This is a genomic window from Halorubrum aidingense JCM 13560 (genome assembly GCF_000336995.1).
Lineage (GTDB): Archaea > Halobacteriota > Halobacteria > Halobacteriales > Haloferacaceae > Halorubrum > Halorubrum aidingense.
Genome location: NZ_AOJI01000022.1, coordinates 1 through 57,671, shown reverse-complemented (window position 1 = coordinate 57,671; position 57,671 = coordinate 1). Strand labels below are relative to the sequence as shown.

Annotated in this window: 49 protein-coding genes, 2 tRNA genes, 1 rRNA gene and 1 pseudogene (1 of these 53 running past the window's edge); 24 read left to right on the top strand and 29 right to left on the bottom strand. The window is 67.5% G+C overall.

Going from position 1 to position 57,671, the window contains the following annotated elements; translation table 11 throughout:
* The 3 genes in view from C461_RS07035 to C461_RS07025 are tightly spaced (each overlapping or abutting the next) and all read right to left on the bottom strand, a layout consistent with a single transcriptional unit that may run on beyond the window.
* Positions 1–551: the 5' portion of an ABC transporter permease subunit gene (locus tag C461_RS07035; protein WP_007999891.1), read on the bottom strand. The gene continues 343 nt to the left of window position 1, outside the view; only the first 551 of its 894 coding nucleotides appear in the window; the start codon lies at positions 549–551; the stop codon falls past the left edge of the window.
* Positions 548–1,432 (bottom strand): ABC transporter ATP-binding protein, encoded by an 885-nt coding sequence (locus C461_RS07030; RefSeq protein ID WP_007999889.1) that lies wholly within the window; start codon positions 1,430–1,432, stop codon positions 548–550. Before C461_RS07030 ends, C461_RS07035 begins: the two co-directional genes overlap by 4 nt.
* Positions 1,429–3,534, bottom strand: a complete 2,106-nt coding sequence (locus C461_RS07025; protein ID WP_007999886.1) for a right-handed parallel beta-helix repeat-containing protein — start codon at positions 3,532–3,534, stop codon at positions 1,429–1,431. The genes C461_RS07030 and C461_RS07025 overlap by 4 nt, the downstream gene beginning before the upstream one ends.
* Before the next feature lie 105 nt (positions 3,535–3,639).
* Between C461_RS07025 and C461_RS07020 the strand changes: the two genes are divergently transcribed.
* On the top strand, positions 3,640–4,212 hold the full coding sequence (locus tag C461_RS07020; protein WP_007999885.1) for a nitrous oxide reductase accessory protein NosL: 573 nt from the start codon (positions 3,640–3,642) through the stop codon (positions 4,210–4,212).
* A 34-nt stretch (positions 4,213–4,246) separates the two neighbouring features.
* Here C461_RS07020 and C461_RS07015 read toward each other — a convergent pair whose 3' ends face one another.
* From C461_RS07015 to C461_RS06995, 5 genes are all read right to left on the bottom strand, one after another.
* Positions 4,247–5,149 carry a DMT family transporter gene (locus C461_RS07015; protein WP_007999882.1) on the bottom strand — a complete coding sequence of 301 codons (903 nt, stop codon included), beginning with the start codon at positions 5,147–5,149 and terminating at the stop codon, positions 4,247–4,249.
* Between the two features lie 261 nt (positions 5,150–5,410).
* Complete coding sequence (carB, locus tag C461_RS07010; RefSeq protein WP_007999881.1) at positions 5,411–8,635, bottom strand: carbamoyl-phosphate synthase large subunit; 3,225 nt, start codon at positions 8,633–8,635, stop codon at positions 5,411–5,413.
* Positions 8,636–8,844: 209 nt separating this feature from the next.
* Positions 8,845–9,378: a DUF5815 family protein gene (locus C461_RS07005; protein WP_007999879.1), complete on the bottom strand. Its 534-nt coding sequence runs from the start codon at positions 9,376–9,378 to the stop codon at positions 8,845–8,847.
* A 74-nt stretch (positions 9,379–9,452) separates the two neighbouring features.
* A complete protein-coding gene (locus C461_RS07000) occupies positions 9,453–9,761 on the bottom strand; it encodes a hypothetical protein (protein ID WP_049906420.1) in 309 nt (102 codons plus the stop codon).
* A 126-nt stretch (positions 9,762–9,887) separates the two neighbouring features.
* Positions 9,888–12,110: a CDC48 family AAA ATPase gene (locus tag C461_RS06995; protein ID WP_007999876.1), complete on the bottom strand. Its 2,223-nt coding sequence runs from the start codon at positions 12,108–12,110 to the stop codon at positions 9,888–9,890.
* 305 nt (positions 12,111–12,415) lie between these two features.
* Here C461_RS06995 and C461_RS06990 point away from each other — a divergent pair, with 305 nt between their 5' ends.
* The 6 genes from C461_RS06990 (at position 12,416) to C461_RS06965 (ending at position 17,765) form a co-directional block, all read left to right on the top strand.
* Entirely contained in the window at positions 12,416–12,601 is a 186-nt protein-coding gene (locus tag C461_RS06990) for a hypothetical protein (protein ID WP_007999874.1), read from the top strand.
* Positions 12,602–12,604: 3 nt separating this feature from the next.
* Entirely contained in the window at positions 12,605–13,174 is a 570-nt protein-coding gene (locus C461_RS06985) for a hypothetical protein (protein ID WP_007999873.1), read from the top strand.
* A 66-nt stretch (positions 13,175–13,240) separates the two neighbouring features.
* Complete coding sequence (larC, locus tag C461_RS06980) at positions 13,241–14,818, top strand: nickel pincer cofactor biosynthesis protein LarC (protein WP_007999872.1); 1,578 nt, start codon at positions 13,241–13,243, stop codon at positions 14,816–14,818.
* 149 nt (positions 14,819–14,967) lie between these two features.
* Positions 14,968–16,272, top strand: a complete 1,305-nt coding sequence (gene aspS / locus C461_RS06975; protein ID WP_007999869.1) for an aspartate--tRNA(Asn) ligase — start codon at positions 14,968–14,970, stop codon at positions 16,270–16,272.
* Positions 16,273–16,582: 310 nt separating this feature from the next.
* Positions 16,583–16,897 carry a hypothetical protein gene (locus C461_RS06970; RefSeq protein WP_049906419.1) on the top strand — a complete coding sequence of 105 codons (315 nt, stop codon included), beginning with the start codon at positions 16,583–16,585 and terminating at the stop codon, positions 16,895–16,897.
* Between the two features lie 13 nt (positions 16,898–16,910).
* Complete coding sequence (locus tag C461_RS06965) at positions 16,911–17,765, top strand: DUF4382 domain-containing protein (protein WP_049906454.1); 855 nt, start codon at positions 16,911–16,913, stop codon at positions 17,763–17,765.
* Between the two features lie 286 nt (positions 17,766–18,051).
* Here C461_RS06965 and C461_RS06960 read toward each other — a convergent pair whose 3' ends face one another.
* Together C461_RS06960 and C461_RS06955 are read right to left on the bottom strand one after the other, a co-directional pair.
* Positions 18,052–18,729 carry a TVP38/TMEM64 family protein gene (locus tag C461_RS06960; protein ID WP_007999864.1) on the bottom strand — a complete coding sequence of 226 codons (678 nt, stop codon included), beginning with the start codon at positions 18,727–18,729 and terminating at the stop codon, positions 18,052–18,054.
* A gap of 53 nt (positions 18,730–18,782) precedes the next feature.
* Positions 18,783–19,610, bottom strand: coding sequence for an NAD(+)/NADH kinase (locus C461_RS06955; RefSeq protein WP_007999863.1), 828 nt, complete (start codon positions 19,608–19,610; stop codon positions 18,783–18,785).
* A gap of 195 nt (positions 19,611–19,805) precedes the next feature.
* On the opposite strand from C461_RS06955, the gene C461_RS06950 reads away from it, so the two are divergent.
* Complete coding sequence (locus tag C461_RS06950) at positions 19,806–21,077, top strand: KaiC domain-containing protein (RefSeq protein WP_007999861.1); 1,272 nt, start codon at positions 19,806–19,808, stop codon at positions 21,075–21,077.
* A 604-nt stretch (positions 21,078–21,681) separates the two neighbouring features.
* Here the strand turns inward: C461_RS06950 and C461_RS06945 are convergent.
* Positions 21,682–21,752: transfer RNA gene (locus tag C461_RS06945), tRNA-Gly, on the bottom strand.
* 91 nt (positions 21,753–21,843) lie between these two features.
* On the opposite strand from C461_RS06945, the gene C461_RS06940 reads away from it, so the two are divergent.
* Positions 21,844–23,313, top strand: a complete 1,470-nt coding sequence (locus C461_RS06940; protein WP_007999858.1) for a M28 family metallopeptidase — start codon at positions 21,844–21,846, stop codon at positions 23,311–23,313.
* A 4-nt stretch (positions 23,314–23,317) separates the two neighbouring features.
* Here C461_RS06940 and nadE read toward each other — a convergent pair whose 3' ends face one another.
* Positions 23,318–24,367: an NAD(+) synthase gene (nadE, locus tag C461_RS06935; RefSeq protein ID WP_007999857.1), complete on the bottom strand. Its 1,050-nt coding sequence runs from the start codon at positions 24,365–24,367 to the stop codon at positions 23,318–23,320.
* Between the two features lie 440 nt (positions 24,368–24,807).
* On the opposite strand from nadE, the gene C461_RS06930 reads away from it, so the two are divergent.
* Positions 24,808–25,341, top strand: coding sequence for an Rrf2 family transcriptional regulator (locus C461_RS06930; RefSeq protein WP_007999855.1), 534 nt, complete (start codon positions 24,808–24,810; stop codon positions 25,339–25,341).
* On the opposite strand, the gene truA is transcribed toward C461_RS06930, so the two are convergent.
* The 3 genes from truA to C461_RS06915 form a co-directional block, all read right to left on the bottom strand.
* Complete coding sequence (gene truA, locus C461_RS06925; protein WP_007999853.1) at positions 25,338–26,204, bottom strand: tRNA pseudouridine(38-40) synthase TruA; 867 nt, start codon at positions 26,202–26,204, stop codon at positions 25,338–25,340. The two genes, C461_RS06930 and truA, sit on opposite strands and share 4 nt — an antisense overlap.
* A 28-nt stretch (positions 26,205–26,232) precedes the next feature.
* Positions 26,233–26,727, bottom strand: a complete 495-nt coding sequence (locus tag C461_RS06920) for a universal stress protein (protein WP_007999852.1) — start codon at positions 26,725–26,727, stop codon at positions 26,233–26,235.
* A gap of 96 nt (positions 26,728–26,823) precedes the next feature.
* Complete coding sequence (locus tag C461_RS06915) at positions 26,824–27,024, bottom strand: XapX domain-containing protein (protein ID WP_007999850.1); 201 nt, start codon at positions 27,022–27,024, stop codon at positions 26,824–26,826.
* Between the two features lie 89 nt (positions 27,025–27,113).
* On the opposite strand from C461_RS06915, the gene C461_RS06910 reads away from it, so the two are divergent.
* The gene (locus C461_RS06910; RefSeq protein ID WP_007999848.1) at positions 27,114–27,680 is read left to right on the top strand and encodes a peptidylprolyl isomerase; all 567 of its coding nucleotides are present in this window, start codon (positions 27,114–27,116) and stop codon (positions 27,678–27,680) included.
* A gap of 334 nt (positions 27,681–28,014) precedes the next feature.
* On the opposite strand, the gene C461_RS06905 is transcribed toward C461_RS06910, so the two are convergent.
* The 3 genes from C461_RS06905 to C461_RS06895 all read right to left on the bottom strand — a co-directional run bounded on the left by C461_RS06905 (position 28,015) and on the right by C461_RS06895 (position 30,548).
* On the bottom strand, positions 28,015–28,962 hold the full coding sequence (locus C461_RS06905; RefSeq protein WP_007999846.1) for a D-2-hydroxyacid dehydrogenase: 948 nt from the start codon (positions 28,960–28,962) through the stop codon (positions 28,015–28,017).
* A gap of 130 nt (positions 28,963–29,092) precedes the next feature.
* Positions 29,093–30,286, bottom strand: coding sequence for a cystathionine gamma-synthase (locus tag C461_RS06900; RefSeq protein WP_049906417.1), 1,194 nt, complete (start codon positions 30,284–30,286; stop codon positions 29,093–29,095).
* Between the two features lie 151 nt (positions 30,287–30,437).
* Positions 30,438–30,548: transfer RNA gene (locus tag C461_RS06895), tRNA-Glu, on the bottom strand.
* 292 nt (positions 30,549–30,840) lie between these two features.
* On the opposite strand from C461_RS06895, the gene C461_RS06890 reads away from it, so the two are divergent.
* The 6 genes from C461_RS06890 (at position 30,841) to C461_RS06865 (ending at position 34,202) form a co-directional block, all read left to right on the top strand.
* On the top strand, positions 30,841–31,839 hold the full coding sequence (locus C461_RS06890; protein ID WP_007999842.1) for a phosphate signaling complex PhoU family protein: 999 nt from the start codon (positions 30,841–30,843) through the stop codon (positions 31,837–31,839).
* A gap of 86 nt (positions 31,840–31,925) precedes the next feature.
* Positions 31,926–32,309, top strand: coding sequence for a hypothetical protein (locus C461_RS06885; protein ID WP_007999840.1), 384 nt, complete (start codon positions 31,926–31,928; stop codon positions 32,307–32,309).
* A 51-nt stretch (positions 32,310–32,360) separates the two neighbouring features.
* Positions 32,361–32,642, top strand: coding sequence for a ubiquitin-like small modifier protein 1 (locus C461_RS06880; protein WP_007999838.1), 282 nt, complete (start codon positions 32,361–32,363; stop codon positions 32,640–32,642).
* A complete protein-coding gene (locus C461_RS06875) occupies positions 32,639–32,995 on the top strand; it encodes a hypothetical protein (RefSeq protein WP_007999836.1) in 357 nt (118 codons plus the stop codon). Before C461_RS06880 ends, C461_RS06875 begins: the two co-directional genes overlap by 4 nt.
* Positions 32,995–33,435: a hypothetical protein gene (locus tag C461_RS06870; RefSeq protein WP_007999834.1), complete on the top strand. Its 441-nt coding sequence runs from the start codon at positions 32,995–32,997 to the stop codon at positions 33,433–33,435. Before C461_RS06875 ends, C461_RS06870 begins: the two co-directional genes overlap by 1 nt.
* A 47-nt stretch (positions 33,436–33,482) precedes the next feature.
* Complete coding sequence (locus tag C461_RS06865; RefSeq protein WP_007999833.1) at positions 33,483–34,202, top strand: fumarylacetoacetate hydrolase family protein; 720 nt, start codon at positions 33,483–33,485, stop codon at positions 34,200–34,202.
* A gap of 309 nt (positions 34,203–34,511) precedes the next feature.
* On the opposite strand, the gene C461_RS06860 is transcribed toward C461_RS06865, so the two are convergent.
* The 3 genes from C461_RS06860 to C461_RS06850 form a co-directional block, all read right to left on the bottom strand.
* A complete protein-coding gene (locus C461_RS06860; RefSeq protein ID WP_007999831.1) occupies positions 34,512–35,714 on the bottom strand; it encodes a DUF418 domain-containing protein in 1,203 nt (400 codons plus the stop codon).
* 78 nt (positions 35,715–35,792) lie between these two features.
* On the bottom strand, positions 35,793–36,863 hold the full coding sequence (locus C461_RS06855; protein WP_007999829.1) for a Gfo/Idh/MocA family protein: 1,071 nt from the start codon (positions 36,861–36,863) through the stop codon (positions 35,793–35,795).
* 134 nt (positions 36,864–36,997) lie between these two features.
* Entirely contained in the window at positions 36,998–38,716 is a 1,719-nt protein-coding gene (locus C461_RS06850) for a thiamine pyrophosphate-binding protein (RefSeq protein WP_007999827.1), read from the bottom strand.
* 108 nt (positions 38,717–38,824) lie between these two features.
* Between C461_RS06850 and C461_RS06845 the strand changes: the two genes are divergently transcribed.
* Positions 38,825–39,571 (top strand): sugar phosphate isomerase/epimerase family protein, encoded by a 747-nt coding sequence (locus tag C461_RS06845; RefSeq protein WP_007999825.1) that lies wholly within the window; start codon positions 38,825–38,827, stop codon positions 39,569–39,571.
* Between the two features lie 27 nt (positions 39,572–39,598).
* Here C461_RS06845 and C461_RS06840 read toward each other — a convergent pair whose 3' ends face one another.
* From C461_RS06840 to C461_RS06820, 5 genes and pseudogenes are all read right to left on the bottom strand, one after another.
* Positions 39,599–41,581: a DEAD/DEAH box helicase family protein gene (locus tag C461_RS06840; protein WP_049906452.1), complete on the bottom strand. Its 1,983-nt coding sequence runs from the start codon at positions 41,579–41,581 to the stop codon at positions 39,599–39,601.
* 133 nt (positions 41,582–41,714) lie between these two features.
* Positions 41,715–42,437, bottom strand: coding sequence for a hypothetical protein (locus C461_RS06835; protein ID WP_193365805.1), 723 nt, complete (start codon positions 42,435–42,437; stop codon positions 41,715–41,717).
* A gap of 126 nt (positions 42,438–42,563) precedes the next feature.
* A pseudogene (locus C461_RS06830) lies at positions 42,564–43,606 on the bottom strand (aldo/keto reductase).
* A 59-nt stretch (positions 43,607–43,665) separates the two neighbouring features.
* Positions 43,666–44,718, bottom strand: coding sequence for an HTH-type sugar sensing transcriptional regulator TrmB (gene trmB / locus C461_RS06825; RefSeq protein WP_007999818.1), 1,053 nt, complete (start codon positions 44,716–44,718; stop codon positions 43,666–43,668).
* Positions 44,719–44,810: 92 nt separating this feature from the next.
* Positions 44,811–45,620, bottom strand: a complete 810-nt coding sequence (locus C461_RS06820) for a proteasome assembly chaperone family protein (RefSeq protein WP_007999817.1) — start codon at positions 45,618–45,620, stop codon at positions 44,811–44,813.
* Positions 45,621–45,739: 119 nt separating this feature from the next.
* Between C461_RS06820 and C461_RS06815 the strand changes: the two genes are divergently transcribed.
* On the top strand, positions 45,740–46,840 hold the full coding sequence (locus C461_RS06815; RefSeq protein WP_049906415.1) for a mechanosensitive ion channel family protein: 1,101 nt from the start codon (positions 45,740–45,742) through the stop codon (positions 46,838–46,840).
* A gap of 66 nt (positions 46,841–46,906) precedes the next feature.
* Positions 46,907–48,556 (top strand): MATE family efflux transporter, encoded by a 1,650-nt coding sequence (locus tag C461_RS06810; RefSeq protein ID WP_007999815.1) that lies wholly within the window; start codon positions 46,907–46,909, stop codon positions 48,554–48,556.
* 42 nt (positions 48,557–48,598) lie between these two features.
* Here the strand turns inward: C461_RS06810 and C461_RS06805 are convergent, their stop codons facing one another.
* Both C461_RS06805 and C461_RS06800 read right to left on the bottom strand, forming a co-directional pair.
* A complete protein-coding gene (locus C461_RS06805) occupies positions 48,599–48,826 on the bottom strand; it encodes a DUF7385 family protein (RefSeq protein WP_007999814.1) in 228 nt (75 codons plus the stop codon).
* Between the two features lie 45 nt (positions 48,827–48,871).
* Complete coding sequence (locus C461_RS06800; protein ID WP_007999813.1) at positions 48,872–49,720, bottom strand: DUF7117 family protein; 849 nt, start codon at positions 49,718–49,720, stop codon at positions 48,872–48,874.
* Between the two features lie 87 nt (positions 49,721–49,807).
* Here C461_RS06800 and C461_RS06795 point away from each other — a divergent pair, with 87 nt between their 5' ends.
* The 3 genes from C461_RS06795 (at position 49,808) to C461_RS06785 (ending at position 55,285) form a co-directional block, all read left to right on the top strand.
* Positions 49,808–50,902 carry a DUF7544 domain-containing protein gene (locus C461_RS06795; protein WP_007999811.1) on the top strand — a complete coding sequence of 365 codons (1,095 nt, stop codon included), beginning with the start codon at positions 49,808–49,810 and terminating at the stop codon, positions 50,900–50,902.
* 147 nt (positions 50,903–51,049) lie between these two features.
* Positions 51,050–53,302 carry an NADP-dependent malic enzyme gene (locus C461_RS06790; RefSeq protein WP_007999810.1) on the top strand — a complete coding sequence of 751 codons (2,253 nt, stop codon included), beginning with the start codon at positions 51,050–51,052 and terminating at the stop codon, positions 53,300–53,302.
* Between the two features lie 780 nt (positions 53,303–54,082).
* Positions 54,083–55,285 carry a Cdc6/Cdc18 family protein gene (locus tag C461_RS06785; RefSeq protein WP_007999809.1) on the top strand — a complete coding sequence of 401 codons (1,203 nt, stop codon included), beginning with the start codon at positions 54,083–54,085 and terminating at the stop codon, positions 55,283–55,285.
* A gap of 88 nt (positions 55,286–55,373) precedes the next feature.
* Here the strand turns inward: C461_RS06785 and C461_RS06780 are convergent, their stop codons facing one another.
* Positions 55,374–55,934 (bottom strand): TATA-box-binding protein, encoded by a 561-nt coding sequence (locus tag C461_RS06780; RefSeq protein ID WP_004046033.1) that lies wholly within the window; start codon positions 55,932–55,934, stop codon positions 55,374–55,376.
* An 839-nt stretch (positions 55,935–56,773) separates the two neighbouring features.
* Between C461_RS06780 and C461_RS06775 the strand changes: the two genes are divergently transcribed.
* A 16S ribosomal RNA gene (locus C461_RS06775) occupies positions 56,774–57,671 on the top strand; the annotation flags it as partial.

Here is a 57,671-nt window from a genome sequence, read left to right as displayed (position 1 = left end):
GCCACCGCGGAGAGCGCCGCCGAAAGCGAGAGGAACGCGGCGCCGAGCAGGGCGACGAGCGCCACGAACCGGAGGTACAGCAGCGGCGAGTCGACGCCGGCGTGCGTCGCGTAAATCCCCGTGTCGGGCGCCGCGGTGAGCCACACGTACCCGCCGACCAGCGCGAAGGGGACGGCGACGATCGCGAGCAGCGCGACCAGCCGCGCGAGCAACACGCCGAGGACGTAGCTGGTGACACTGACCGGATACGTCCGAATTACGGCGAGCTCGCCGCTGGCGGCGTCCGAGTGGAGCGCGCGGTACCCCAGCGCGACCGCGAGCAGCGGCACCAGCACCTCCGTCGGGAGGAGGAGGTCGACGACGGCCGGCACGAACCCGGTCCCGCCGCCCCCGCCGACGGCGACGAGGCCGCCGAGCACCGCGAGCAGCCCGAGCGCGAGGACGGCGTACCCGGGGGTGCGAAACGCCGTCGCGAGCTCCCGGCGGAACACGCTGCCGGTCGCGCGGAGGGCACCGCCGAGCGAGGTCCCGGTGCGGCCGCGGCCGCTCATTCCCGAGACACCCCCGTGACGTGGACCGCGTCCCGCTCGTCGCCCGGCTCGGCATCCGATCTGTCGCTGTCGCCGTTGCGGTCGCCGTCCGACTCGCCGTCGGTCCCGTCTCCGCCGTCACCGGTCACGGCGCGGTACAGTTCGCTCGCGCCCGCGACGCCGTGCTCGTCACAGAGGGCGTCGAGGTCGCCCGCGGCGACGACCCGCCCGCGGGCGAGCACGACGACGGCGTCGGCGTGGTCGTCGACGAGGTCGAGGTTGTGCGAACTCACGACGACCGCGGTGCCGGCGCCGGCGCGCTCGGCGGCGGTGCGGAACGCCCGCTCGCGCATCCCCGGATCGAGCCCGCTGGCCGGCTCGTCGAGGACGACGAGCGGAGGGTCCCCGAGCGTCGCCTGCGCGATGCCGAGCAGCCGGACCATCCCGCCCGAGAGCGCCTCGACGCGCCTGTCGGCGGCGTCGGCGAGCCCGACGTCCGCGAGCGCGGCGTCGGGGTTCGCGCCGATCAGGCGGGCGTAGAAAGCGAGCGTCTCGCGGGCGGTGAACCCCTCGCGGAACGGCACCCGCTGGGGCAGGTAGCCGACCGGCTTGACGGCGTCGTCCGCGTCGCCTGCGTCGCTCGCGTCGCCCGCGTTGTCCGCGTTGTCCGCGGCGTCGAAGCCGTCGCCGTCGACCGCGGGACGTCGGACCGCCCCCGCGGTCGGGTCGGCGGTGCCGGCGAGGACGCCGAGCAGCGTCGACTTCCCCGAGCCGTTCGGCCCGATGACGGCCGTGAGCCCGGGTTCGACCGCGAGCGACGCCGAATCGAGCACGGGCACGCCGCCGTACGTTCGGGTGACGGCGTCAAGCTCCGCGACGGGAGCATCGGGGTCTCGGCTCACGGCGACTGCCCTCCCGTCGCCGCTCGTCCCCGCGGCGCGGTGATCTGGTCGGTCACGTTCGTCGCGGCGGTTCGATCGGTCGCGTTCGCCGTGGTGGTCGCGTTCATGGTGCGATCGAGCGTCTGTAGCCAGTCGACTCGGACCGGGGGGCCGTCGGGGTCGCCGGCAGCGACGACCCGGTCGGGCGCGTACGGGTCGGCGGCCGGCGACGGGTCGATGATGCTCCCGGACCGGGCGCCCGGGACCGTCCCGCGGAGCCGGTCGAGGAGGACGGCCGCGGGCGATTCCCGCACGGCGACCGCGGCGGGCTCGCGGTGGAGCGCGGCGTCGACCGGCGAGGTCGGCCGGTAGGCCCGCTCTCCGGAAGCGTGGAGGCCGACGTCCGCGCCCTCCCAGTAGTTGCCGCGATCGCCGTCGGCCCAGACGCGGAGCGCGCCCGCTCCGGCCCCCGCGTGGTCCTCGTTGCCGACGAAGTCGTTGGCGACGACGCGGCTGGAGGGGATAACCGTCGTCGCGCGCGCGCCTTCCTCGTTGCCGACGACGACGTTGTGTTCGTACAGCGACCCCCGCGAGCTGGTCGAGAACCCGAGCCCGTTGCCGGCGAGCGTGTTGTACCCGACGTACGTGCGCGTTCCCGACGCCTGGATCCCCGCGCCGGAGTTTCGGACGTCGTTGCCGACGATCGCGTTGTTCGCGGGGCGGGTCATCACCGTGATTCCGCCGTAGGTCTCGTCGCGGAACGCGTTGTCCGCGATCAGCGCGTCGCCCGTGTACATGAGGTGCGTCCCGTAGCGGTTCCCCGAAAAGCTGGAGTTCCGGACGACGGAGCCGTCAGCGCGGTGGAGGTACACCCCGTCGCGTCCGTCCGCGAACCGGCTGTCGGTCACGGTCGCTCGCGACTCGATCCCGGTGACGCCCATGAACCCGTCCTGCCAGCGGTCGGCGCCGTCGACGCGGACGTCGCGGATCACCGCGTCGGAGCCGTCGCGCAGGAGGACGCCGCTCGCGTTCGTCTCGATCGCCACGTCGTCGACGAAGAGCCCGGGCGCACCGAGCGCGCGGACCCCGGCGTCGCCGTGACCGTACCCGAGTTGGATGTTGGTGTCCCACGTCCGGTCGGCCCCGTCGTCGCCGTCGCTCCCGTCGCTGGTGTCGTTCGCGGCCTCGCGCGCCGCGTCCGGGTCGCGCGTCTCGTTCCCGGTCCCGTCGATCGCGAGCCCCGTGAGGGCCACGTCGGGCGCTCGGACCGTGATCACGGAGCCGTCGCCGTCGCCCCGGACGCGGGCGTCGTCACCGGCGATCGTGACCGGCTTCGTCACCTCAACCGTCTCCTCGTAGGTCCCGGGCGGTACGACCACCGTCGTGTTCGGCGGGGCCGCGTCGACGGCCGCCGCGATCGTCGGCGCGTCCTCGCCGACCACGACCGACACCGGCCGGTCGGCGACGCGCTCCGCGGCCGCGACCCGGTCGTCTGCCGCGCGCCACCGCTCCGGGGCCATCGATCGCGCCGTCGCCGCGGAGTCGACGTCGAACGAGCGCTCCCGGAGCGTCGCCCAGTCGACGACCCGTCCACCGTGGTCGGCGGCGAACGCCGCCGCGGCGTCGCGACGCTCGAAGGGGACGACCGTCTCGCCCGCCGGGCTCCGCGCGTCGCTGTCGACCACGTAGACGGCCTCGTCGGCCGGCGTCCACGCGGGCACTCGGCCGGGCGCCGTCCGGAACAGCCCCGAGTCGGTCGTGTCCGGCTCGGTCCCGTCGAACGTCTCGACGTAGGCGACGAGCGGGTAGCCGAACTGCGCCTCGGTCCGGTCGTCGCGCAGCCGGTCGACGAACGACTCGACCCCGTTGTAGCCGACGACGTACTGGAGCTGCGAGTAGAACACCTGCGCTCGCGGCACCGTCGCCGACTCGGCCATCAGCTCGTCGGTCTCCGCGGAGAGCCCGAGTTCGACGGTGTCGTCGTAGCGCACGGGGTCGGGGGTCGCTTCCGCGGGATCGGCGAGGAACGCGCCCGCCGTCGCGAGCGCCGCGACGGCGACGACTGCGGCGAGACCGACGAGCGCGAGCCGCGACCGGTCGCCGTACGGGTCGAAAACTGCCACGACGGCGGTACGATCCCTCGGGGTAAAGCCGATCTGGTTCGTTCCTCGAACGCGCCGCTGAACGCGTCCCGAGGGTCTAAGACCGCCGAAATCGGATTATCATCCATGCCCACTTCCGATCGATCGGCGGTGTCGCGGCGACGGCTGCTGACCGGCCTCGGCGGCGGAGTCGCGGTCTCCGTCGCCGGCTGTCTCGGCGGCGACGCGGGCGAGGAGATCACCCCCGTCTCGCTCGACGGCGAGCGCGCCTGCGACCAGTGCGGGATGATAATCGAGGACCACCCCGGGCCGGTCGGGCAGATCCACTTCGCGGACGACGAGCCGGAGGGCGGGCGTCCCGGCCAGTTCTGTAGTAGCACTTGCACGTACACGTACCTGTTCGACGCCGAAGACGAGGGCCGAGACCCGCTCGCGACGTTCCTCACCGACTACTCGCGCGTCGACTACGAGACGTTCACCGAGGGCGACGACACCATGTTCTCCTCGCACGTCGAGCGCGAGGCGTTCGCGCGGATCACGGCCCTCACCGTCGTCGCGCGCAGCGAGGTCGTCGGGGCCATGGGGCCGGAACTGATCCCGTTCAGCGACGGCGACGACGTCGACGCGTTCGTCGACGAGTACGGCGGCGAAGCGATGGCCGCCGAGGACATCGAACGGTCGACGCTGGAAGCGTTATAAATAGGCGATCTCGGTGGCCTCGTCGCGAGGTGAACTACCCGGAAAGGGTGACCAGCGACGCGCCGAGCACCACGACGATCGCGGCCGCGATCAGCGGCCACGTGATTCGCTCAAGCTGGTTCGGAAGGAACACGATCGACAGCGCAATGACGATCAGCGGCGCCGTGTGCGTGATCGGAACGACGATCACCACCGGAGCAGATGCGAGCGCCCCGAAATACGTGAGTAGCCCGATCGTACTCGCTACCCCCGCTCCGACGTACCACCGCGCGTGCGGGTTCCGGGCGAGTGTCGGAAACGCGTTTCCGCGGAGGCTGCGGTACCCGGTGTAGCTGCCGAACGCCGTCGTCATCATCACCGCGAGCCCCACCAGAATCGGCGTGCCAGAGTCAAGGCCGATCCGTACGAGTATCGGTTCCACCCCGATGAATACCGCGGCGGCCACCGGGAACAGCAGCGATACCCCCACGCTCCGCAGCGAGGCGGTAGCCCGATCACCGGCGGCGGTCACCCACGAGATGACGGCGACCCCGCCGACGATAAGCGCGATCCCCACGAGGTGCGGGACGGTGAGCGACTCGTCGAACAACAACACGGCCGTCCCGGCAGCGACCAGCGTCGAGGCCGAAACGATCGGCGTCGTTCGACTCGCGCCGATCGTCCGTATCCCGGCGAACAGACAGATGCGTCCGAGGACGAGGCCGACGATCCCCGCTGCGGCGAACGATCCGAGGGCGGCTCGCGAAAGTCCGTAGTCCGGGTAGTGGCGAACGACGGCCAACGGAACGACGAGCGCGAAGTTGACCGCCATCACGACGACGACGGCGTCGCTGGTGTCGCCGCCGTCGGTGGCTACCCGAATCAGGACGTTCTGGGCAGCCAGCAGCACGGCAGCAAGCACCGCCAGCGTGACTCCCGCGAAAAACGCGAGGTCCATCGTCACTGTCGAGTGCGGAGCGCGTCGAGCGCGTCACGCGTCTCGGCTACTCCTCGCGGTAGTCGATCCGGTAGAAACGCTGTTTCCCGACTCCCGATTGGCATACCGGGGCAACTGCGTGTGAGAACATAATACTTTGACGACATATGACACCATATAACATACGACACACCCCTCGTTCGCCTCGGTTCGATCCTCCACTTCAAAATTCTGCACTTCAATTCTGCCGCGACCGACGTTCGCCGGGGTCGTATCCGTCGCTTACTCCGCCGCGCCCCACTTCTCGACGCGCTTCGGGCGGTCCGAGACAGCCATCACGTCGAGGTCGTCGTCCGCGTGCTCGATCGCTTCGAGCGCGGCCGTCGCGGAGGCGTGCGTCGAGAAGTAGGTGATCTCCTCTTCGACGGCGACCTCCAGCAGTTCGCGCTGCCGGGAGACGATGAGGTCGATCTCGCCGCGCCGCGCGGCGTCGACGAGGTCCGTCGCCGTCGACAGCTCGAAGTGCTCGGCGTACCCCTCGACCAGCGCCTCGCCGGCCTCGGTGTCCGGGTCCGGGAACTCCTCGGCGGAGAGGTCGACGACGGCGGTGCCCGACTCGGGGATCGGCTTGCCGGTCGAGTCCTGCGCCTTGTCGTACGCCTTACCGAACGAGCGAGCCGTGCCCATCACTTCGCCGGTCGACTTCATCTCCGGGCCGAGCCGCGGGTCCGAGCCCGGCAGGCGGTCGAACGGGAGGACGACCTCCTTCACGCTGCAGTGTTCGGGGATCTGCTCGTCGACGTCGAGGTCCGCGAGCGTCAGACCGTCGGTCATCACCTTCGCGGCGAGCTTCGCGATCGGGACGCCCGTCGCCTTCGAGACGAACGGCACCGTCCGCGAGGAGCGCGGGTTCGCCTCCAGCACGTACACCTCGGTTTCGGCGTCGTCGTCGCCGGCGCCCGTCACCGCGAGCTGGACGTTGAGCAGGCCGACCGTATCGAGCGCGCGGGCGATGTTCTCGGTGACCTCGCGTACCCGCGCCATTGTGTCGTCGTCGAGCGAGCGCGGCGGGATCATGCAGGCGGAGTCGCCCGAGTGGACGCCCGCGCTCTCGACGTGCTCCATCACGCCGCCGAGCAGCACGTCCTCGCCGTCCGACACGGCGTCGACGTCCAGTTCGATCGCGTTGTCGAGGAACTGGTCGATCAGGATCGGCTTGTCCGGCGAGACGCGGACCGCCTCCTCGATGTAGTGTTCCAGTTCCGCGTCGTCCTCGACGACGCGCATCGCGCGTCCGCCGAGCACGTAGGAGGGGCGGACGAGGACCGGGTAGCCGATCTGGTGGGCCAGATCGAGCGCCTCGGTCTCGCTGGTCGCGGTGCCGCCCGAGGGCTGCGCGACGCCCATCTCGTCCATGAGGACGTTGAAGCGGTCGCGGTCCTCGGCGAGGTCCATCGCCTCGACGCTGGTGCCCAGTATCTCGCAGTCGAGCCCGCGGCGCTCGATCTCCGCTTCGAGCGGTTCGCCGATGTTGACGGAGGTCTGACCGCCGAACTGGACCATCACGCCGTCCGCGCCGGTCGCCTCGGCCACGTCGGCGACCTCCTCGGCCGTGATCGGGTCGAAGAAGAGCCCGTCGGAGGTGTCGTAGTCCGTCGAGACCGTCTCCGGGTTGTTGTTGACGACGTGCGCCTCGATGCCCAGTTCGCGGAGCGCCTGGATCGCGTGGACCGAGCAGTAGTCGAACTCGACGCCCTGCCCGATCCGGATCGGACCGCCGCCGACGACGACCACGCTGTCGACGCTCTTGTCGACGACCAGTTCGCCGGCCGCGGCGTCGCCTTTCAGCGGGCCGCGCTCGAACTCCGACTGGCGGGCGGAGTAGTAGTACGGGGTCTGCGCGGCGAACTCGCCGGCGCAGGTGTCGACCTGCTTGTACGTCCGGCCGGGCACGTCCGCCTCCACGGCGTCGACGTCGGTCCCGCCGCCGGCGATCGCCGCGATCTGGGCGTTGGTGTGACCCGAGGTGGCCGCCGGGGCGAACTCCCCGTTCTGTGCCGCCTGCGCGGTGTCGCTGACGCGTTTGAACCGTTCGAGGTACCACGGCTCGATGCCCGTGAGCGACTCGATGTCGTCGACGGTGTAGCCGCGGTCGAACGCCTCGAAGATCGCGTACGGGCGGTCCGGGGTGGGGCGTTCGAGGTACTCGGCTTCGAGGGTCTCGTCGTCGACGTCGACCCAGTCGACCGCCGGGTCGTACTCGGAGGAGCGCAGCGACTTCAGCAGGCTCTCCTCGAAGTTCCGGCCGATCGCCATCGCCTCGCCGGTCGATTTCATCGCCGTGCCGAGTTCGAAGTCCACGTCGTCGAACTTGTCGATGGGCCAGCGCGGCACCTTCGTCACCACGTAGTCGATGGCGGGCTCGAAGGCGGCGGTCGTCTCGCCGGTGATCTCGTTGTCGATCTCGTGGAGGCGCTTGCCGAGCGCGACCTTGGCCGTGACGCGGGCGATCGGGTAGCCCGTCGCCTTCGACGCGAGCGCTGAGGAGCGCGAGACGCGCGGGTTCACTTCCACCACGCGGTACTCCCCGCCGGGGGTGCCGTCGTCGCGCCACGCGAACTGGATGTTACAGCCGCCCTGGATACCCAGGTCCCGGATGACCTTGAGCGCGGCGTCGCGCATGTCCTGGTGGCCGTCGTCGGGGATGACCTGCGAGGGGGTGACGACCGTCGACTCGCCGGTGTGGATCCCCATCGGGTCGATGTTCTCCATGTTGCAGATGATGATACAGGAGTCGTCGGCGTCCCGCATCACCTCGTACTCCAGTTCGACCCAGCCCGCGATGGACTCCGTGATCAGGACCTCGCTGTTCCGCGAGAGGCGGAGCCCCTTGCGGACGCGCTCGACGAGCTCTTCGAAGTCGTCGACGACCCCGGAGCCGGAGCCGCCGAGGGTGTACGTCGTCCGGGCGATGACGGGGAGTCCGCCGACATCGTCGACGGCGTCCTGGACGCGCTCGCGGAGCGCCCCCTCGTCGAAGTCGGTGACCGATTCGCCCTCGGACAGGGCGATGGTCGTCGACTTCGGCACCGGCTGGTCGATGTTCTCCATGCGCTGGCGGAACAGGTCGCGGTCCTCCGTCGCGTAGATGGTGTCGAGCGGCGTTCCCATCACTTCGACGTCGTGCTCCTCCAGAATGCCCTCCTCGGCGAGTTCGGCGGTGACGTTGAGGCCCGTCTGTCCCCCGAGTCCCGCGATGACGCCGTCGGGCTCCTCGATCCGGATGACCTCCGCGATGGCCTCCGGCGTGATCGGCTCGATGTACACCCGGTCCGCGGTCTCCGGGTCGGTCATGATCGTCGCCGGGTTCGAGTTCACCAGCACGACGCGGGCGCCCTCCTCCTGGAGCGCGCGACACGCCTGTGCGCCGGAGTAGTCGAACTCGGCCGCCTGTCCGATCTGGATCGGTCCGCTACCGATGAGTAGAATGGTCCGGTCCTCGCTCATTATCGCGACGGAGTACGTTCATCGTAATAAGGTCGGCGATAGAATACGAATCTCGCAGCGAGTTTGCGATTTTCGCAAGGTATGTCGGAACGTACCGCACGAGACGGGACAGCCGGTGGTCAGCGACGAGCGGGTCGCGCACGAAAACACGCGGAGGGGGCTCAAATCGCGGTGCCGGCCGCGCGGATCGCGGCGTCGACTGGCGACCGTCAGGCGTACGGGTCCTCGGCAGAGAGGTCGCGCTCGGCGCGGTACTGCTCGACGAACTCGCGCACGTCGAACTGCATCATCTCCTCTTCGAACGCCGAGAGCGCCTCGTCGTCGTCAGCGTGGCTCACGGCGTGTTCCATGAGTTCGACGACGAGTTCGACGACGATCTCGTGGAGGCGTCGGGAGTCGAAGTCGGCCACCCACGCCATCGCGTAGCCCACGTCGGCGTCGTCGCTGGCGTCGTGGGCGACGACGGCCTCCGGGAACTCCTCTAACACGACGCCGAGGAGGTGCGGCGTGTCGAACTCGGGCATTTCCTCGCTGGTCGTCTCGATCGCCTCGCGGAGCACCTCGACGAGGAACTCGGGGAGGAACCGCTCCGGGGGGTGGACGTCCATCACGACCGCGTGCGTCTCCCCGCAGGCGCACTCGAACTCGCGCATCCCGAGGTCCAGATCGCCGGGTCCGATCGTCTCTCCGCAGGGCAACTCCAGCGTGTTCTCGTCGCCGCCGGGGACGCGCGGCTGGGACATACCCGTCGTTGGCCGCTGTCGGGGTTAAAAGACGCGGAACGCGACCGCTGCCGGGCCCGCGGGCGCCGCCGACGCTACTCGTAATCCTGGTACCCGCTCTCGTCGTCTTCGTCCGCCTCGTCACCGTCCGCGTCGCCGTCGCCGCCGTCAGCTTCGTCCGCGTCTGCCCTGTCGTCCGCGTCCGCCTCATCGTCCACGTCTTCGCCATCCTCGCCGTCGTCGCCATCTCCGCCGTGAACCGCCACCTCGGCTTCGACTTCGATCTCGACGCCGCTCGCCTGGTACGTCGCCTCGATGAGTTCGGCGTCGTCGCGCTCGATCTCTAGTTCGTCGGTGTCGACCTCGATCTCGACCTCCACGTCGACTGTGACATCTTCTGGCATAGTCACTGTCGACTACGGAGAGAACGGTGAAAAAACGTCGCCGAGAGCCGATCGACAGCCGGCCGCGAGATCGGTGCGAGATCGAGATGGGATCGGTGCGAGATCAGGATGAGATCGAGTGGATTCCTACTGGAATCCGATCCGGCCGCCCGTGTCGCGGAGCGGCTGGCCGCTCCCGCCCTTGAACTGCTGTTCGATCTCCTCGTAGTACGCGAGGATGTCCTCGTTGATCGTGGGGCGCACGGACTCCAGCGCGGCCCGGAAGTGCTTCATCTCGACCTCCTCGGCGTCGTCGTCGTCACGCAGCGCCTCGATCGCGGCCTCGCGGGCGATCCCCTCGAGGTCGGAGCCGACGTAGCCGTCGGTGATCTCGGCGATCTCTCGGAGGCTCACGTCGGGGGCGAGCGGCGTGTTCTCGGTGTGGATGTCGAGGATCTGCTCGCGTCCCTCCTGGTTCGGCTGGCCGATCATCACGAGCCGGTCGAACCGGCCGGAGCGGAGCAGCGCCGGGTCGATCATGTCCGGGCGGTTGGTGGCGCCGATCACCATCACGTCGCCCATCTCTTCGAGCCCGTCGAGCTCCGTCAGGAGCTGATTGACGACGCGCTCAGAGACGTTGTTCCCCATCTCCTGCCCGCGAGAGGGCGCGAGGCTGTCGAGCTCGTCGAAGAAGATGATCGTCGGGCTCACCTGTCGCGCCTTGCGGAACGTCTGGCGGATCGCCTTTTCGGACTCGCCGACCCACTTCGAGAGCAGCTGCGGTCCCCGCACCGAGATGAAGTTCGCGTTCGTCTCGTTGGCGACCGCCTTCGCCATCAGCGTCTTCCCGGTGCCGGGCGGGCCGTACAGCAACACCCCCTTCGGGGCGTCGACGCCCATCCGGTCGAACTTCTCCGGGGAGGTGAGCGGCCACTCGACCGACTCCTGGACCTGCTGTTTGGCCTCCGCGAGCCCGCCGACGTCGTCCCACGATATCTTCGGCAGCTCGACGAGCACCTCGCGCATCGCCGACGGTTCGACCTCGGTGAGCGCGCCGGAGAAGTCGTCGCGCTTGACGATCATCCGGTCGATCAGGCTCGGCGGCACTTCCTCCTCGTCGAGGTCGATCTCGGGGAGGTACCGGCGCAGCGCCTTCATCGCCGCCTCCTTGGTGAGGCTCTCGATGTCGGCGCCGACGAAGCCGTGGGTCTCGTCCGCGAGGTGATCGAGGCTCACGTCGTCCGAAAGCGGCATCCCGCGGGTGTGGATCTGGAGGATCTCCTTGCGCCCCACCTCGTCGGGGACGCCGATCTCGATCTCGCGGTCGAACCGGCCGGGTCGGCGGAGCGCGGGGTCGACGCTGTCGACGCGGTTCGTCGCCCCGATGACGATCACCTGTCCGCGGGTTTCGAGCCCGTCCATCATCGTCAGCAGCTGGGCGACGACGCGCCGCTCGACCTCGCCGGTGACGTCCTCGCGTTTGGGCGCGATCGAGTCGAGCTCGTCGATGAAGATGATGCTGGGACTCTCCTCTTTGGCGTCCTCGAAGATCTCCCGGAGCTGCTGTTCGGACTCGCCGTAGTACTTCGAGATGATCTCCGGGCCGGCGATCGAGAAGAACGACGCGCTCGTCTCGTTGGCGACGGCCTTCGCTAAGAGGGTCTTCCCGGTACCCGGCGGCCCGTGCAGCAGGACGCCCTGCGGCGGCTCGATCCCGAGCTTCGAGAAGATCTGCGGGTGCTTCATCGGGAGCTCGACCATCTCCCGGACGCGCTGGATCTCCGACTGGAGCCCGCCGATGTCCTCGTAGGTGATCCCGCCGCCGGTCTTCTCGAACCCGGAGATCGGCTCCTCGCGGAGTTCGACCTCGGTGTCCTCGGTGATGAGACAGACGCCGTCGGGCTCCGTCTCGACCGCGATCAGCGGGATCGCCTGTCCGGGCGAGCGCATGAACGGGTGGTTCGTCGAGCTCATGACGGGGACGATGTCGCGCTCGACCACCGGCCGCTTGAGGATCTGGCGTTTCACCATGCCGGCCGCGTCGGAGCCGAACTGGACCGACGCCTCCTCGGGCGGGGCCAAGACGAGCTTCTCCGCCTTCTCGGCCTCCGCCTTCCGGATGGTGACGCGCTCACCGATGCCCACGTCGGCGTTCTGACGGGTGAACCCGTCCACGCGGACCGTGTCCGTGTTCCAGTCCTGCCGGTCGGCCCGCCAGACCTTCGCGGCGGTCGTCTCCGCGCCCTCGATCTCGATGATGTCGCCGGGCGAGAGCTTGAGGTGCAACAGCGTGTCGGGGTCGAGTCGGGCGATGCCGCGCCCCGAGTCGTTCGGGTACGCCTTCGCCACTTCGAGTTGAACTTCGTTCATGATTCCTCGCGGGGGTTGTCCGTAACTGCACCCGGTTGGGGAATAAGCCTGTTGCCCCTGCCGACGCTACCACGTATGCCGGCGACCCCTCCGTCATCATAGGTCTGTGTCATCATGTAACATGGTACGAAGTGCTGGGTTAAAACCTCGTCGTAAGCGTGCGTTTTCGCCGTCGGTCCGATCGGGCCGGTGCTGCCGGTTCCCGCCCCTATAGTCGGCGTTCGACGTCTTGCGGTCGACGTTCGGCATCGGCATTCGGCATCGGCGTTCGACATTTATGTTTGGCGCGCGCGAAGCCACGACACATGTCCGACTCGCTCTCCGACCCGATGCGGTCGCTCGTCGATCGGCTCGCGTTCCTCGTCGCGGGTGCGCTTCTCGGACTCGGGTTGTACGCCCTCGATATCGGCGGGCTCGTGGCGGTTCCCTTCGCGGTGATCGGACTGCTCGTCTTCGGCGAACTGTACCTGTTTGCCGCCGGCGACGACTGACGGATGGCACTCGACACGACGCTCGGCGCGCTGCTTCTCGCCGTGGGGCCGTCGCTCCTCGTCGTCGCGTACTTCCTCGAAGGGCTGTTGGTCGGGAAGCTCCTCCACCCGTCGATCCTGTTTCTCCTCTACGTCTTCGCCTGGGAGCCGACGTTCGCGGTGACGGCGCTCGTCGCCGCGTGCTGTCTCGTTTCGGTCACCGCCGGCCAGTTCGTCCTGTATCAGGGGTTCGACGACGCCGGCGAGCACGGCCGGCTGTACCGGGCGATTCCGCGCCTCGATCGCCTCCCGTCCGCGGTGCGAGGGCGGATCGGCGATCGGCGGATGGCCATTATCAACCGACAGTTCGATCGGTTCGGCGGTCACGCGATCTGGATGAGTAACGCCACGCCCGGATTCCGAGGGTTGATGACGATCGTCGCCGCGTTGAACGGATATCCGCGGTCGCGGTTCGTCGCGCTCTCCGCCGTCGGTAACGCGATATACATGTGTCTGCTCGTCGCGGTCGCCACCGGTGCGCTGGAGGTCGTGCACTTCCTGCCGTGGGACCTAGGCCCGGACTCGTTCCCGTGAGCCGCACCCGTCGTTCGGACTCGTTCGATCCGGAGGTATTTGTTCGGCAATCGCCTCGGATACCCCATGCGAACGCTCGTCTTCGACGGTCGGACCGGCGCCGCCGGCGACATGATCTGCGCCGCGCTGATCGCGGCCGGGGCCGACCCCGACGTCCTCGAGCCCGTCACGGCCTGTCTACCGGTCCGGTACGAAATCGGTGAGACGGAGAAGAACGGCATCCGGTCGACGACGGTCGACGTGCTCCTCGACGAGAGCGAGGTTGTCGACGGCGACGGTGACGGCGACGCCGACAACGCCGACAACGCCGATAACGCCGTCGACAGCGACGACGGAGACGGCGGTGTATCGACCGAAAGTGGGCACGACCACGGCCACACCCACGACCACGGCCACACCCACGACCACGGCCACACCCACGACCACGGCCACACCCACGACCACGGCCACACCCACGACCACACCCACGGCCACACCCACGACCACGACCACACCCACGACCACACCCACGGCCACACCCACGACCACGACCACACCCACGAGCACGCCGAAGGTGCCGGCGTCCACCGCAGCTACCCCGAAGTCGTCGCCCTCGTCGAGTCGATGGGGCTTCCCGAGACCGTCGAGACCGTCGCGCTCGACGCCTTCGAGCGCTTGGGTCGCGCCGAGGCGTCGGTCCACGGCACCGACCTCGACGCGACGCACTTCCACGAGGTCGGCGCCGACGACGCGATCGCTGACGTGGTCGGCGCGGCGCTACTCCTCGACGACCTCGACGTCGACCGCGTCGTGACGACTCCCGTCGCCGGTGGCGGCGGCGACGTGGAAATGAGCCACGGCGTCTACCCGGTCCCCGCCCCGGCGACGACGGAGATCGTGGCGGGCGCCGACTTCGCGCTCACGGGCGGGCCGATAGACCGGGAGCTGTTGACGCCGACCGGCGCGGCGATCCTCGCCGCGGTCGCCGAGGGCGTCGACTCGATCCCGCCGCTCGACGTCGACACCGCCGGCTACGGCGCCGGCGACGCGACCTTCGAACGCCACCCGAACGTCCTCCGCGTGCTGGTCGGCGACGGCGGAAGCGAGGGTGACGGCGGAAGCGAGGACGCCGACGCTCGAGACGGCGACGCACACGCTCGCGGCGGCCGCGGCGGCCACGGCGGTCTCGTCCACGACGACGTCGCCGTCCTCGAAACGAACCTCGACGACGCCGCCCCCGAGGTGCTCGGCGGGCTCCAAGAGACGCTCGCGCGCGCCGGCGCCCGCGACGTGACGATCATTCCGACTACGATGAAGAAGTCCCGTCCGGGACACCTCGTGACGGTGATCTGCAAGCCGGCCGACGCCGAGGCGGTCGCCGAGCGGCTCGCCCGCGAGACGGGCACCCTCGGCGTGCGGCAGACGGGCGCGAGCCACCGGTGGATCGCCGAACGCGACTTCGAAACGGCGACACTCACCATCGACGGCGAGGCCCACGAGGTGTCGGTGAAGGTCGCGTCCACGGCCGACGGCGACGTGTACGACGTGAGCGCGGAGTACGAAGACGCGGCCGCGGTTGCCGAAGCGACCGACGCCCCGATCCGAGACGTGCTGCGGCGGGCGGAAGCGCAGGTGCACGACGGACTCGACGCCCTCGACGAATAGCGGTCGTCGTCGGCTATCAACGACGGACCGACGGCGAAATAGGCCGTGGATCGGCGGCCAGACGGACGCAGGGCGGCGGTTCCGTCGACGTCGAGACGACAGGCCTATGACGACCGCCCGACCAGGTGCACGTAACCCGAAACTCCGTCATGATCGAGCGAATCCACACGTCGGACGTCGAACCGGACGCGGACGAGGTCGCCATCGCCGGCCACGTCCACGAGATCCGCGATCTGGGAGGCCTCGTCTTCCTCATCGTGCGCGACCGCGAGGGGCTCATCCAGATCGTATTTAAAGAGGAGCGCGAGCCCGACCTGTTCGAGGCCGTCCAGGACGTCGGCGCCGAAGACGTCGTCCGCGTCGTCGGCAAGCCCTTGGAGAGCGATCAGGCACCTGGTGGCGTTGAGCTCGCGCCAACGGAGTACGAGGTCATCGACGAGGCCGACTCCCCGCTCCCGCTGGAGATCTCGAAGGACATCGAGGTCGACCTCTCGACGCGGCTCGACAACCGCGCGCTCGACCTCCGGAAGCCGGAGACGCTCGCCGTGTTCACGCTGCGCTCGAAGCTGATGACGGCGATGGAGGAGTGGTTCGACGACGAGGGATTCGTCGACATCAAGACGCCGCGCATCTCGAAGGGCGGCGCGGAGGGCGGCGCGGAGCTGTTCCCCATCCTCTACTACAACCAGGACGCGTTCCTCTCGCAGAGCCCGCAGCTGTACAAACAGATACTGATGGCCTCCGGCTACGAGGCCGTCTACGAGAACGGCACCGCGTTCCGCGCGGAGAACTTCGCGACCTCTCGACACGTCTCCGAGATCGCGATGTTCGACGTCGAACTCGCGTACATCGAGGACCACGACGACGTGATGGACGTCCAAGAGAAGTCGCTGCGCTACGCGCTCCGGGCGGCCGCCGAGAACGCCGAGCGCGAACTCGACCTCCTCGACGTCGACCTGCAGGTCCCCGAGGAGGACTTCCCGCGGATCACCTTCGACGAGGCGCTCGACATCTTGGAGACCGAGTACGGTCACTTCCCGGACGACCCCACCGACCTCGACACGAAAGGTGAGAAGCTGCTGGGCGAGCACTTCGAGGAGCAGGGTCACCCCGCGTTCTTCGTCGTCGGCTACCCCGACGAGAAGTTCTACTACATGCAGGACGTCGAGGGCGACGACATCGCCTCGCGGAAGTTCGACCTTATTTATAAGGGACAGGAGCTCTCGTCGGGCGGCCAGCGCGAGCACGACGTCGACCGCATGATCGAGGTCATGGAGGAGGAAGGCGTCGAGCAGGCGAACTTCGAGTTCTACATCGAGGCGCTCAGCTTCGGCACGCCGCCCCACGGCGGCTACGGGCTCGGGATCGACCGGCTGGTCCAGAAGGTCGCCGACCTCGACAACATCAAAGAGGCGATCATGTTCCCGCGCGACCCGAACCGGCTGGAACCCTAGGGCGCACCCCGCGATTCGGATCACCGATCCAGATCACGGATCACCGATTCGACCGCCGGTCTGACCGTCGATTCGACCACCGATTCGACCACCGATTCGATCGCCGGTCCGACTGCCGGTCCGTCTCGCTTGACTGCCCGCGCGACGTGGCCCGTCAGATTTCTTCGGACGCCATTTATAAACAGCCGCCGGCTCGGGCGATATCGGCTGAACCTCACGCACGCAGCGGCTTCAGCCGGATTAAACCGGGTCAAAGTCGGCTTAACGGTTTGCAGTATTAATACGGGTGGCGCCCCGAGGTCCGGTCGTCATGAACGCTATCCGAACGACATTGACCGCGGCGCTCGCCGCGGTGGTACTGATCGGGCTCGGTGGGGCCGCCGGCGCCGTGGCGGCGACCCCCGGACCGGACGACGCCGCGGGCGACGCGGGCCCGCCGAGCGACCTGCCGGATCAGGTGCCGGACTTCGTCGGCGACCTGCTCGACGCGATCGCCGACGGCGTCCCTGACGGCGTCGACGGGCTCGGCGAGACGGTGAGCGACATCGCCGGTAACGGGACCGACGGCGCCGCGGGCGACGCGGAGACTGAGAGCGACGAGACGGCCGACGAGGGAGGTGCCTGACGTGTCGGACGACGTGTCCGGTGACGCGTCCGATGACGCGACCGAGGCGGGGTCTGCAGTCGGCACGCTCGACCGGCGGACCTACCTGCAAGCGACCGGCGCCGCCGCGCTCGGTGCGGCCGGGATCGCCGGCTGCGTCGGACGAGCGACCGGGACGCTCGCGACCAGCGTGACCGACCAACCCGCCGACATCGCCGACTTCGAGTCGCTCGTCGTCACGGTCGAGGGGATCTGGCTCGGTCCCGAAGGCGCCGAGAGCGGCGCCGACGGCGAGCAGTCTGGGGACAACGAGACTGCGGACACCAACGAGACCGCCGCCGGCAGCGAGACCGCCGCCGGCAACGAGACCGCTGACGGCGAATCCGACGAGGACGCTGGCGACGACGAGGACGATGAGGGTGATGACGAAGAAGGTGATGACGAGGTGGGTGACGACGACGAGAGCGAACCCGCCGGCCGCGAGTACTTCGAGTTCGACGAGCCGCAGGAGGCGGACCTCGTCCAGTTACAGAACGGCGAGACGCAGCTGATCGACGAGCGAGAGCTATCGGTCGGCACGTATCGGTTCCTCCAGTTGGACGTCTCGAACGCCGACGGCACGCTCGTCGAGGGCGGCGACGCGACCGTCGATCTCCCGGGGAACGCCCCGCTCACGTTCAACGAGGCGTTCGACATCCGCGAGAACACGCGGACGAGCTTCACCGCCGACTTCGCGCCGGTCCGCCGCGGGAACGGCTCGTACCTCCTCCGACCCGTCCCGAGCGGTATCGAAGTCAACTACGAGGAAGACGGCGACGGCAGCGAGACGGACAGCGACGGCAACGAAACCGATAGCGACGGCAACGAGACGGACAGCGACGACTCGTAGGTGAGTCGGGTCGTCTCGACGACCGACGCGGCGTGACACCTTCGGTCCCTCGTTGAAGTGGTGGGCGGCAGACCGACGCGCACGTACCGGTCTGCCGGTCGCCGCTTCGGGGTTAGGGCTGGGAGCGGTCCCGGGAGTTGGGGACCGGAGGGGAATGCACGCTTGCGACCGGTTCCCAATCAGGGGCACACGAACAGAGGCACACGGACAGAGGCACACGCTTCGACCGTCCCGACGCAGCACGCTGCACCCGGGCGGCCGGTTCGTCCGTCCCGGGATCGGACGGTCAGGCGGCCGATCCGGATTGCTCTCCGAGGAACGTCCGATACAGTGGCCCGGAGAGCAGCAGCGCCCCGATCCCGGCCATCGCGACGATAGCGACGGGATCGACGGCGGACAGTCCGCCGGCCGCGAGCCGATCGAGCGAGACGCCGACCGCGATACCGACGATCACCCACGGGAGCTCTCCGACCGCCGTGCCGAGCAGGAACGGCCGAGTTCGAACGTCGGCGACGCCGGCGCCGACCGAAACCGCGTCGGACGGGATCGGGAACAGCCGCATCGCCGCGACGGCGCGCACGCCGCCGGTCGCGGTCGCGAACCGCTCGCCGGCGTCGAATAGGCGGTCGGCCGCCGGGAGCGCCGCCCGCGCCTGCGACCGCCCCGCGCGGGCGAGTCGATACGCCGGCAGCGCCGTCAGCGTGAGCAGCGCGACCCCGAGCGGGAGCCCGGTCCAGCCGTAGCCGTAGCCGACCGCGACCGCGAGCAGCGTGTTCGGCCACGCGAGGAAGGGTCTGATCACCGCGAGCGCGATCAGCGCGGCGCCGAACCGAACGGGATGTGCGGCGAGCCACTCCAGCGGGCCGAAGACGAACGACGGCGAAACGAGCAGCGCGACCGCCGCGACCGCCGCGACTCCCACGCCGGCGACGACGTACCCGCCGACGAGCGATCGACGATTCACGGCGTGGGCTCCGCGTCCGAGTACTAAACGCTTTGTGGACCGTTCGGTCCGGGCTACGAGAGCTTTTCGAGGGCCTCGAAGAAGTTCGCCGGGGGGCCGGCGATGCGCATCGGTGGCGTCGTCCGTCGCACGGTCACCTCGATCGGGGTGTCGAGGGTCGTCGCGTTCCGGCCGTCGCTGACGACGACGGCGCCGTCGGCGCTCTCGACAGCCACGGTGACGGTCGCGTCGAGCCCGACGACGAGCGGGGGCATCCCCTCGACGGCGGCCATCTCGTTGACGACCAGGCCGCTCACGTCCGGGTGGACGAGCGGGCCGCGCTCGGAGAGGTTGTACGCGGTTGAGCCGGTCGGCGTCGCCACGAGGACGCCGTCGGCGTGACCGCCGGAGTAGCGGACGCCGTCGACGCGGATCGCGTACTCGATGCCGGCCCCCGGGCCGCGGCGACCGCCTTGGACCACGATTTCGTTCGCCGCCGGCACCGACGTCCAGGTACCGGCCTCGGCGGTGAGCCGCGACGCCTCTCGGACGTTCATCGCGTCGCGGTCGAACGCCTCAATTTCGGCGAGTACGGCCTCCTCGGCGCGTTCTGGGGGGACCGCGTTGAGAAACCCGACCTCGCCGAGGTTGATCCCGATGATCGGCGTGTCGCCCGCGTTACGCGCGACGAAGAGGAACGTGCCGTCGCCGCCGACCGCGACGGCGAGATCGCTGTCGCTGAGCGCGTTCACGGGGCGTCCGCTCTCCGGCTCGTCGAGCGCTGCGGCGGTCACCGCGTCGATCCAGACGGCTTCCCCGGTCGCGACGACCGCGTCCCGGAGGGCCGACGCGACGGCGGCCGCGCGCTCGCTCCCCTTCCGCGCCACGATGCCTACCTCCATGCGCCACCAATCCCGGTCCCCGAACAAAAGGATGCGGACATCGCGGCCACCGTCCGGATTTCGCCCCGATCCGTCGAATAGCCGACTGAGGCCCTCGGGTCGTCTGCCCGAGGATCCCGATCGACCTCCGGAAAGTTTCAAGCCGCCCGCCCGCATTGCTCGGGGTATGTCGACCCCCCACGGCCGGCTGGAACGATGAGCGAGGAGGACGACTGGTTGGAGCGCGCCCTCCGTGAGGGCGACGAGGAGACGGACGCGGGTGACGGGGAGAGCGATCGTGCGGCTGACGTCGAGGATGCGACCGCCGAGGACGATCGCAACGAGGTCGCTGACGTCGAGACCGAACGCGAAGCGATCACCGACGCCGACGCAGATTCCGCGGACCCGTTCGGCGGCGTGAGACACGAAGACGATCGCACCGGTTGGGAGGGCGACGGTCTCGAAGGCGCCGACTTTGGAGACATCGACGATTTCGAGGACGGCGATTTCGAGAACGATTTCCCCGGAAGCGACGCCTTCGGCGGAGGGTCGTTCGGCGACGACGACCCGTTTAGCGGGGGCTCCGCCGGCGACGACGACCCGTTTGGCGGCTCGCCCGACGACTCGGGGGACCCTTTCGGCGGGTACCGCGGCACGTCGCCGGCGCCCGACGACGAGTTCGGATTCGGCGATTTCGGCGGTAACAGTGGGGGCAGCGGAGGCGGAGGCGGAGGCGGCAGCGGAGGCGGCGCGACCGAGTACGACGTCGACCCGGACGAGATCGACTCCGCGATCGACCGAACCGATATCGGGATCGAGGGGCTCGACGAGATGATCCGCGGCGGGGTTCCGCGGCGATCGCTGCTGTCCGTCATCGGCGGCGCCGGGACCGGGAAGACGACGTTTGCGCTCCAGTTTCTCAACGAAGCGCTCGACGCGGGCCGGAAGGGCGTGTACATCACGCTCGAACAGACCCGAGAATCCATCCTCTCGACGGCCGAGGAGAAAGGGTGGTCGTTCCGCGAGCACGTCGAGGCGGACCGGCTCGCGGTCGTCGCCATCGACCCGATCGAGATGGCGAACTCGCTCGCGTCGATCCGGAACGACCTCACGCGGCTCATCGCGGAGTTCGACGCCGACCGGCTCGTCCTCGACTCCGTCTCGCTGCTGGAGATGATGTACGACCACCCGTCGAAGCGGCGCTCGGAGGTGTTCGGGTTCACCCGGTCGCTGAAGGAGGCCGGGGTGACCACCCTGCTCACGTCCGAGGCGAACGAGCGGAACCCGTACGCCTCTCGGCACGGGATCGTCGAGTACCTCACCGACGCGGTGTTCGTGCTCCAGTACATCCGGGGCTCCGACTTCCGCGAGACGCGGCTCGCCGTCGAGATCCAGAAGATCCGCGACGCGAACCACTCCCGCGAGACGAAGCCCTACGAGATCACCGACACGGGGATCTCCGTCTACGGGCAGGCGAACATCTTCTGACGCGGTCGCTCGCGGAGCCGACTCGACGGCGACGACGATCGAGACGCGAGCGGCAGCGACAACCATTTATAAATAGATCGTGCGGTCGGCGCGCTCCGGTGAGCGCCTTCTCAAGGCGCGAATCCGAGCGCGAGGGACGCCGCGAGCGAAGTGAGCGGCGAGGCTGGGGAGGCATGAGGTGCTGTGCGGTTGGGCGGTTGGTACCGTGTATGCCACGATCAGCGACGTATAAACAGCCGACAGCAACACCACAGTATTACTTATAAACAGCCGCTCCAGTAGGTCGATTCACGTACGCCCGCAATCGATCGCGGCTACCGATATACTCTCTGACTGTAGCGGGGTCGAAGTCTCATCGACCGACAAGATCTGACAAAATGCACCGTCCGGGACCCCCGCGAGCCTGCGAGCGGGGGTACGGACGCTGCACGAACGAAGGGAGTTTGCTGAGCGAAGCGAAGCAAACGTCGACTGACGAAGTCAGTCGGAAGTGCACCGTCCGGGAATTGAACCGGAATCAGACGTGCTCGCTCCGCTGCGCGCGACTGATAGGGTTCAATTCACTTGGCATACCCGTGGCTCGCGAGATTGCTCGCCACAGGTATGCACCGTCCGGGAATTGAACCCGGGCTATTAGCTTGGGAAGCTAATGTCCTACCACTGGACCAACGGTGCTCGATTCGGGATACCCGACGGCGATACTTCAAGATAGCGCTTCGGGTGCCGGGAGCCACACCCTTAACAGGGTGCCCGAGCAGTCTGTGGCATGCACTCGCAGCCGACCGGAACCGACGTGGCCGCCGCCCCCGACGCCGTCGATCGGGTCCGCGATCGACGCGCCGCGCTCGCGCCCGCGCTGGGACGAACGTGGACCGACGACGAACCGTGGCGCTTCCTCACCGACCTGACCGCGCTCGGGAGCCGAATGGGCGGCAGCGAGGGCGAGCGACGGGCCGCCGGAATCGTCACCGAGGCGTTCGAGCGCGCCGGGCTCTCGAACGTCGAGACCGATCCCTTCGAGATCGACGCGTGGGAGCGCGGGAGCGCCGACCTTCGAGTAACGGTCCCCGGTCGCGACGGCGAAGAGACGACCCGGACGTTCGAGTCGATCGCGCTCCCCTACTCGCCCGCGGGCGCGGTGCGCGGCGAACTGGTCGACGTCGGCTACGGCACCCCCGCGGAGATCGACGAGCACGACGTCGACGGACGGATCGTCGTCGCCTCGACCACGACCCCGTCGGGCGGGCGGTTCGTCCACCGCATGGAGAAGTTCGGCTACGCCATCGACGCCGGCGCCGTCGGCTTCGTCTTCGTCAACCACCTCGACGGCCAGCTCCCCCCGACCGGCTCGCTGACGTTCGGCGGCGAGGCCGACGCGGTCGCCGTCGGCGTCTCGAAGGAGACCGGCGCGTGGCTCCGGGAATACGCGGTCGGCGAGGGAGGACGCGCCGGCAACACCGCCGACGCCGCCGACGCCACCGCCACCGAAACGTCGACCGCACCCGAGGCGGAGCTCGCTGTCGAAGCGACGACCGAACCGGGCGAGAGCCGAAACGTGATCGGGCGGACGGGGCCGGACACCGACGAGCGGCTGTTGCTTCTCGCCCACTTCGACGGGCACGACATCGCAGAGGGCGCGCTCGACAACGGCTGCGGGATCGCGACGGTCGCGACCGCCGCCGGGATCGTGACCGAGATGGACCTCCCGATCGGCGTCGACGTCGTCGCCGTCGGCTCCGAGGAGATCGGACTGCTCGGCGCGGAACACCTCGCTGAGACCGTCGATCTCGACCGCGTCCGCGGCGTCATAAACGTCGACGGAGCGGGGCGGTTCCGCGATCTGGTCGCGCTGGCGCACGCCTCGACGGCGGCCGCGTCGGTCGCGACGGCGGTGTCGACGGCGACGCGCCATCCGATCGCGGTGGAGACGGAGCCACACCCGTTCTCCGACCAGTGGCCCTTCGTCCGGCGGGGGGTGCCGGCGCTCCAACTGCACAGCGATTCCGGCGACCGCGGCCGCGGGTGGGGACACACCCACGCCGACACCCGCGACAAAGTCGACGATCGGAACATCCGCGAGCACGCCATGCTGATCGCCCTGCTCGTCGCCGAGTTCGCGGCGCCCGACCGCGACGTGCCCCGTCTCGACCAGGACGCGCTCGCCGAGGAATTCAGAGCGGCCGACTTCGAGCCGGGGATGCGCGCGGCGGGCCTGTGGCCGGCCGATTGGGACTGACTCGCTACCGATCGCGGCTATCCGTCGTCGGCGGTACCGTCGGCGTCACCGTCGACGTCGGCGTCGGCGGCGGGAGTCGCTTGTGCGCGCTCTCGCGGTGCCGGTCGAGCAGCCTCGTGACCGCGTCGACGGTCGGCACGCCTAGACTGCCCTCGTCTCGGTCCTCGTCTCGGTCCTCGTCTCGCTTCTCGTCTCCGACTCCGTCGCTGGCGGCGGCAATGCGATCGACGATCGCAGCCGCATCGAGCCCCCGGTCGACGCCGAGCTGGAGGACCGGGTCGATCACCTCGTAGGGGGCACCGAGGTCGTCGACGTCCCGTTGCCCCGGGAGGAACCCGGCCGTCGGCGGCTTCTCGACGACGAACGCGGGCACGTCGAGTTCGGCCGCTAAGGCCCGAACGTCGGTCTTGTAGAGGTGTCCGAGCGGGAGCAGGTCCGCGGCGCCGTCGCCGTGTTTGGTGTAGTACCCCAGCAGTCGCTCGCTCCGATTGGTCGTCCCGCAGACGAGCCGGTTCGCGGCGTTGGCGGCGAGGTACGCCATCGCCATCCGGAGGCGCGCGACCGCGTTGCCGGACCGGATCGGTTCGTCGTGGAGGTCGAACCGGTCCGGGGCGACGGCGCCGAACTGCGCGAACAGCGGCTGGAGGTGGACCGTGTCGTGTTCGATGCCGAGCGCGTCCGCGAGCGCCTCCGCGTCCCGGGCGTGGGGCGCACCGATCTTGTTACACGGGAGGATCAGCCCGTACACCCGATCGGCGCCGAGCGCCTCGACTGCGAGCGCGGCCGTGACCGTCGAGTCGAGCCCGCCGCTCATGTTCACCACGACGCCGTCGGCCCCCGCGGCCGCCGCCTCGCGCTCGATGAACGACCGGATCCGCTCCCGCTCGGCGGCCGGATCTCGCGCCTTGAAACAGGAGGCGACGCCGGCAGCGGTCGAGCCATCGTCGTCCGGACCGTCGCGGCCCGGGTCGCCGCCCGAGGTCGTGTCCGGCGGCGCCGCTGACCGAGCCTTGGCCGTCTCGGGATCGAACGCCGTCCCTTTCGGATCGTTCATCGCCGGTCACCTCGCGCTCGTTGGTCGGCTCCCGCTTCGACTGTTCGCCCGCCGCTCGCCGGGGCGCCTGCACGCGGAACGGTCCTCGCGATCTTCCCGCGCCGGAAGAGCGACCGTTCGGCCGTGTGGAGGTTCATGGTCGCCCGACGCTTTCGAACCCACGAGTAAATACTCACGGTCGCGTTTGTATAAGGTATTAGTCTTCCTTCGATCGATTGTAATGGTATCTGAATAAACACCACATAAATATAAAATACAAACTGAGTAAGACACTGATCGTCTACTTTTTCATTCGGACACCGATAGAATATCGCCGATTAACACCATTATTCGGGTTTTGAACCCTGTTATTCATATTATCTCGCACAAAAGAATAGGTATCAAGAGTATAAGGCGGTTAGGACCCAACGTTTATCAGAACACGTCTGCTGCTGTCGGCTATGTCGACGATTCAGCTCACGGCGAGTCAACGGCGCGTGCTCACGTCGCTCGTGAACCTCGCAGAGAACGCGGATCGGCCAGTGTGCGGGCGCGAGATCGCCGACGCGATCGACCGCAACGCCGGGACCGTCCGCAACCGGATGCAGAGCCTTCGCGACCTTCAGTTGGTAGAGGGCGTTCCGGGTCCGAAGGGCGGGTACGTCCCGACCGACGGGGCCTACGAGACGCTGGGGATCGAACGGATGGACGGCGCCGCCCGGACCCCCGTCGAATGCGAGGGCACCCCGATCGAGGGGGTGAACGTCGAGGAGATCGACTTATCGAGCGTCACGAACCCCGATCTGTGCCGGGCCGAGCTCGTGATACGCGGATCGGTCGGCGCGTTCACCGCGGGCGATCACGTGACGGTCGGCCCGACCCCCGCGTCCGGACTCCGACTGTCCGGCATCGTCGACGCGACGAACGTCGACGGTAACACGGTCCTGTTGCGGATCGACGGGATGGAGACGGCCGCCGGCGGGTCGGCCGCCTAAGAGCTGCTCCCGACTGTTCTCGCCTCGCCCCCGTCGGCGTTCTCGCCGCGAGCGAGTCGATCGCGGATGGCTCCGGTCGCCGCCGCAGCGTGGCGAGCGTCGCGGTGCCGCTCCCCGAAGGCGACCCGCGCGCTCTCGGCCGCCTCCGGGTCGGTCTCGAACGTCACGCCGTCGTAGGCCGCGTTCCACAGCACCAGCGGCTCGGCGGGGGCCGGCGGGACGCCGAGTTCCCCGGGGACGGGCTCGGCGGCGAGCAGCCGGTCGATACGGGCCGGCTCCGTCGTGCCGCGACCCACCGCTCGAACCGCCGAGACGACCCGACGAACGAGCGCGCGCGGGAACCCCCCGGCCGAAAGCTCGATAACGAGTAGGTCCCCGGCTCGCGTCGCCGTCGCCGTCAGGTTCCGAACGGTGCCCGTCTCGTCGCTCGTCAGATTGTGAAAGTCGTGCTCGCCGGAGAGCCGGGTCAACGCGTCTCGAACGCGATCGTCGTCGATCGCGGGGGCGTACAGGTGGTACCGGTACGTCCGCTCGACCGCGTCGTGGGTCGCGTGGAACCCCTCTCGGACGTCGGCGGCGGCCCAGACCCGGATCGACCCGGGAAGCTGACCGTTGAACGCTCGGGGCGTGAGCCACGGGGGCGCTTCGAACGCGACCGTCTGAGCCAGCGCCGAGACGCCGGCGTCGGTGCGACCGGCGGCGGCGTAGCCCGGCGGCGTCGCGTGCGTCGGTCCCTCGCCGCGGTCGAGAATCCCGTGTTTCGCGAGCGCCCGAAGGAGCGTCCCCTCGACGGTCCGCGCGTGGGGCTGGCGCTGAAAGCCGGCGTACTCGCGGCCGTCGTACGCGACTCGGAATGCGCGCATCGCCGCGGCCGACGCGGTCACGGTGGGGTCACTCCTCGCCCCCGGGGCGTTCCGCGGCGTCCCCGTCGCTGTCGCCGGCCGCGTCGCCGTCGTCCGACTCGCGGATCGGGACGGTGACGACCGGGACCGGTGAGACGCGGACCACCTTTTCCGTGACGCTGCCGAGGAGGACGCGCTGGAGGCCCCGCCGGGTGTGACTCGGCATGACGACGATGTCGGCGCCGACGTCGTCGATGGCGTTCGTAATGACTTCGAGGGGCTCGCCTCGGAGGACGCTCCCGACGACGTCGATGCCGGCGGCCTCGAGTTCGGCGGTCACCGTCTCGACGCGTTCTTCCGCCGCGTCCTCGACGCGCTTGGCGAACGATCCCGCCTGCGGACCGCGAAGGGTCTGTGCCACCGTGTCGATCGCGGAGACGACGTACACCGTCGCGTCGTAGCGCTCGGCGAGGCTCTTCGCGTGCGGGATCGCGGCGTTGGCGGTGCTGCCGGGGGAGACGGGAAGGAGGATAGTGTCGTACATGGCGGTATCTGTTCCCGCCGGACGCAAAACGATACCGGCCGTGGTAGCGACGGAGGTGGGTGGAGCAGGCGGGGCGGCAGCCCGAGAAGAGGGGCCTCACAACCCGATCGCGTCGAGCAGGTCGAATCCGACGTCGGTGTAGCCGACGAGTTTGAAGCCGAGATAGATGCCAACGATCGCCATCACGCCCGGGAGCTCCGGCGGGGCGGGGATCGGCACGCGGAGGTAGGCGAACAGCGCCCCGACGGTTACGCCGACGACGGTCGCGGCGACGGTCAGGGTCAGGGTCGAACTCATGGCGACCGGTCGGCGTCGTCGCCTGATAAGGGCGACGTTCGCCGCCGGAGATGGGTAGGGTTTTCCGACGGGCGGCCCTCTTCGAGGGTATGTCACGAGAGGTTTCCAACCCCGACAACCCGCAGGTGACGCTCCACACGAACCACGGCGACGTGCTCGTCGAGCTGTTCGCCGACCGCGCGCCGAAGACGGTCGAGAACTTCCTCGGCCTGGCCCGTCACGACCCCGCCGCGGACGCCGATCCCGCGCGCGACACGAACACGTGGGCCGACCCCGAGTCGGGCGAGACGCGCGGTGACTCGCTGTACGAGGGCAACGTCTTCCACCGCGTCATCGAGGGCTTCATGATCCAGGGCGGCGACCCGCAGCAGAACGGTCGCGGTGGCCCCGGCTACCAGTTCGAAGACGAGTTCCACGACGACCTCACCCACGACGGTCCCGGGATCCTCTCGATGGCGAACTCCGGCCCGAACACGAACGGCTCGCAGTTCTTCATCACCCTCGACGCGACGCCTCACCTCGACGGCAAACACGCCGTCTTCGGGCAGGTCATCGACGGCATGGACGTCGTCGAAGAGATCGGCTCCGTCCCGACCGACCGGCGCGACGAGCCCCGCGACACCGTCGAGATCGAGCGCGTCACGGTCGACGAGTAACGCGCCCTCTGCGGTATCGCTTATAAATGGACCCGAGCGCGGGCGCGGATTTTTCTCGCGGTGTGGACGATCGCTTATAAATAGCTGACCGCGGTTCGCCGCCGGTCGGCGCGGAAGTCGACGGGTGGTCGTCATCTTGCGTTCTCTCTCACCCGTCCGCAACCGCACCGCACCTCACGCCTCCCCAGCCTCGGCGGACGGGTCGGCGCGGCATCGCCCGCGCCGACCCGTCCGCCTCCCTCGCGCGCTCCGAGCGGCCGTTTATAAACGGCCGCTCGGAGGCGCGCCGCCGCAGGTGGGTTGATGACCGATCACGGCGCCGCCAGCCGCCCGCTCACACCACCCGATTTTCCAGTTCTTCGCCGGCGTCGAGCCGGCCGAGGTTCTCGGCGAGGATGTCGGCGACGCGCTCGTAGTAGTGCGGCGTGTGGCCCGCGTTGTGCGGGGTGATCGTCACGTTGCCGAGCCCCCACAGCGGGTGGTCCTCGGGCAGCGGCTCGGGGTCGGTGACGTCGAGCGCCGCGCCGCGGATCCGGTTGTTCCGGAGCGACGAGACGAGCGCGTCGGTGTCGACGACCTTCCCGCGAGCGATGTTGACGAGCACTGCGTCCGGGCGCATCGACCGGAGGGCGTCCGCGTCGACGAGACTCCGCGTCGCCTCGGTGAGCGGGCACGCGAGCACCACGTACTCGGCGTCGCAAACCGCCTCGTGGAACTCGTCGAACCCGTACACCTCGTCGGTCGGCCCGCCCTTCTCGGGCGAGTAGCGGACGCCGACCGTGTCGACCTCGAACGGCTCCAGCCGGTCTACGATCGACTGGCCGATCGCACCGAGTCCGACGACGGCGACGGTGGAGCCGTACACCTCCGTCGTCTCGTAGCTCCGCCACTCGCGGTCCGCCTGCTGGCGGCGCGCGCGGGTCCACCGCCGGGCGTGCGTGATCATCGACCCGACGACGTGTTCGGCGATGTTCGGGCCGTGGACGCCGGAGGCGTTCGTCACCGCGACCCCGTGGTCGGCGAGGGCGTCTCGCGGCAGGTGGCCCGTACCGGCGAACACGCACGCGAACAGCTCCAGGTTCTCGGCGGTCGCCAACAGCTCCTCGTCGATATCGAGCCCGACCGCGACCCGCGCGGTTTCGAGCAGGTCGCGCTCCTCGGCCGGCGTGCGGGCGAGCGCGACGGTCGCACCGGGGAGTCGCTGTCGGACCGCTGCGGCCAAGTCGCGGGCGCCCGAACCGTGGATCGTCTGTCGGAGCACGACGACGTCTGGATCGCTCATGGCGGGTGACTCGGCGCAATCGATAAAAAGGGTGCCCGTCCGGCGAGGGGTGCCGGCTTCGGCCGGTGTGCAGCGCCGCCGATCGACTCAGACCGCGGCCCGCTTCGCGTCGTCGTTCTCGTCGCGTTCGCTACTCCTCCAGCGCCGCGTCGAAGGCCCGCTGGAGGTCCGCTTTCATGTCGTCGACGTGCTCGATGCCGACCGAGACCCGGATGAGCCCGTCCGTGAGTCCGGCCGCCAGCCGCTCCTCTCGGGGGATGGCGGCGTGGGTCATCGCGGCCGGCTGCTCGATGAGGCTCTCGACGCCGCCGAGCGACTCCGCGAGGGTGAACACGTCGGTCTCGCTGACGACCGTCGAGGCCTGATCGAGGGTGCCGTCGAACTCGAACGAGAGCATCCCGCCGAACGCGTCCATCTGCTCGGCCGCGAGGTCGTGGTCCGGGTGGCTCTCCAGTCCGGGATAGTAGACGCGCTCGACGTCGTCGTGATTCTCCAGCCACTCGGCGAGCGCCATCGCGTTCTCGCAGTGCCGGTCCATCCGGACGGGGAGCGTCTTCGTCCCGCGAAGCACGAGGAAGGCGTCGAACGGCCCGGGCGTCGCCCCGACCGAGTTCTGGTAGAACCCGATCCGCTCGTCGAGGTCGGCGTCGTCGACGATCAGGGCGCCGCCGATCGTGTCCGAGTGACCGCCGAGGTACTTCGTCAGCGACTGGCAGACGATGTCGGCGCCGTGTTCGAGCGGGCGCTGGAGGTACGGCGTCGCGAAGGTGTTGTCGACCGCGCATAGCGCGTCGTTGGCGTGGGCGATGTCGGCGAGCGCGCCGATGTCGTTGACGTTCATGAGGGGGTTCGTCGGCGTCTCGACCCACACCAGCTCGGTGGTCGGCTCGATCGCGTCGCGGACCGCGTCGTGGTCGGTCGTGTCGACGAACGTCGTGTCCACGTCGTACTCGTCGTACACCTGCGTGAGGATGCGGTGGGTCCCGCCGTACACGTCGTCGCCCGCGACGACGTGGTCGCCCGCCGATAAGAGGTTGAGCACGGTGTTGATCGCGCCCATCCCCGAGGAGAAACAGCGGGCGTGACTGCCCGACTCCAGCGAGGCGAGATTCGCTTCGAGGTCGCTCCGTGTGGGGTTCCCCGTCCGGCTGTACTCGTAGCCGCGGTGCTCGCCCGGGCCGTCCTGTTTGTACGTGGAGTTGGCGTGGATCGGCGTCATCAGCGCGCCGGTTTCGGGATCGGGCTCCTGTCCGGCGTGGACGGCGCGGGTCTCGAAGCGGTGGTCGTCGCCGTCGGTCGAGGACGAAGTGGATGGGTCGCTCATACCCGAGTGTCGTCGCCGACCGTGGTGATTCTTCCCCTTCGGATCGATCGAGGAGGAACCGATCGCCTCGCCAGTCGCGATCGTCGGGACTGCCTCGTCCGTCGCGATCGTCGGGACGGTCCTGCCGGTCGCAGTGTGGTTCTGTGAGAAGTGCTCGGTCAGGGATTTGAACCCTGGTCGTCGGCTGTCTTCCAAACCGGTGCGCCGATGCACCGCGTCTGTCGAAAGGCCAACATGATTGGCCGGACTACACCAACCGAGCGCAATTCCGTGTTGTGTACCACCCAATTTAACTCTTCTCAACTGCCCGCTCTGTGCGAAGCCGAGACAAGGTCTCGTCGCGCCTCAGTATGGCGCCACTCCGCGCGGAAACTCCGTAGGGTTACGGAGTGACTATATATCTATATACACAACGTAATCGAGCCAGTTGATGGGTGGCAAATACCGACACGGTATCCGGTAAGCGAACTGTTTCACTTCGATCTGCGTCGCGAGTTCTCGGTACGATATATATGCGAAGTAAAGTTAATATATCCGGGCGAGGTACTCCCGATATGGAGACGAGGAAGGTGCAGGTCACCGGCGGCTCGACGTACACGGTCTCGATTCCGAAGACGTGGGCGACCGACAACGACGTGTCGGCCGGCACGGAAGTCGAGTTCTACCCGGACGGCGACTCGCTCTTCCTCTCGCCGCGCTCAGAGGAGGAGCGGACGCGGGGCACGCTCGACGTAACGGATCTGAACGGGCAAGCGCTCACGCGGGCCGTGACGACGATGTACGTGAGCGGATTCGACATCATCGAGCTTGAAGGACCGAAGATTACGACCGAACAGCGATCGATGATCCGCGAGGCCGTCCAGAGTCTCGTCGGCTTAGAGGTGTTAGAGGAGACCCGCGATCGGGTCGTCATTCAGGACTTGCTCGACTCCTCGGAGCTGTCGATCCACAACGCCGTCACCCGGATGCGGCTGATCTCGCTGTCGATGCTGTCGGACGCGATCTCGGCGCTCGCCGAGCACGACCACGACCTCGCGCGCGACGTGATCGGTCGCGACGACGACCTCGACCGACTGTGGCTCGTCGTCTCCCGGATCTTCCGGGCGACGCTGCGGACGCCGAAGGCCGCCGAGGAGCTCGGGCTCCCGCGCGAGGCCTGTTTCGACTACCACTCCAGCGCGCGACAACTGGAGCGGATCGGCGACCACGCAACGAAGATCGCCCACCTGACGCTGAACATCGAGGACCCGCTTCCCGACGAGGTCGTCGACGCCGTGAGCGATCTGCACGCCGACGCGGTCGAGGTGATAGACACCTCGATGGACGCGCTGTTCGCCGAGGAGAGCGACGAGGCCACCCGGCTCGCGAACGAGGCCCGGACCGGGGTCAGGGCCATCGACGAGCGGGTCCGCGCGATCGACGAACTCCTCCGCGACCTCGAACCGGCCCGCGCCCAGCTGCTCGGACTCGTCGTCGACTCCGTGCTCCGCTCGGCCGATTACGGCGGCAACATCGCCGAGACGGCGCTACAGAAGGCCGCGCCGACGCCGTGAGGAGCGGGCGATCGACTCGACCCGTCTCGGCGGCGCGAATCCCCGGGTAAGCGGGTTTTTTGGGCGTCGACGCCGGACGGATCACCATGCCAGAGATCGAACTCGGCGTGCCGAAAGGCGTCGTCGAGTCGTTACCCGACGAGGACGGAACCGCCGCACGCGACATGCGACGCGCGATCGCCGGGATCCAATCGCGGCTGAACGCCGAGATCGAGGGCGCCGACCCCGCGGAGGCCGCCGAGGTCGTCGCCGACGCCATCGAGCGGATGGAGGCGCAAGCGAGCACGTACCACGAGTTCGTTCCGGAACTGCGCGCGTGGGGGCAGTCGCCGATCTACGCGATCGCGTGGCGGAACCTCTACATCGAGCTGATCGGCCAGCTGTCCGAACACGAGTGGCTCGGCGACGAACTGGGCCGCGAGCGCAACTTCCGGCTGGTCGAAGACGGGATCCGACTCTCGGATCTCTGAGCGATCGCCGCTGTCGCCCGTTTTTAAGCCGACGCGTCCCGATGAGCGTGTATGGACCTGGAGCTGCGGTTCTTCGCGACGTTTCGTGAGGCCGCCGGCGGGAAGACCGTCGAGGCGACGTACCCGGACGGTTCGAGCGTCGGCGACGTGTTACGGGAGCTAGAGACCGAGTACGAGGGGATGGCCGGCCGCCTGATCGTCGACGGCGATCTCGCGCCCCAGATCAACGTGTTGAAAAACGGCCGCGAGGTGCTCCACCTCGACGGGCTCGACACACCCCTCGACGACGGCGACCGCCTCTCGGTGTTCCCGCCGGTCGCGGGGGGCTCATGAGTGGTTCGGACCGCGATCTCGATCCCGATCTCGATCCCGATCTGGACGCCGACGGACTCCCTCCCGCCGAGGAGGGATGGGTGCGCGAGACGGTCGCGTACCGCGGAATTTCGCGACGGCTCGCGGCCCACTACCTCGTCAATCTCGGCGGCGAGCTCGTCGGCACCGACGACCCCGCGGAGGCGACCCGCGTCGACGGCGACGGGTGGCGCGTCGCGCTCAGCGCCGAGACGGTGACGGCCGCGGCCGCCATCACCCTCACCGAGGTGACCGCGGCGTTCGCGGGCGAGCCCGACACCCTCGCCGAACTGCTTCCGAAGTACCGGCAGAAGGCGATGCGCGCCGGCGGGTGATGACCGACGACGAGACGCGACCCGGCCCCTACCCGATCGAGGGGACCGCTCTGGTCAAGGCGGCCGCGCTCGCGAGCGTTCCGGCGCGGCGGCTCCCGGAGCTGCTCGCCCGAGTGCAGGCGGACCTCGGCCCGCGTATCGACGAGTACCGGCGGGGATACGAGCGGGTCGCGGCCGATCCGGACCGGGAGACGTTCCTCGTCGAACCCGACCACTGGGAGCGCGTCGGCGACCGGCTCGGGCTCTCGAAGCGCGAGCGCGACGCCGTCGCACGGGCGCACGAGGCGGCCGTCGAGCGTGCGGGGACGGACGGCGACCGGCGCGAGGAGTTCGACACCGCACTCGAGATCCGCTCGGGCGTCGTGATCGGGCTCCCCGATGGCCCCGCAGCCGAAAAGCGGGGCGACCGGGACGACCGAGACGGCCCGCGCGGCTCCTGACCGCCGCCACCGACGCTTTTTCACCGTCGGGGGTGGACGGTGGTCGCATGCGACTCGCTCGCTTGCTGACGCCGGACGGCCCAGTGTCGGGCCGGTGCGAGGACGGAACGATCATCGCCGCCGACGGCCGATACGAGGTCGGGCGCGACGGGCGACTGCTGCCCCCCTGTGACCCCAGCGCGCTCTACTGCGTCGGTCGGAACTACGCCGAGACGCTCGACCAGATGGAGTACGAGCGGCCCGACGAGCCCGACTTCTTCATCAAGCCGCCCGCGAGCCTGCTCGCACACGGCGAGGCGATCCGGTACCCCGAGTGGACCGAGGAGCTGACGTACGCCGGCGAACTCGTCGCGGTGATCGACGAGCGGTGCCGGAACGTCGCCGTCGACGACGTTCCCGACGTGGTCCGCGGGTACACGATCCTCAACGACGTGGACGCCCTCGACCAGCAGGGCCGGACCGCGCGGAAGGCGTTCGACGGCTCGGCGCCGCTCGGCCCGTGGATCGAGACCGACGTTGACCCGACGAGCCTCGACATCTCGACGACCGTCGGCGGCGAGCAGCGGCAGGACGCGAACACCGAACTGATGCTGTTCGGTCCGCACGAGATCGTTTCGTACCTCTCCGAGCGGTTCACGTTCGAGCCCGGCGACTGCATCGCCTTCGGGAGCCCGGCGAACCCCGGGCTCGTCGAGCCGGGCGAGCGCGTCGAGATCACCTACGAGGGCGTCGGCACGCTGTCGAACCGGGTCGTTGAGGGAGAGTAACCGAGGTTCCTTTTAAATAGGTGCGCGGCGGCGCGCTCCGGTGAGCGCCGCAACGCGGCGCGAATCCGAGCGCGAGGGAGTCGGGCGTCCGGAGCGAAGCGGAGGGCGCCCGACGAGGCTGGGGAGGCGTGAGGTGCGGTGAGGTGCGGTGCGGTGAGATGCGGTGCGGTGAGGTGCGGTTGCAGTCGGGTGAGACGTTTGAGGTAGTCACCGTCGATCCGCCGGCAACGACTTATAAACGACCGGCTGGCGTTCGGGAAGGAGGCACGGCAGAATTCCGATCCGGCCCTCCAACCCGCTGTCGTCCACCTATTCCGGGTTCCGCATCGGCTGTTTCTCTCCGTACGTGAGCGTCCGCCACACCCACTCGACGGGGCCGAACCGGAAGTAGCGGAGCCAGAGCACCGACAGGACGACCTGCACCGTCCAGATCGCGGCGACGACGCCGAGCTGTTCGACCCGGTTCACGGAGCCGAACAGCCCGAAGCCGTGCCCGTAGAATATCGTGGTGGCGATGACGGTCTGAAGCAGGTAGTTCGTGAAGGCGGTCCGGCCGACGGCGGCGAGCGCCCGCGTCGCGATCCCGTCCGGCCGCCAGCGGGCGTACAGGGTCACGGCCCCCACGTAGCCGCCGGCGAGCGGGAAGCTGCCGACGTAGACGAACTGTCGCCAGAACAACGCGGCGTCGGCGCTCCAGTCGTTGGCCTCGATGTAGACGACGCCGGCGACGGTGATCGCGAGGCCGACGACGCCCAGCGCGACGAGCCGGCGGTACACCGCGGACGACCGCTCGCCGGTCAGCACGCCCCAGCGGTACAGCGCCATTCCGAGCAGCATCGTGCCGCCGATCTGCCAGAAGCTCGCCCCGATGAAGCCGGTCGTCTGGCGCTCGAACGACGAGGGGACCCGGTGGTCGAGTTGGCCGATCCAGCCGCCGCGATACGTCGCGACCTCCTGTCGGATCGCCGCCTCCGCCGGCGCCCACTGGCCGGCGATCGCCTCGCCGCCGAGGGTGACCGCGGCCAAAAGCTCCATCGCGGGGACGAACAGCAAGAAGAGCCCGCCGAGGCCCGCGAGCTGTTTGGCCTCCAGATCGCGCAGCGTCACGAGGAACAGCGCGGTCAGGCCGTACGCGACGAGGATGTCGCCGTACCACAGCAGGTACGCGTGCAGCAGGCCGATCGCGATGAGGGCCGCGGTCCGGCGATAGTGGAGTCGCACCGCGGGCTGTCCCTTCTCCTCTTTGCTCTCGATAAACAACAGGATACCGGCGCCGAACAGCGCCGAGAAGATTGTGATGAACTTGTTCTGTGCGAAGACGTGGCTAAAGGCCCACGCCCAGAAATTCGCGCCCGTGAAATCGCCGTAGACGGTCGGGTTCAACAGCGTCGTCTCGGGCATCGCGAACACCCAGATGTTGATGAGGAGGATGCCGAGGAGCGCGAAGCCCCTGAGGGCGTCGAGGCTGACGATCCGGTCAGAGGGCGGCGTCGGGCCGGCGTCTCGGGTCACGAGTTACCCCCACGAAAGAGGTGCAGGATGGAATAGGTTCGGATTCGGGGTCCCGTTTCGGGCCCGACCGCGTTCTCGTCAGTCAAGTCGGACCGCTTCGCCGCGCTCGGAGGACTCGTAGATTGCGTCGATGACGCGCTGCACCGAGAGCGCCTCGTCGATCGTGTTGATCGTCGGCGCCTCGCCCGCGGCGACCGCTTCGAGGAACGCCTCCTGTTCGGCGCCGTGGCTGTTCCCCTCCCGCGTTTCGACCGCGGTGTCAGAGAGGTGGTGCTGATCGCCGTCGAAGGCCGTCGCCTCGTGGATCGTGAGGTCGTCGTTCCCCCGGTCGAACGTCGCTCCCGCCTCGGTGCCGCGGACCACGAACTCGTCGTTCGTCGGTCGGTTCGTCGCCCACGCGACCTCCAACGACACCGTGCTGCCGTCTGCGCCCCGGATGAACGCCGAGGCGGAGTCTTCGACGTCGAAGTCGCCGCTTCCGTTGTCGTCGCCCCACATGTGGACGAACGCGTAGTCGTCGCGGCCGCCGAACTCCGAGCGCGTCTCGCCGGTCACCTCGACGACTTCGGGGTGATCGAGGAAGTACAGCGCGAGGTCGATAGCGTGGACGCCGATGTCGATGAGCGCGCCGCCGCCGGCGACTCCCTTCGAGGTGAACCACGAACCGCGGCCCGGCACGCCCCGTCGCCGGATGTAGTTCGCTTCGACGTGGGTGGTCTCGCCGAAGCGGCCCTCCGCTTGGTAGTGTTTGATCACCTGCACCGGCTCCGCGAACCGGTTGTTGAACCCGACCATACAGAACCCCTCGGCTTCGCGGGCCGCCTCGGCGATCCGCTCGGCGCTCTCTAAGTTGTGGGCGAGCGGCTTCTCCAAGAGAACGTCGAGGCCGGCCTCCAGCGCGGACACCGCGTACTCCTCGTGGAAGCGGTTCGGCGTCGTGATCAGGACGGCGTCGCACGCCTCGTAGAGGTCCATCTCGTCCTCGTAGGCGTGGACGTGGAAGGCCTCGTGGAACCGACGGCGGGCGCCGGCGTCGATGTCCATTCCGCCGACCAGGTTCGCACCTCGATCGGTCAACTTCTCGGCGTGGTGATGGCCGATGCCACCGAGGCCGACGATCCCGACGGCGACATCGTTCGCGTGCGTCATAGGTCGAATTCACAACGAAAGTTGTTAAGGTTCACGCTCCGACTTCTCGGAGAGATATCCTCGAGAACGGCGTGCTTGTGGGCGTGAGCCGCCGATCTATCTCCACCGACTCGCTCGGACCGGAACCGACGTCGCTACTGTTCTCGGGTCATCCACTCGCTCGCCTGCGGTTCGGCCGGGTCGGTGACGACTTCGACCAGAGCGGGACCGTCGTGCGAGCGGGCGGTGTCCACGGCGTCCCCGACGGCGGTACGGTCGCGGACGCGCTCGGCGCGAACGCCCATCCCGGACGCGATTTCGACGAGGTCGAGCCCGGCGTCGGCCCAGCCGTACGCACCCTCCGGGAAGTCGTACGAGCGCGACGCCTCCTCGCTGATGATCGCGTAATCGTCGTTGTTGAGCGCGACGACGGTGACGTCGAGCCCCTCCGCGGCGAGCGTGTGCAGTTCGTGGACGCACATCATGAGTCCGCCGTCGCCGGTGAGCGCGACCACGTCGCGGTCGGGGTTCGCGAGCTTCGCGCCGATCGCCGACGGGAGCCCAGTCCCCATCGTCGCCCACGACCCGGGGTTGACGTACGAGGACGGCCCCGTCGCGGCGAACGAGACGAGCGTCCACAGGCGGAACCCGCCCGCGTCGGCGGTGACGACGGTGTCCTCCGGGAGCGCCTCTCGGACCTCTCGAAGGACCTCGACGGAGCGGAGCGGTCGGTCCGCATCGCGCCGATCGGTCGACAGCGTCGCGAACCGCTCGCGGTCCGCGGCCCGGACCGACTCCGCGCGGTCGGCGCCGGAACGGTCCGGTTCGGCGGTCGATTCCGACGCGAAGCGCTCAGCGAGCGCCCGGCAGAACCGCGCCGCGTCGGCGACGACCCCGAGGTCGGTCTCGTAGCCGAAGCCGATGTCGTCGCCGTCGAGCGTCACGTGAACGAGCGACTCCGGCATCGACACGGACCAGGAGGCGGTCGCGACCGCGTCGAGATCGGACCCGACGACGAGCCCCACGTCGGCGTCGGCGAGCAGATCGCGGAGCTCGGTGCTCGACCCACCGCAGAGCACGCCCGCCGAGAGCGGGTGCGTCTCCGGGAACGTCCCTTTCCCTTTATAAGTCGTCACGACGGGCGCGTCGATCCCCTCGGCGACCGCGCGGAGGGCGTCGCTCGCGCCCGCCCGTCGGACCCCGCCGCCGGCGACGATTACCGGCGCGTCGGCTCCGGCCAGTCGCGAGACGGCGCGATCGACCGCCGCTTCGGGCGGGGCCGGCGGGGCGGCCGGCTCGCGGTCGCCGACCGACGGCTGCGGGGTCCGGCCGGCGAGCACGTCCTTCGGGATTCCGACGCGGACCGGCCCCTGGGGGGCTTCCCGAGCGACTCGGATCGCCTCGGCGACGGCGGGGACCGCGCCCGCCGGTGAGTCGACGAGGACGTTCTCCTTGACGACCGTGTCGTAGGTCTCCGGCGGTGTCTCGTGGATCCCGTCGCCGCCGCGGACCTCGCGTTCGGTCTCGACGGCGAGGTGAACGAGCGGGACGCAGTCGTTCAGGGCGTTTTTCAAGCCGTTCATCGCGTTCATGTCGCCCGGACCGGGCACGACGACTGACGCCGCCATCGCGCCGGGGTCGCTCGCCTCGGCGTACCCCCACGCCTGGTGGGTGACGGCGGTCTCGTGGCGGGCGACGACGAACCGCGCGTCCCGATCGGCGAGCGCCCGGTTGAGCGGCAGCGTCTGCTTGCCCGGGATGCCGAACGCCGTGTCGATGCCGTGATCGAGCAGGCAGTCGACGACCGCCTCGGCGACGGTCGGGGTGGGGCCGTCGCCGGCACGCTCTCTTCGCGGAGGTTCGTCCGTGTCCATACCGCGAGGTCAACGGAGCGGGTGTTGAAACCTTCGGCGGGCGCGAACGCGTGGCGGGATCGGGTCCACCACCCAAACGACTACGTCACACGCCGAGCGAGGACCGACATGGTCGACATCGCGGTTCAGTCGTACACGCTACGCGCCCTCGACGCCCCGCTCCCCGATCTTCTCGACCGCGTTGGTGCGGCCGGGTTCGATGGGGTGGAGTTCGCGTATCGGGTGCGCGAGTCGCCGATCGAGGCGGTGCTCGCGGCCCTCGATCGCAACGATCTGGCCGTCGCGTCCGCGCACGTCCCGATCGAATCGCTCGAAGACGACTTCGAGGCGACCGTCGCGTTCTACGAGGCGCTCGGCGCCGACACGCTCGTCGTCCCGTGGCTCGATCCCGAGCATTTCGAGAGCGGGGCCGCCGTCGACGCGGCCGCCGAACGCCTCGACGCCCTCGCCGATCGGCTCGCCGCGACCGACCCGAGCGTCCGGCTGGCGTACCACAACCACGATCAGGAGTTTCGGTCGGTCGACGGCGCCGCTGCGATGGAGCGGCTGCTCGCGCGGACCGACGACCGGCTCGGGTTCGAGATCGACGTCGGCTGGGCGCAGGTCGGCGGGGCGGACCCGGCGACCCTCATCGACCGGTACGCCGATCGGATCACGCACGTCCACGCCGCGGACGTCGACGTCGAGCGCGGCGAGTCGGTCGCGCTCGGCGAGGGCGACGTGGACCTCGACGCGGTCACCGCGAGTGCGCGCCGCGCGGACGCGGCGTGGCTCGTCTACGAACACGACGACCCGGTGGATCCGATCGACTCGATCGAGCGCGGGGCGCGGGCGCTGCGGCGGGCGCTCGCTTAATTCGGGGAGCCGTCACTCCGCCACCCGTCACTCCGCCACGTTCGTTTCGCGCACGCGGACCCCCTTGCGCGCGAGGTGTCGCATCTGTCGCTGGGCGAACTCCTCCTCGCTGGAGCCGCGGGTCGCGAGCACGTAGACGAGCGCGGAGCCGGTAGGTCGCATCGTGCGTCCCGCGCGCTGGGCGCCCTGTCGGCGGGAGCCGCCGAGTCCGCTCGCGACGATCGCGAGTTCGGCGTTCGGGAGGTCGATCCCCTCGTCGCCGACCCGCGAGACGACGAGGGTGTCGATGGCGTCGGAGGTGCCGAGGCCGTCGGGAGCGTCGCCGTCGCGGCCGGCGGACGAGCGGGCGCCGTCGTCGCGGAAGCGACGGAATAGCTCCGCCCGCTCGTAGTGGGGGGTCTCGCCACTGACGAAGGGGACCCCGAGCGCGTCGGCGATCGCCTTCCCCTGATCGAGGAACTCGATGAAGACGAGCGCCTTCTTGTCGCGGTGGGCCGCGAGCAGGTACCGGATCTCCTCGATCTTCGCGGGGTTCTCGGCGGCGAGTCGACGCCGCTCGCGACCGTCCGCACTAGCGTACTCGTTGCGGGCCAGTTCGTCGCGCCACGGGACGTATCGGATCTCGACTTCGGGCTCTTGGACGAACCCGGCCTCGAACAGCTCGTCCCAGTCGGCGCCGATCGGCTGGCCGATCAGGGTGTAGATCTCCTCTTCGCTGCCGGTCTCGCGGACGGGCGTCGCCGAGAGGCCGAGCCGGTGTTTGCTCTGGAGTTCGGCGGTCCGGGAGTACACCGGCGCGGTGACGTGGTGCGCCTCGTCGAAACAGATCAGCCCCCACTTCCGCGAGTCGAAGAGGCTTCGGTGGCGGTCCATCCCCGCGATCTGGTAGGTCGCGATCGTGATCGGTCGGATCTCCTTTCGTCCCCCGTGGTACAGCCCGATATCGGCCGGATCGACGGTCGAGTGCGCCAGCAACTCCTCGCGCCACTGCTCGGCGAGTTCGCGGGAGGGGACTAAGATCAGCGTCTCCCCGCCGACGGCCGCGATCGTCGCGATGGCGGCGACGGTCTTCCCGGAGCCCGGCGGACCGACGTACACCCCCGAGCGGCGCTCGAGGAACGTCTCCACCCACGTCTCTTGGTACGGGCGGAGGTCGGTCGTCAGGTCGACGTCGACCGGATCGCCGACGTCGAGGTCGCGGTCGTCTTGGACCGGGTAGCCGGCGTCGTAGAGGGCCCGTTTCACCTCGGCGACGGCGTCCTCGTTCACCCACGCCTCCGTCTCGGAGATCGGTGCGCGGAGGTGGTCGGTATCGAGGTGTTGGTCCGCGACGTTGCCCATCAGACTCTCCGAGGCCGCCCGGAGGACGACGTAGCCGTCCTGGTGGGTATATAAACGAAAGCGGTGCGCGCGGCGCCACTGGTCGCGGATCCAGCCTTCGAGGTGGTCGTAGCGGCGCGGGAGCACGGAACGGAGGCTCGCGATCAGCGCGTCGGCGTCGTCGAACGGGGCCGCCCACACGTCTTCCTGGCGGATCCGGTAGAGGTACCCGCGGGTGCCGGGGTCGGTGCCGGTCGTGTCGACGAGGTGCGCGAACTGCGAGAGCCGCGCGCGGGTGAACTGCGTCGGTCGGTCGACGACGATCTCGCGACGCTTCGGGAACGTCACGACGCGTTCGCGGGTCGCCAGTCGCCCCCAGTCTGTCGGGTAGAAGACGACCGGGTCGCTCTCGACGTCCAGCCGGTCCACGTCACCGCGGTCGACGAGCGCGGCGAGCGCGTCGCGAGCGACGGACTGCGTGGTCCCGAGCCGGCGGGCGACCTCGCTGGCGGTCGCGAGCGGACGCTCCTCGGCTTCGAGCGCCTCGTGGAAGCGGTCGAGCGAGAGGGACTCCGGGGCGTCGTCGGGAGGGGCGGCGGCGGCGGGAGTGTCGTCGGAGGGAGTGTCGTCGGAGGGAGTGTCGTCGGAGGGAGTGTCGCCGGCGTCGGAGTCGCCGGTGTCGTCGGTCATTGCCTTCCATTCGATCGCGACGGGGAAATGGGTAGCGTCCGCGGTCGGATCGAATCGATCGTCGTCGGCCGTCACCCGGCCATCACCGACCGCCGTCGGCTGTCACCCGACCATCACCAACCGCCGTCGGCTGTCACCGACCCGAGGGACCGTGACAGCCGCGGGACGTGATCCCCGCCTTCGAGCGGAAGCGACAGCCGCAGTCGCTACACCAAACGTACGGGTCGCCTGCGTCGGTCCGAAGCCGGTGTTCGCCCACGATGAAGGGGCGGGTCACGGCCCGGGGGCGGATTCGGTCCGGGATCGGCGTCGACGCCGACTCGCTCAGGGCCGTGCGCACGGCGATGGTGTCGACGTCGACGGGGTCCCAGCGGCGGGCGTCGAGGGCGGCGTCGCGGTCCGCCACCTCTGTCCAGCCGGTGACGACGACCGGGGAGTTCGTCTCGGTGTCGCTCACGACGACGACGAACCGGATCCCCGATTCGACGAGGGCGAACCGCCACCCGTCGGTCCGGTTCCAGCGGAGCTGTCCGCGACGGATCGCGTCGCTTACCGTTCGCGTCGAGACGTAGCGACCGGGCTGTTCCAGTCGCTCGCGGAAGTGATCGGTCAAGGCGTACAACCCCGGGTCGCGGATCGGAGGGTCTTCCGGTGTTCGCGCCACCGATGGACGGTCCGGCGGTGCCGGCGTGTCAGCGCGCGGGCCCTCGGCGTCGGGGCCGAGCGGGAGGGAGTCCGATCTCGATGCCGCCGGCCGGCGAGTCCCCGCCGGCGCGGTCGTGGACGCGGTCCGACGCTCCGTCGATCCGGGACGGGGTGAGTCGCGGGTCCCCGGCCCGCCCTGTCGGGATGCCACTGGGTATGGATACAAAGTGGCGTCTTAAGTGTGTTACGGCGGCACAGGGGTGCGGTGGTTCGGACCCGGTTGCGACGCCCGCGACCCGGGAGTCGAGAACCTGACCCTACCTCGAGATCCGGCGGCCTACTCGTGACCCGAGACGCGGACCGGCTCGTAGGGCTCTTCTAACCACTCGATGTCCGACTCCGAGAGGTTGATATCGAGCGCTTCGACGGCGTCTTCGAGGTGTTCGACGCTGGACGTGCCGACGATCGGGGCGTCGACGACCTCCTTGCCGGCGACCCAGCGGAGGGCGATCTGCGCCATCTTTACGCCCTTCTCTTCGGCCAGTTCCTCCACGCGCCCGTTGATCTCCTCTCCGCCGCCCTCACGGTACGGACGCCCGAGCGCGGTCTCGTGTTCCCCGCGGGTCGTCGCGTCGTCCTGCTCGTACGGGCGCGCGAGGTAGCCGGCGCCGACCGGGCTCCACGGGATCGCGCCGATCCCCTCCTTCTGACAGAGCGGGAGCATCTCGCGTTCTTCCTCGCGATACGCGAGGTTGTACAGGTTCTGCATGGTGACGAACCGCTCGTACCCTTCGCGGTCGCTCGTGTGAAGCGCCTCGGCGAACTGGTGGGCCCACATCGAGGAGGCGCCGACGTACCGAACGTCGCCGCGGCGGACCGCGTCGTCGAGCGCGGACAGGGTCTCCCCGATCGGCGTGTCGTAATCCCACCGGTGGATCTGGTACAGGTCGATCGTGTCCATCCCGAGTCGATCGAGGCTGTTCGCCAGCTCCTGTTNTCCCACCGGTGGATCTGGTACAGGTCGATCGTGTCCATCCCGAGTCGATCGAGGCTGTTCGCCAGCTCCTGTTCGATCGCCTTCCGCGAGAGCCCGCCCGAGTTCGGGTTCGACTCGTCCATCTCGCCGTACACCTTCGTGGCGACGACGAACCGGTCCCGATCGTACTCAGCCAGTACGTCGCCGAGGATTTCCTCGCTCTCGCCGTTCGAGTAGACGTTCGCGGTGTCGAAGAACGTGATCCCCAGTTCGATCGCGCGCTCGACGAGCTCGCGGCCCTCCTCCTCGTCGAGCATCCAGTCGTGTTCGCTACCGAAGCTCATACAACCGAGCGCGAGCCGGCTCACCGTCGTCCCGGTGTCGCCGAGCGTCGTGTACTCCATACGCCACTGGCGGACCCTCGGGGAATAAAAACCGGGCCTCCGGCAGCCGAGGACGACCGTTACAGCGCGGGGGGCTCGTTTCGGCCGATGACGATCTCCTGTCCCTCGACGTCTTCGAGGGCGGCGACGCGCCCGCCGATCTCGACGCGGCCGTCCGCGGTTTCGACGACCAGCGACGCGACTTCTTCCGTGTCCTCGAAGGCGACGTCGACGACGCGACCGCGGACGGTCACGGCGTCGCCGGTCTCGATGTCACGACCCTCGACCGTCGCGTAGAACTCCTCGCCGTCGAACTCGCGGATGTCCTTGACCGCGCGTCGGATCGAGGCGTAGCGGCGCGGGAACGGGCGATCGGCGCCGTTCGTCGCGAGCGTCTCGGCGGTCGTCCACAGGACGGTACCGAAAAAGCCCGAGACGAGGAAGCCGAGCGCGGAGCGGTTGAAGATGACGCCGTACCGCTCGCGGTCGTCTCGGAGCGCGTCCTGCGTGGCGTACACCGAGTACTCGCCGTCACCGACGGCGAGGATCGGGGTGGTGATCCCGCGCCGCGAGCGGGCGATAGTGGCGACCTCGTGGTAGTCGAACTCGTCGGGGTCCGGCGCCCGCGCGGCCGGGGTGACGAGGAGTTCGACGCTGACGCCCGCTTGGACCTTCGCCGCGAGTTCGTCGCGGAACCGCCGGAGAAGGCCGGGCGTCAGCGAGACCGCGAGCTCGTACTCCGCGCCCGTGATGACCTCTTCGAGGTAGCGGAGGATCGTCGAGCGCGACTTCACGAGCGACACCGCTTCGGTCTCGCGCGTCGGCGCGGTGTAGCGGGCTTCCAGTTCGTCGACCATCTCCGCGAAGGAGTCGCGGAGGTCGCCGAACGCGTCGTCGGGGTCGACGGCGACGATCTTCATCGGCCGGGACTCGCGGAGTTCGACGAGGCCGCGGTCCGAGAGGCTGCGAACCGTATCGTACACCCGGGGCTGCGGGATATCTGTTCGATCGGCGATGTCGCTCGCCGTCAACTCGCCGTGTTCCAACACCGCGAGGTACGCGTCGATCTCGTACTCGCCGAGGTTGAACCGGTCCCCGACGTGATCGAGCGTGCCGCGGAGATCGTCAGTCATGCTCGCTTCAAAACGGTCCTCGGATATAGGTTTTTACTATGAGTTGAGTTGCACGCGTTTTCAGAGCCGGGTCCTCTGGACCGCGAGGCGACCTACATGTACATTCGGTCGTAGGTCCCTTCGGGCTCGCGTTCTTCCATCCGCTCAGCAAGACTCTCGTAGTGGCGTCGTATTTCGGCGGCGAACGAGGCGAGCGGCTCCGAATCCACGCCGAGATCGTATATCGCGTCGATCGTGTCGACGAGCCGGACCGCCGCCTCGACGTCGGGCGCCTGCGCGTGTACCGGCGTGATAAACACGCCGACGCCGAGCGGCGAGTCCATCCCTCGTTCGAGCAGCGAGGCGTTCGTCCCGTCGATGAAGCCGGCCTCCATCGGCGGGACGGCGTCTGGACCGTCGGTGTCGATCGCGACGTCGTCACCATCGGTAGCAGGGTTGTCACCGGCGGTAGCGGGGTCGTCACCCAGGCGGGCCTCGCGGTAGTCGTCGGTCGCGACGTAGAACGTCCGGTGGGCGTCCGGCCCGTGCGGGATCGGAATGCCGGCGAGCACCGCGATCTCCGAGACGTCGGCGTCCTCAGTCCAGTCGAGGATCGAGGTCGCGAGCAGTTCACCGAGCCCCGGCGGAACGAACTGCTCGGAGACGAGGACGGTCACGTCGACGTCCTCCGAGGAGTAAAATCGGATCGGATGACGCGGCCGACCCTTTGCGAACGGCGTGATCGTGGGAAGTCCTTCCGTCCGGATGTGGCCCGTCTCCTCGAGTTCGAGGTTGTCGATGAGGTAGTCGACGGCGGTGAGGCCGGCGAGACCGAACGAAGAGAAGCCGACGATGACCACGTCGCTCGGCGAGGAGTCGTGCGCGACACTGAACGACGGCCGGGGGGGTGTGAACTCGGACATGCGTCTCGGTTCGTTGCGGGAGGTGATAGTATTATCCAGTGACATCTGGCCGGGAACCGATCCTCGGATCCGATAGACGGGGAGAAACCCTTTTTCGGGTGGGCGACGGCGATTTCGATATGGTACTGCCCGAGACCGCCCCGGTCGCGGACTGGTTCGCACGGTTCACCGGGTTCCCGGGCTTCGGATTGTTTATCGTTCTGCTATCGGTAGCCGTGGGCGCGCTCGTCGCGAAGTTCCTCGTCCGACTGATCGGGCGGCCCGTGGCCAGACGGGTGTCGCGACAGAGCGTCGCACAGACGATCGTTCGCGGCGTCCGAGTGGGGACGATCACGATCGCGACGCTGATCGGGCTCGGGGCGGCCGGGTTCCGCTTCGCCGATCTGCTGCTCGGAACGGCGGTCTTCTCGGCCGTGATCGGTATTATCCTCGCGCCGCTGGTCGGGAACTTCATCAACGGCGTGTTCATCCTCGCCGATCAGCCCTTCGAGATCGGCGACATGATCGAACTGGAGGACGGGACGACGGGCTTCGTCGAGGACATCACGATCCGGTACACGAAGATTTTCACGCTCGACAACACGTTCCTCGTCGTTCCCAACGGGACGATGCGCGAGCGCGACGTGACCAACTTCTCGGCAGAAGACGAGCGCACCCGACGAACCATCGACGTACTCGTCACGTACGAGAGCGACATCGACGTCGCGCGCCAGAAGATCGAGCGGGCCGCCAGGGACTGCGAGGCCGTCATCGACGGCGGGCCGGACATTCGCATCGGCGTCGCGCGATACACGGCGAGCCCCGACTGTCGACTCCACGAGTTCGGCGACGACGGCGTGCTGTTGCGGCTTCGCTACTGGGTGAAAAAGCCGTACAAGCTCGGGAAGGTGCAGTCGGACGTGAACACGAAGATCCGCAACCGGATCGCGGACGCCAACGTGGAGATGGCGTACCCCCACCGACACCTCGTCTTCGACGACACGTCCGGAGTGGCCCGGGTCGGTGGCCCCGAGGACGGGTCGGACACCGAACGCGCCGGTATCCGCGACGACGACGACCGGGCCGGACACATGCCCGAGAGCGTGGCGCCGTCCGGAGACCGCGCTGGTTCGAACGACGAATCGAGATCCGACGGCAGCGAGGGTACAGACTCGCCGACACGGGCGGAGAGCGCCCCGGACGAGGAGGGATCGACGGCGGACGACCGCGGATCGATCTGAACGGGCGGTCCCGGGGGATAGCCGGAATCGGAACGCTGATAGACCGAGCCGGTCACTTATAAATCAGTGAGCGACGAGTCCCCCGACAACTCCCGAGAGTCGGCCTCGGCGCCCGACGGAGACCCTCCCGAAACCCCGACGACGGACCCCGACGGCACCGCGGACGACACCAGCGATGAGAAAAGCAGCGACCGGCCGGACAGCGCCGACGATCGTCTTTCCGAAACATCGATCACGGAGGGCAGCCTCGTCCGGCCCCTCTTTCACCTCGCGTGGCCCATCGTCGTCATCCAGCTGCTGCAGGTGACGTACAACGTCGTCGACACGTTGTACCTCGGGCGGCTGTCGGCCGAGGCGGTCGGCGCGATCAGCCTCGCGTTCCCCCTCATCTTCCTGCTGATCGCCGTCGCCGGCGGGTTCACCACCGCGGGGGCGATACTCGTGGCGCAGTACACCGGCGCCGATGGGAACCGATCGGCCGGGCTGGTCGCCGGGCAGACGATCTTCAGCGTCTCCGTCCTGTCGGTGCTCATCGGGGTCGGCGGCTACTTCTACACGCGTCCCGCGTTAGAGATTCTGCCGAGCGACGCGGACACCGCGGCGACGGTGATTCCGCTGGCGGCGGACTACATGGAGGTCATCTTCGCCGGCATCCCGCTGATGTTCGGCTTCTTCGTCTTTTCAGCACTGATGCGCGGCTACGGGGACACCCGCACGCCGATGGCCGTGATGGTCGTCTCCGTCTTTTTAAACGTGCTCTTGGACCCGTTTTTCATCTTCGGGTTCGCCAATAATCCGCTGTTCGTGTGGTTGACGGCGGTCCCCTTCGTGGCGAGCTTCGACCCCGTCGCGATTGAAGCGGCGCTGTTCGCGGCAACGGGGTTCACGGGGTACGGGATCGAAGGCGCCGCGCTGGCGACGATCCTCTCGCGGGGCGTCGCCACGGCGATCGGGATCTGGCTGCTGTTCGCGACCGATCTCGGACCGGCCGTCACCCTGGCGCACCTCAAGCCGGACCTCGGGTTCATCGAGGACATCTTCCGGCTGGGGCTCCCCTCCAGCGTCGAGCAGACGACGAGCGCGCTGGCGATGATCACGCTCACCGCGATGGTCGTCACGTTCTCCCCGCCGATCGTGGCCGCGTACGGCCTCGGGAATCGGCTCATCTCGCTCGTCTTCCTCCCGGCGATGGGGCTCGGCCGCGCCATCGACACCATGGTGGGACAGAACCTCGGTGCGAACCGGGCGGACCGCGCAGCCCGATCGGTCAAGCTCGCCGCGGGTACGGGAGCTGGGGTGATGTTCCTCGTCGCCGTGGTCGCCGTCGCGTTCACGGAGCCGATCGTCGGGGTGTTCCTCGGCGACGTGCCGGACGCGCCGGCGACCGTCTCCTACGCCGTCGAGTACGTCCGTATCCGATCCGTCGAGTTCGCCTTCATCGGCGTCTCACAGGTAATTCTCGGCGCGTTCCGCGGCGCCGGGAACACGAAGACGGCGATGGTGATCTCCATTCTCACCCTCTGGGTCGGTCGGGTCGCCAGCGTGGGATACCTCGTCTTCGTCGCCGGCTGGGGCGAGACGGGTATCTGGGTCGGAATGGCGCTCGGGAACGTGCTCGGCGCGCTCGTCGGTGTCGCGTGGTTCGCACGCGGGACGTGGACGGAGCGGTACATCGACGACCCAGAGCCGAGCGTCGATCCGGTCGGCGACGACTGAACCGGCGGCGCCGTCACCGCGGGTCCGAAGCGCTCTCGCTCGTTAGTGTCGAAAGAGGTGTATCGTGTCGCCGTCGCGGAGGAGACAGAACCGCGCACCGTCGTTCTCCGGGAACCGAGCGCCCGCTTCGCGGGTGGTGAAGAGCCGTTCGAACGGGTCGTCACAGACGGGGCACGCGACGGCGTCTCGATTCGCCCAGAGGCTCGTCGCACCCGTATCTCTGAGCTGTTTCAACGCGTGTCGGTGCTCGTGGACGTCGAAACGCGGCATGGATCGCGGTTCGAGCGGGGGGGCTTCAATGTGGCCCCGCGAGGGTCACTCACCGGGTTCCGACAGGAGCTTTCGAGCCCGAGCGAGAGCCGCCTCGTCACCGCTCCTGACGAACTCGCCAATCGCGTCCGCGGCGTCGGTGAGGGCGTCGGCGTCCGCGGGGTCGACGTCGCCGTTGAGCGCGTCGACTCGCTTCGTCCGGTCGCGGAGGCGTTCGAGCGCGTCTCGGGCCGGAGCGATTCGGGTCACGGCGTCGACGCCCTCAACGGCGACGGTGGCCGCCGCCTCGTCGATTTCGCGGCTGCCATCGTCGCCCGCGCGCCCGCTATCGACACCGCTGTCGCCGGCGGTGACCTCCTCGCTCGCGCGAAGTTCGTCGAGGAACGCGAGCACGTCGGTCCGATACTCGTCGGCTGCGCGGACCGCGGCCATCCCGCGTGCTCTGCGGAGGGTTTCGGGGACAGCTGTGACGTCCGGTCGCTCGCCGTCGTCGGCGCCGGCCAGCAGGTCGAGCAGATAGTGGGTTTCGGCGTCGGTGGGGTCTCGCAGGCGGTCGTACAGATCGATCGCCTCGAGGAGTTCGCGAGCCGCACGGTACGTGGAATCGAGCGGGAGTAGCTCGCCGCCGCGGATGAAACCTCGCTTGCGCGCGTACGCGCGAAGATCAGTCTTGAGATCGTCGACGCCGTCCTCGGGGAGAGTGCCGCGCGCGTCACCGAACCGGGCGCGGTGCGGGGAGAGGTCGAGGTCGGCGGGCGCGTCGGTGTGTGCGGTCCGGTCGTCGACGCCGACGCTCCGGGGACTCCCACAGCTCGGACACTCGATCGAGCCCGTCTCGTAATACGACCAGCGCGTGCCACAGGCCTGACACTCCCGTTCACCGCGAACCTTCATACGCGGGCGTTCGTCCGCGGCGGCGTAAAGGGCTGCGGGTCGGACGGCGTGACATAATATATATGCAATCGGTGAGAATCGCTGCCCATGAGTTGGCACGCCGTCGACGCCGTGGATGACGCGGTCGAGGCCACGCGCCGGTTCCTGTTCCCGTTCAGCCTAGTTCGCTGGACGAAGCTCGCTCTCCTCGTGCTCCTGATGGGTGGCGGAGTGAGTACGAACGCCTCGGTTCCCGCCGTTCCAGACGCCGAATTCAACGTGCCGCCGGCGGGCGGGCTGACGGGCGACACCGGGCCGATCACGGGAGGTGCTGTCGACGGCGGCCTCACGCTCGACGGACCGCTCGTGATCGCGTTGCTCCTCGGAATCGTCTTTGCAGCCGTCGTGCTCTCCGTATTTTCGCTCTCACTTCGGCTCGTCTTTTACGACGCGCTCCACACGAACGCGGTCCGGCTGTGGCGACCGTTCATCGATCGGCTCCGGCAGGCGTTCGGGCTGTTCGTCGCGTCGGTGGTGCTTTCGGTCGCCGCTGCCCTGCCGATCGCCGTCGCGGTACTCACCGGTGCGATCTCAGCGGACCCGATCGGATGGCGACCGCTCGATTCGGTGGTCGCGTCGATCGCGTCACTCTCGGTCGGCTGGCTGGTCGCGTTGGGGATTCTGGGAGCGATAGTCGCGCTGGCTGCGATTCTCGCGCTCCGGCTGACCTTCGAGTTCGTCGTTCCCACGATGATCGTCGAAGATCGGGGCGTCATCTCTGGCTGGCGGCGAACGTGGGACGCATTGCGTGTGAACCGGGTCGAGGTCGCGGTCTATCTCGTGGTCCACTTCGTCATCGGTATCGGCATCGCGATCGCCGAGGGGATCGCCTTCGCACTCGCCGGCGCCCTCGTTGCCCTCGTCGCCGGAGCCGTGTTACTGATTGCGGCGATTCCGATCGGTGGCGTCGGAGCGCTGCTCGGAACGGCAGCGGGTCTCGTCGCGATCGCTATCGTCGCTTTTCTGGCGGTAGTGGCGCTGTTGGTTCTGTTTTTGCCCGTTCGAGTTCTCACGCGGACGTACCTGATCGCCTACGAGGTGTCGACGCTCGGCGGGATCGATCGCTCGCTCGCGCTGTTACACCCCGACATAGATCCCGAGTCGACAGCGGTATCGGACTCGCCCGTACGGGAGAGGTCGTAGCCACTCGCCGTTCAGACCGGCTTCGGGACACCAAGCACCCGGACGGATTTCGTCGAATCGGATCCACTCCTTCACATCGTCGAACGTCGAACTGCATATTCGACGGGTTCACATACCTTTTTACTCTGTTACCGAAAGGAGAAACACATGGGACTAGACGACGACGCGCGCGAGTACCACCGACAAGAGCCGCCTGGAAAGATCGCGATCGAGACGACGAAGCCGACGAACACCCAGCGAGACCTCTCACTGGCGTACTCACCGGGCGTTGCGGCCCCCTGTCGCGACATCGCCGCGGATCCCGAAGCGGTGTTCGAGTACACCGCGAAGGGGAACCTCGTCGCGGTCGTCTCGAACGGGTCTGCCGTGCTCGGACTCGGGAACATCGGCGCGGCGGCGTCGAAGCCGGTCATGGAGGGGAAAGGCGTACTGTTCAAGCGCTTCGCCGACATCGACGTGTTCGATATTGAACTCGATATCAGCGAGGTCGATCCGTTCTGCGAGGCGGTGAAGGCGATGGAGCCGACCTTCGGCGGCGTGAATCTAGAGGATATTAAGGCCCCGGAGTGCTTCAAAATCGAGGAACGACTCCGCGAGGAGATGGACGTACCGGTGTTCCACGACGACCAACACGGCACCGCGATCATCTCCGGAGCGGCACTGATGAACGCGACAGAGATATCCGGAAAGGATCTCTCGGAGATCGAGATCGTGTTCTCCGGCGCGGGCGCGTCCGCGATTGCAACCGCCCGATTCTACGTGTCGCTCGGCGCGCGCAAGGAGAACATCACGATGTGCGACTCTTCCGGGATTATCACCGAGGAGCGCGTCGCGAACGGCGAAGTCAACGAATATAAAAGCCAATTCGCCAGCGAGGGTGACGGCGGCGATCTCGCGGATGCGATGGACGGCGCCGACGTCTTCGTCGGACTCTCCGTCGGAGGCATCGTCTCCCAGGAGATGGTCCGATCGATGGGCGCGGATCCGATTATCTTCGCGATGGCGAATCCCGATCCGGAGATCACCTACGAGGACGCGAAAAACGCTCGCGATGACACGGTGATCATGGCGACGGGTCGCTCCGACTACCCCAACATGGTAAACAACGTGCTCGGGTTCCCGTTCTTGTTCCGTGGCGCGCTCGACGTGCGCGCGACCGAGATCAACGAGGACATGAAGCGAGCGGCCGCGGAGGCGCTCGCAGAACTGGCGCGCAAGGACGTACCGGACGCGGTCGTGAAGGCGTACGGCGACGACCCTCTGCAGTTCGGTCCAGATTATGTCATCCCGAAGCCCCTCGACCCTCGCGTGCTCTTCGAGGTGGCACCGAAGGTCGCCGACGCTGCGATGGAATCCGGCTGCGCCCGGGCGGAGATCGATCTCGAACGGTACCGCGAACGGCTCGAAGCCCGTCTCGGGAAGTCTCGAGAAATGATGCGTGTGGTGTTGAACAAAGCCAAGAGCAATCCGAAACGGATCGCGTTAGCTGAGGGGACCGACGAAAAGATGATCCGAGCGGCCTACCAGCTCACCGAACAGGGCATCGCCGAACCCGTCCTCCTCGGAAATGCAGATGAGATCACCCGAACGGCAGATCGGCTCGGGCTCTCGTTCCAGCCGGAGATTGTGGACCCATCCACCCGCGACGTGACGGCGTACGGAGACCGACTCCACGAACTCCGGAAGCGGAAGGGGATCACTCGCCGCGAGGCGAACGAACTGGTTCAGCGGGACACGAACTACCTCGGCAGCGTCATGGTGAAAGCGGGCGACGTCGACGCCATGCTCACGGGACTGACTCATCACTACCCGTCTGCGCTGCGACCGCCGTTACAAGTGATCGGGTCTGCTGCCGACACAGACACGATCGCTGGGGTCTACATGCTTACGTTCAAAAATCGGGTCATATTCTGTGCAGACACCACTGTAAACCAGGACCCTGACGCCGAGACGCTGGCGGAGGTCACTCGACACACGGCCGAACTTGCTCGGCGGTTCAACGTCGAGCCGCGCGCAGCGATGTTGTCGTACTCTAACTTCGGGAGCGTGGACAACGAAGGGACTCGGAAGCCGCGAGAGGCCGTCGAAATTCTCCACGAAGATAGCGCTGTGGACTTCCCGGTCGACGGGGAGATGCAGGCGGATACCGCCGTCGTCGACGATATCCTCAATGGGACCTACGAGTTCTCAGAGCTCGATCAAGCCGCGAACGTCCTCGTGTTCCCGAATCTCGAAGCCGGGAACATCGGCTACAAACTGCTCCAGCGGCTCGGAGGAGCGGAAGCCATCGGTCCCATGCTGGTCGGTATGGACGAACCGGTTCACGTCCTCCAGCGGGGCGACGAAGTGAAGGACATCGTCAACCTGGCGAGTGTCGCCGTCGTCGACGCACAAGAGTAGATCGGGTAGCCGAGAGAAGTTGAGGGAAGTTGAGGGAAGTCGGGGTGAAGTAGTCGGGAGTAGTCGGGGGAAGTACGGTAGCTCCCGATGAGTGTGAGCGTTTTCTGTTGGTGTGGTCGATTGGAGAGACACACCGTGTTTCCGGTGAAATAGGGTTTTGGTTGTGGGGTGGGGGGTGCCGATCTTCTCGGGGTGGCCCGTCTTTCGGTCTATCTAGCTGAAAATCGGATCTTTGGTGTTTACTTCATGCATAAACAGTTAAATAGTGTAGTTGTCTACAGTCCATTAAGCTTCTAGTAGAGACTATCTCGAATACCTGTAGAGATTTCACCGGAAACGTGGTCACCCCCGAGTTTGTGAACAATGAGTAATCGATCGGGTAGTCACTCACGTCGATCGGTCAGATTCCGTCGATCCGGTTTGTCCTTCGGTGTACCTATTAACAGTGCGTTCAACACTGAACTCCTCCTCTCAATATTTGCCATTTACCAGCCGACGTTCGTTATTTATCGGCGTTTGTCCTGTTAATGGCGAGTACTTCTTTTAGTTGTGTTTTAATGCCCTTATTGGTCGTCATTTGATTATCTGTAACCGCCCTATCTGACTGGGGCAGAGAGTCGATTTGTGGCAACCGACACCGGGTTTCCGGTGAACGCGCTACCACCTCCCCCCGCTACAGAATGCATTTCACCGGAAACGTGGTGTGTGTCTCAAAACGCTCGTTCGGCTGTAGCGCGCTCGAAACAGAACGCATTTCACCGGAAACACGGTGTCAATACTATGGACGCAGCGGACGACCTCTTCACTCGGGAGGACCCGATCTTCGCGAACAAGGAACTCCTCGAGATCAGCCACCTCCCCGGGGAAGGACGGATCGTCGGTCGTGACGACGAGATCGCTGACCTCGCGACAGCCGTGAACCCGGCGATCTTCGGACAGAGCCCAAGCAACGTGCTGATATATGGGAAAACGGGGACCGGAAAGTCGCTCTGTGCCAAGTACGTCTCGAAGCGACTCGTTTCGACGGCCGGCGAAGAGGGCGTCAACGCGATGTTCGCGTATGTCGACTGCGCGCAAGACACGACCGAGACGCAAGCGGTACAAACGATCGCCGAGGGCGTCAACGACCCCGAATCGACCGGCATCAACGTCCCGGATAAGGGTCTCTCGACGTCGACGTACTACAAGCGACTGTGGCGTATCCTCGACCAGCGGCACGACGTCGTCCTGATCATCCTCGACGAGATCGATAAGCTCGATGACGACGCCATACTGATGCAGCTTTCGCGAGCCGGTGAGGCCGGGAAAATAACGGATTGCAAACTCGGTGTCGTCGGGATCAGTAACAAGATTCAATACAAAGACCGGATGGACGAGCGGGTCAAATCCAGCCTGTGTGAACGTGAGTTCGTGTTCCCACCGTACGACGCCAACCAACTCCGGGAGATCATGCAGGCGCGCGCGGACGCCTTCCACGACGACGTGCTCGAGCCCTCAACGATCCCGCGTGCCGCGGCACTCGCAGCACGGGAGCACGGGGACGCCCGAAAGGCGATCGATATCCTCAGATACGCCGGCGAGATTGCACAGGCGAACGGCGAACCGACAGTCAGAGAGGGTTTCGTCACCCAGGCACGCGAGCGCGCCGAGACGGATCGCTTCCGAGAACTCATTCGCGGCTCAACACCCCACTCTCGGTACGTGCTCCAAGCACTCGCCTTGCTTTCGTTATCGAGCGGGCGGCAAGACGGCTTTCGAACCAGCCGTGTGTACGAAATCTACGAGAATATCTGCCGACAGGAAGGCTCCGACAGCCTCTCGTTACGCCGGGTTCGGGATCTGCTCAAAGAGCACGCGTTTCTCGACATCATCGAGCAGTCGAAACACAGCGGGGGAAGCGCGGAGGGCAGTTATACGAAACACCAGCTGTTGGAAGATCCCAGTGTCGTGAAGGAAGTGCTGACTGAAGACACAGCCGAGTAGGCACCTCGTCTCGTTCTCTTTGCCATTCCCGGTCGTTCCGTCCTCTTGATCGCGTCAGCGCCTCGAAGCGATTCGATCGAGGGAACCGCTACCCGAGGAGACCGAGCCCTTCGATTCGTTCCACAATCTCTTCGACCGCTTCTTCGGCATCATCAGTGCGCTTCCCACCCGTGATGACGATCTTTCCACTCCCGAACAGCAGAATTACGACCTCTGGCTCGTCCATACGGTAGACCAGACCTGGGAACTGTTCCGGCTCGTACTCAACATCTTCGAGCCCGAGGCCGATCGCGAGCGCGTTGAGGTTGAGGTTGTGACCGAGGTCAGCACTTGAGACGATGTTCTGGACGGTGATTTCCGGATCATCTTCTACGGGGATCTGAAGGCCGCGAAGCTTTTCGAAGATGATCCCGAGCGCTTCGTGAACGTCGTCAATGCTCTTCGCGCCCGTGCACACAATCTTCCCCGAGCGGAAAATGAGTGCAGCGGCTTTCGGCTCCTGAGTCCGGTAAACGAGCCCGGGGAAGTTATCTGGATTAAAATCGGCTCCCGGAAGGTCCTCAGCAAGCGCTTCTAAATCGAGCTCTTGGCCGATCCCCGTCGATGCAACTACGTTCTGGATCTCGATCGAATCTGCAGGGTTCGTCATCGTTCGCTTTTATATGTGTCCCCCTCCCTTATAAACGCCCGTGGTATAAACGACCGCTTGCGAATCGGTGCCCGGCAACTGGTCTGTTGGGCACAGGTGCTCTGTTCTACTTGGTCCGCTGTGTCGTGTTGCGTTCTTTATTTGCGACCAGTTCGATAGGGCCTGGAAGAATTTGCTCACGTGGTCTGTCGTTACCCTCTAACCAACTGATGGATATGTGATAATTAGTGGGTATACATCTGAGAACTATCGTTGCTATTTGGCGTGGTTCCCTCGAACGTATTGCGGGTCGATCGAAGCGTGTCGTGTGACTCTATCTCATTGAAACCGCATGACGTGGCGGCGATAGTTCGACGGGGTTAAGTACAACCCGGCATTCGTGTTAGATGCGAAGGTCCCCCGGCGTGGGGGACGACGGTCGGCCGCACCGCGGCCGGTCGAAGCGTTCCGACGTGCTTAAGTGTATAAGCCCGTTCGGTTGAAACGCGAAGAACGCATCCGCGAACTCGGGCCGTTCAACTCGGCCCGGTTTCGCAGAGCCGGTTCGTCCGGCTCAACGAAAATGAGGATTTCGCCCCCTGCGCTCCGGCGTAAGAGGAAATCTGATGTGAGCCTTGGTAGTTCGGTGCCATCCAGGTCGCTGGGTGGACCGGACACCATATAGACCATGCAATGGTGTTTTGACTTCTCGTAAGTCAAAACCCGCCAACACCCCTCCGAGCCGGGAACCAGGTTCGGAGGTATACATTCCGGTTGATCCTGCCGGAGGCCATTGCTATTGGGATTCGATTTAGCCATGCTAGNCCCCTCCGAGCCGGGAACCAGGTTCGGAGGTATACATTCCGGTTGATCCTGCCGGAGGCCATTGCTATTGGGATTCGATTTAGCCATGCTAGTCGCACGAGTTCAGACTCGTGGCGAATAGCTCAGTAACACGTGGCCAAACTACCCTTCGGAACACAATACCCTCGGGAAACTGAGGCTAATAGTGTATACCGCATCACACCTGGAATGAGTGATGCGCCAAACGCTCCGGCGCCGAAGGATGTGGCTGCGGCCGATTAGGTAGACGGTGGGGTAACGGCCCACCGTGCCAATAATCGGTACGGGTCATGAGAGTGAGAACCCGGAGACGGAATCTGAGACAAGATTCCGGGCCCTACGGGGCGCAGCAGGCGCGAAACCTTTACACTGCACGACAGTGCGATAAGGGAATCCCAAGTGCGTAGGCATAGAGCCTACGCTTTTGTCCACCGTAGGGAGGTGGACGAATAAGGGCTGGGCAAGACCGGGGCCAGCCGCCGCGGTAATACCGGCAGCCCGAGTGATGGCCGATCTTATTGGGCCTAAAGCGTCCGTAGCTGGCCGCGCAAGTCTATCGGAAAATCCACCCGCTCAACGGGTGGGCGTCCGGTAGAAACTGCGTGGCTTGGGACCGGAAGGCGCGACGGGTACGTCCGGGGTAGGAGTGAAATCCTGTAATCCTGGACGGACCGCCGATGGCGAAAGCACGTCGCGAAGACGGATCCGACAGTGAGGGACGAAAGCTAGGGTCTCGAACCGGATTAGATACCCGGGTAGTCCTAGCCGTAAACAATGCCTGTTAGGTGTGGCTCCCACTACGAGTGGGTGCTGTGCCGTAGGGAAGCCGCTAAACAGGCCGCCTGGGAAGTACGTCCGCAAGGATGAAACTTAAAGGAATTGGCGGGGGAGCACTACAACCGGAGGAGCCTGCGG

Coding starts and splice junctions, on each gene's coding strand:
- C461_RS07020 (WP_007999885.1), top strand. CDS start 3,640: ATGCCCACTTCCGATCGATCGGCGGTGTCGCGGCGACGGCTGCTGACC.
- C461_RS07015 (WP_007999882.1), bottom strand. CDS start 5,149: ATGGACCTCGCGTTTTTCGCGGGAGTCACGCTGGCGGTGCTTGCTGCC.
- carB (WP_007999881.1), bottom strand. CDS start 8,635: ATGAGCGAGGACCGGACCATTCTACTCATCGGTAGCGGACCGATCCAG.
- C461_RS07005 (WP_007999879.1), bottom strand. CDS start 9,378: ATGTCCCAGCCGCGCGTCCCCGGCGGCGACGAGAACACGCTGGAGTTG.
- C461_RS07000 (WP_049906420.1), bottom strand. CDS start 9,761: ATGCCAGAAGATGTCACAGTCGACGTGGAGGTCGAGATCGAGGTCGAC.
- C461_RS06995 (WP_007999876.1), bottom strand. CDS start 12,110: ATGAACGAAGTTCAACTCGAAGTGGCGAAGGCGTACCCGAACGACTCG.
- C461_RS06990 (WP_007999874.1), top strand. CDS start 12,416: ATGTCCGACTCGCTCTCCGACCCGATGCGGTCGCTCGTCGATCGGCTC.
- C461_RS06985 (WP_007999873.1), top strand. CDS start 12,605: ATGGCACTCGACACGACGCTCGGCGCGCTGCTTCTCGCCGTGGGGCCG.
- larC (WP_007999872.1), top strand. CDS start 13,241: ATGCGAACGCTCGTCTTCGACGGTCGGACCGGCGCCGCCGGCGACATG.
- aspS (WP_007999869.1), top strand. CDS start 14,968: ATGATCGAGCGAATCCACACGTCGGACGTCGAACCGGACGCGGACGAG.
- C461_RS06970 (WP_049906419.1), top strand. CDS start 16,583: ATGAACGCTATCCGAACGACATTGACCGCGGCGCTCGCCGCGGTGGTA.
- C461_RS06955 (WP_007999863.1), bottom strand. CDS start 19,610: ATGGAGGTAGGCATCGTGGCGCGGAAGGGGAGCGAGCGCGCGGCCGCC.
- C461_RS06950 (WP_007999861.1), top strand. CDS start 19,806: ATGAGCGAGGAGGACGACTGGTTGGAGCGCGCCCTCCGTGAGGGCGAC.
- C461_RS06940 (WP_007999858.1), top strand. CDS start 21,844: ATGCACTCGCAGCCGACCGGAACCGACGTGGCCGCCGCCCCCGACGCC.
- nadE (WP_007999857.1), bottom strand. CDS start 24,367: ATGAACGATCCGAAAGGGACGGCGTTCGATCCCGAGACGGCCAAGGCT.
- C461_RS06930 (WP_007999855.1), top strand. CDS start 24,808: ATGTCGACGATTCAGCTCACGGCGAGTCAACGGCGCGTGCTCACGTCG.
- truA (WP_007999853.1), bottom strand. CDS start 26,204: ATGCGCGCATTCCGAGTCGCGTACGACGGCCGCGAGTACGCCGGCTTT.
- C461_RS06920 (WP_007999852.1), bottom strand. CDS start 26,727: ATGTACGACACTATCCTCCTTCCCGTCTCCCCCGGCAGCACCGCCAAC.
- C461_RS06915 (WP_007999850.1), bottom strand. CDS start 27,024: ATGAGTTCGACCCTGACCCTGACCGTCGCCGCGACCGTCGTCGGCGTA.
- C461_RS06910 (WP_007999848.1), top strand. CDS start 27,114: ATGTCACGAGAGGTTTCCAACCCCGACAACCCGCAGGTGACGCTCCAC.
- C461_RS06905 (WP_007999846.1), bottom strand. CDS start 28,962: ATGAGCGATCCAGACGTCGTCGTGCTCCGACAGACGATCCACGGTTCG.
- C461_RS06900 (WP_049906417.1), bottom strand. CDS start 30,286: ATGAGCGACCCATCCACTTCGTCCTCGACCGACGGCGACGACCACCGC.
- C461_RS06890 (WP_007999842.1), top strand. CDS start 30,841: ATGGAGACGAGGAAGGTGCAGGTCACCGGCGGCTCGACGTACACGGTC.
- C461_RS06885 (WP_007999840.1), top strand. CDS start 31,926: ATGCCAGAGATCGAACTCGGCGTGCCGAAAGGCGTCGTCGAGTCGTTA.
- C461_RS06880 (WP_007999838.1), top strand. CDS start 32,361: ATGGACCTGGAGCTGCGGTTCTTCGCGACGTTTCGTGAGGCCGCCGGC.
- C461_RS06875 (WP_007999836.1), top strand. CDS start 32,639: ATGAGTGGTTCGGACCGCGATCTCGATCCCGATCTCGATCCCGATCTG.
- C461_RS06870 (WP_007999834.1), top strand. CDS start 32,995: ATGACCGACGACGAGACGCGACCCGGCCCCTACCCGATCGAGGGGACC.
- C461_RS06865 (WP_007999833.1), top strand. CDS start 33,483: ATGCGACTCGCTCGCTTGCTGACGCCGGACGGCCCAGTGTCGGGCCGG.
- C461_RS06855 (WP_007999829.1), bottom strand. CDS start 36,863: ATGACGCACGCGAACGATGTCGCCGTCGGGATCGTCGGCCTCGGTGGC.
- C461_RS06850 (WP_007999827.1), bottom strand. CDS start 38,716: ATGGACACGGACGAACCTCCGCGAAGAGAGCGTGCCGGCGACGGCCCC.
- C461_RS06845 (WP_007999825.1), top strand. CDS start 38,825: ATGGTCGACATCGCGGTTCAGTCGTACACGCTACGCGCCCTCGACGCC.
- C461_RS06840 (WP_049906452.1), bottom strand. CDS start 41,581: ATGACCGACGACACCGGCGACTCCGACGCCGGCGACACTCCCTCCGAC.
- trmB (WP_007999818.1), bottom strand. CDS start 44,718: ATGACTGACGATCTCCGCGGCACGCTCGATCACGTCGGGGACCGGTTC.
- C461_RS06820 (WP_007999817.1), bottom strand. CDS start 45,620: ATGTCCGAGTTCACACCCCCCCGGCCGTCGTTCAGTGTCGCGCACGAC.
- C461_RS06815 (WP_049906415.1), top strand. CDS start 45,740: ATGGTACTGCCCGAGACCGCCCCGGTCGCGGACTGGTTCGCACGGTTC.
- C461_RS06805 (WP_007999814.1), bottom strand. CDS start 48,826: ATGCCGCGTTTCGACGTCCACGAGCACCGACACGCGTTGAAACAGCTC.
- C461_RS06800 (WP_007999813.1), bottom strand. CDS start 49,720: ATGAAGGTTCGCGGTGAACGGGAGTGTCAGGCCTGTGGCACGCGCTGG.
- C461_RS06795 (WP_007999811.1), top strand. CDS start 49,808: ATGAGTTGGCACGCCGTCGACGCCGTGGATGACGCGGTCGAGGCCACG.
- C461_RS06790 (WP_007999810.1), top strand. CDS start 51,050: ATGGGACTAGACGACGACGCGCGCGAGTACCACCGACAAGAGCCGCCT.
- C461_RS06785 (WP_007999809.1), top strand. CDS start 54,083: ATGGACGCAGCGGACGACCTCTTCACTCGGGAGGACCCGATCTTCGCG.
- C461_RS06780 (WP_004046033.1), bottom strand. CDS start 55,934: ATGACGAACCCTGCAGATTCGATCGAGATCCAGAACGTAGTTGCATCG.